The organism is Streptomyces sp. NPDC021020 (assembly GCF_044333285.1).
Classification (GTDB): Bacteria; Actinomycetota; Actinomycetes; order Streptomycetales; family Streptomycetaceae; genus Actinacidiphila.
The window spans coordinates 230,303-285,990 of the sequence record NZ_JBIRQQ010000002.1 but is presented as its reverse complement, the minus strand read 5'-3'; the positions used below and the strand labels follow the sequence as shown (position 1 = coordinate 285,990).

Annotated in this window: 54 protein-coding genes and 1 pseudogene (2 of these 55 running past the window's edge); 25 read left to right on the top strand and 30 right to left on the bottom strand. The window is 73.7% G+C overall.

Going from position 1 to position 55,688, the window contains the following annotated elements; genetic code table 11:
• From ACH4SL_RS05645 to ACH4SL_RS05620, 6 genes are all read left to right on the top strand, one after another.
• On the top strand, positions 1-944 hold the 3' portion of the coding sequence (locus ACH4SL_RS05645; RefSeq protein ID WP_398442130.1) for an extracellular solute-binding protein. The gene continues 310 nt to the left of window position 1, outside the view; the window shows 944 of its 1,254 coding nt (coding positions 311-1,254); the start codon falls outside the window, past its left edge; it ends in the stop codon at positions 942-944.
• An 86-nt stretch (positions 945-1,030) separates the two neighbouring features.
• The gene (locus ACH4SL_RS05640; protein ID WP_398442129.1) at positions 1,031-1,954 is read left to right on the top strand and encodes a carbohydrate ABC transporter permease; all 924 of its coding nucleotides are present in this window, start codon (positions 1,031-1,033) and stop codon (positions 1,952-1,954) included.
• Between the two features lie 2 nt (positions 1,955-1,956).
• The gene (locus ACH4SL_RS05635; protein WP_398442128.1) at positions 1,957-2,814 is read left to right on the top strand and encodes a carbohydrate ABC transporter permease; all 858 of its coding nucleotides are present in this window, start codon (positions 1,957-1,959) and stop codon (positions 2,812-2,814) included.
• A gap of 8 nt (positions 2,815-2,822) precedes the next feature.
• On the top strand, positions 2,823-3,899 hold the full coding sequence (locus ACH4SL_RS05630) for an NAD-dependent epimerase/dehydratase family protein (RefSeq protein WP_398442127.1): 1,077 nt from the start codon (positions 2,823-2,825) through the stop codon (positions 3,897-3,899).
• Between the two features lie 6 nt (positions 3,900-3,905).
• On the top strand, positions 3,906-4,982 hold the full coding sequence (locus tag ACH4SL_RS05625) for a dihydrodipicolinate synthase family protein (RefSeq protein WP_398442125.1): 1,077 nt from the start codon (positions 3,906-3,908) through the stop codon (positions 4,980-4,982).
• Entirely contained in the window at positions 4,966-5,979 is a 1,014-nt protein-coding gene (locus ACH4SL_RS05620) for a hydroxyacid dehydrogenase (RefSeq protein WP_398442124.1), read from the top strand. Before ACH4SL_RS05625 ends, ACH4SL_RS05620 begins: the two co-directional genes overlap by 17 nt.
• Before the next feature lie 52 nt (positions 5,980-6,031).
• Here the strand turns inward: ACH4SL_RS05620 and ACH4SL_RS05615 are convergent, their stop codons facing one another.
• Positions 6,032-6,829 (bottom strand): winged helix-turn-helix transcriptional regulator, encoded by a 798-nt coding sequence (locus tag ACH4SL_RS05615; RefSeq protein ID WP_398442123.1) that lies wholly within the window; start codon positions 6,827-6,829, stop codon positions 6,032-6,034.
• A gap of 282 nt (positions 6,830-7,111) precedes the next feature.
• Between ACH4SL_RS05615 and ACH4SL_RS05610 the strand changes: the two genes are divergently transcribed.
• Positions 7,112-8,155 (top strand): TrmB family transcriptional regulator, encoded by a 1,044-nt coding sequence (locus ACH4SL_RS05610; RefSeq protein ID WP_398442122.1) that lies wholly within the window; start codon positions 7,112-7,114, stop codon positions 8,153-8,155.
• Between the two features lie 66 nt (positions 8,156-8,221).
• On the opposite strand, the gene ACH4SL_RS05605 is transcribed toward ACH4SL_RS05610, so the two are convergent.
• From ACH4SL_RS05605 to ACH4SL_RS05590, 4 genes are all read right to left on the bottom strand, one after another.
• Positions 8,222-12,394, bottom strand: a complete 4,173-nt coding sequence (locus tag ACH4SL_RS05605) for a carboxypeptidase regulatory-like domain-containing protein (RefSeq protein WP_398442121.1) — start codon at positions 12,392-12,394, stop codon at positions 8,222-8,224.
• Positions 12,395-12,728: 334 nt separating this feature from the next.
• A complete protein-coding gene (locus ACH4SL_RS05600; RefSeq protein WP_398442120.1) occupies positions 12,729-14,885 on the bottom strand; it encodes a tetratricopeptide repeat protein in 2,157 nt (718 codons plus the stop codon).
• Positions 14,886-15,068: 183 nt separating this feature from the next.
• Positions 15,069-16,157 carry a methyltransferase domain-containing protein gene (locus tag ACH4SL_RS05595; protein ID WP_398442119.1) on the bottom strand — a complete coding sequence of 363 codons (1,089 nt, stop codon included), beginning with the start codon at positions 16,155-16,157 and terminating at the stop codon, positions 15,069-15,071.
• A 110-nt stretch (positions 16,158-16,267) separates the two neighbouring features.
• Positions 16,268-16,798, bottom strand: coding sequence for a PadR family transcriptional regulator (locus tag ACH4SL_RS05590; protein WP_398442118.1), 531 nt, complete (start codon positions 16,796-16,798; stop codon positions 16,268-16,270).
• Positions 16,799-16,868: 70 nt separating this feature from the next.
• Here ACH4SL_RS05590 and ACH4SL_RS05585 point away from each other — a divergent pair, with 70 nt between their 5' ends.
• Positions 16,869-17,528, top strand: a complete 660-nt coding sequence (locus ACH4SL_RS05585) for a cysteine hydrolase family protein (RefSeq protein WP_398442117.1) — start codon at positions 16,869-16,871, stop codon at positions 17,526-17,528.
• A 45-nt stretch (positions 17,529-17,573) separates the two neighbouring features.
• Here the strand turns inward: ACH4SL_RS05585 and eno are convergent, their stop codons facing one another.
• Positions 17,574-18,851 carry a phosphopyruvate hydratase gene (gene eno, locus ACH4SL_RS05580; protein ID WP_398442116.1) on the bottom strand — a complete coding sequence of 426 codons (1,278 nt, stop codon included), beginning with the start codon at positions 18,849-18,851 and terminating at the stop codon, positions 17,574-17,576.
• 168 nt (positions 18,852-19,019) lie between these two features.
• Here eno and ACH4SL_RS05575 point away from each other — a divergent pair, with 168 nt between their 5' ends.
• From ACH4SL_RS05575 to ACH4SL_RS05560, 4 genes are all read left to right on the top strand, one after another.
• Positions 19,020-19,463 carry a MarR family winged helix-turn-helix transcriptional regulator gene (locus ACH4SL_RS05575; protein WP_398442115.1) on the top strand — a complete coding sequence of 148 codons (444 nt, stop codon included), beginning with the start codon at positions 19,020-19,022 and terminating at the stop codon, positions 19,461-19,463.
• A 43-nt stretch (positions 19,464-19,506) separates the two neighbouring features.
• Entirely contained in the window at positions 19,507-20,379 is an 873-nt protein-coding gene (locus tag ACH4SL_RS05570; RefSeq protein ID WP_398442114.1) for an MBL fold metallo-hydrolase, read from the top strand.
• 285 nt (positions 20,380-20,664) lie between these two features.
• Complete coding sequence (locus ACH4SL_RS05565; protein ID WP_398442113.1) at positions 20,665-21,279, top strand: class I SAM-dependent methyltransferase; 615 nt, start codon at positions 20,665-20,667, stop codon at positions 21,277-21,279.
• 98 nt (positions 21,280-21,377) lie between these two features.
• Positions 21,378-21,863 carry a hypothetical protein gene (locus ACH4SL_RS05560; RefSeq protein WP_398442112.1) on the top strand — a complete coding sequence of 162 codons (486 nt, stop codon included), beginning with the start codon at positions 21,378-21,380 and terminating at the stop codon, positions 21,861-21,863.
• Here ACH4SL_RS05560 and ACH4SL_RS05555 read toward each other — a convergent pair.
• From ACH4SL_RS05555 to ACH4SL_RS05545, 3 genes are read right to left on the bottom strand one after another with little or no spacing between them, the layout of a single operon-like run.
• Positions 21,855-22,019: a transposase family protein gene (locus ACH4SL_RS05555; protein WP_398442111.1), complete on the bottom strand. Its 165-nt coding sequence runs from the start codon at positions 22,017-22,019 to the stop codon at positions 21,855-21,857. The two genes, ACH4SL_RS05560 and ACH4SL_RS05555, sit on opposite strands and share 9 nt — an antisense overlap.
• A 46-nt stretch (positions 22,020-22,065) precedes the next feature.
• Entirely contained in the window at positions 22,066-22,521 is a 456-nt protein-coding gene (locus ACH4SL_RS05550) for a VOC family protein (RefSeq protein ID WP_398442110.1), read from the bottom strand.
• A gap of 47 nt (positions 22,522-22,568) precedes the next feature.
• Complete coding sequence (locus ACH4SL_RS05545) at positions 22,569-22,961, bottom strand: hypothetical protein (protein WP_398442109.1); 393 nt, start codon at positions 22,959-22,961, stop codon at positions 22,569-22,571.
• A gap of 206 nt (positions 22,962-23,167) precedes the next feature.
• Here ACH4SL_RS05545 and ACH4SL_RS05540 point away from each other — a divergent pair, with 206 nt between their 5' ends.
• Positions 23,168-23,572 carry an NUDIX domain-containing protein gene (locus tag ACH4SL_RS05540; RefSeq protein WP_398442108.1) on the top strand — a complete coding sequence of 135 codons (405 nt, stop codon included), beginning with the start codon at positions 23,168-23,170 and terminating at the stop codon, positions 23,570-23,572.
• Between the two features lie 3 nt (positions 23,573-23,575).
• On the top strand, positions 23,576-24,724 hold the full coding sequence (locus tag ACH4SL_RS05535; RefSeq protein ID WP_398442107.1) for a helix-turn-helix domain-containing protein: 1,149 nt from the start codon (positions 23,576-23,578) through the stop codon (positions 24,722-24,724).
• 45 nt (positions 24,725-24,769) lie between these two features.
• Here the strand turns inward: ACH4SL_RS05535 and ACH4SL_RS05530 are convergent, their stop codons facing one another.
• The 3 genes from ACH4SL_RS05530 to ACH4SL_RS05520 are packed head-to-tail and all read right to left on the bottom strand — an operon-like array spanning position 24,770 to position 26,069.
• Positions 24,770-24,991 carry a DUF397 domain-containing protein gene (locus ACH4SL_RS05530; RefSeq protein ID WP_398442106.1) on the bottom strand — a complete coding sequence of 74 codons (222 nt, stop codon included), beginning with the start codon at positions 24,989-24,991 and terminating at the stop codon, positions 24,770-24,772.
• 33 nt (positions 24,992-25,024) lie between these two features.
• A complete protein-coding gene (locus tag ACH4SL_RS05525; protein WP_398442105.1) occupies positions 25,025-25,240 on the bottom strand; it encodes a DUF397 domain-containing protein in 216 nt (71 codons plus the stop codon).
• On the bottom strand, positions 25,197-26,069 hold the full coding sequence (locus tag ACH4SL_RS05520) for a helix-turn-helix domain-containing protein (RefSeq protein WP_398442104.1): 873 nt from the start codon (positions 26,067-26,069) through the stop codon (positions 25,197-25,199). The genes ACH4SL_RS05525 and ACH4SL_RS05520 overlap by 44 nt, the downstream gene beginning before the upstream one ends.
• A gap of 127 nt (positions 26,070-26,196) precedes the next feature.
• Between ACH4SL_RS05520 and ACH4SL_RS05515 the strand changes: the two genes are divergently transcribed.
• The gene (locus ACH4SL_RS05515) at positions 26,197-26,628 is read left to right on the top strand and encodes an ATP-binding protein (protein WP_398442103.1); all 432 of its coding nucleotides are present in this window, start codon (positions 26,197-26,199) and stop codon (positions 26,626-26,628) included.
• 2 nt (positions 26,629-26,630) lie between these two features.
• Here ACH4SL_RS05515 and ACH4SL_RS05510 read toward each other — a convergent pair whose 3' ends face one another.
• The 5 genes from ACH4SL_RS05510 to def form a co-directional block, all read right to left on the bottom strand.
• A complete protein-coding gene (locus tag ACH4SL_RS05510; RefSeq protein ID WP_398442102.1) occupies positions 26,631-27,350 on the bottom strand; it encodes an anti-sigma factor domain-containing protein in 720 nt (239 codons plus the stop codon).
• Complete coding sequence (gene sigK / locus ACH4SL_RS05505) at positions 27,347-27,943, bottom strand: ECF RNA polymerase sigma factor SigK (protein WP_398442101.1); 597 nt, start codon at positions 27,941-27,943, stop codon at positions 27,347-27,349. The genes ACH4SL_RS05510 and sigK overlap by 4 nt, the downstream gene beginning before the upstream one ends.
• Before the next feature lie 73 nt (positions 27,944-28,016).
• Positions 28,017-28,664, bottom strand: coding sequence for a fasciclin domain-containing protein (locus ACH4SL_RS05500; protein ID WP_398442100.1), 648 nt, complete (start codon positions 28,662-28,664; stop codon positions 28,017-28,019).
• Between the two features lie 143 nt (positions 28,665-28,807).
• The gene (locus ACH4SL_RS05495) at positions 28,808-30,535 is read right to left on the bottom strand and encodes a molybdopterin-dependent oxidoreductase (RefSeq protein WP_398442099.1); all 1,728 of its coding nucleotides are present in this window, start codon (positions 30,533-30,535) and stop codon (positions 28,808-28,810) included.
• Positions 30,536-30,607: 72 nt separating this feature from the next.
• Positions 30,608-31,264, bottom strand: a complete 657-nt coding sequence (gene def, locus ACH4SL_RS05490; RefSeq protein ID WP_398442098.1) for a peptide deformylase — start codon at positions 31,262-31,264, stop codon at positions 30,608-30,610.
• Between the two features lie 69 nt (positions 31,265-31,333).
• On the opposite strand from def, the pseudogene ACH4SL_RS05485 reads away from it, so the two are divergent.
• A pseudogene (locus ACH4SL_RS05485) lies at positions 31,334-31,528 on the top strand (helix-turn-helix domain-containing protein); the annotation flags it as partial.
• Positions 31,529-31,666: 138 nt separating this feature from the next.
• Complete coding sequence (locus ACH4SL_RS05480; protein WP_398442685.1) at positions 31,667-32,461, top strand: arylamine N-acetyltransferase; 795 nt, start codon at positions 31,667-31,669, stop codon at positions 32,459-32,461.
• Here the strand turns inward: ACH4SL_RS05480 and ACH4SL_RS05475 are convergent.
• On the bottom strand, positions 32,452-33,789 hold the full coding sequence (locus ACH4SL_RS05475) for a PLP-dependent aminotransferase family protein (protein WP_398442097.1): 1,338 nt from the start codon (positions 33,787-33,789) through the stop codon (positions 32,452-32,454). The genes ACH4SL_RS05480 and ACH4SL_RS05475 overlap by 10 nt on opposite strands.
• A gap of 89 nt (positions 33,790-33,878) precedes the next feature.
• On the opposite strand from ACH4SL_RS05475, the gene ACH4SL_RS05470 reads away from it, so the two are divergent.
• A complete protein-coding gene (locus ACH4SL_RS05470) occupies positions 33,879-34,490 on the top strand; it encodes a DJ-1/PfpI family protein (RefSeq protein WP_398442096.1) in 612 nt (203 codons plus the stop codon).
• Between the two features lie 49 nt (positions 34,491-34,539).
• Here the strand turns inward: ACH4SL_RS05470 and ACH4SL_RS05465 are convergent, their stop codons facing one another.
• The 9 genes from ACH4SL_RS05465 to ACH4SL_RS05425 form a co-directional block, all read right to left on the bottom strand.
• Positions 34,540-34,869: a hypothetical protein gene (locus tag ACH4SL_RS05465; protein WP_398442094.1), complete on the bottom strand. Its 330-nt coding sequence runs from the start codon at positions 34,867-34,869 to the stop codon at positions 34,540-34,542.
• 124 nt (positions 34,870-34,993) lie between these two features.
• Positions 34,994-35,440, bottom strand: coding sequence for a hypothetical protein (locus ACH4SL_RS05460; RefSeq protein ID WP_398442093.1), 447 nt, complete (start codon positions 35,438-35,440; stop codon positions 34,994-34,996).
• Between the two features lie 131 nt (positions 35,441-35,571).
• Complete coding sequence (gene aroA / locus ACH4SL_RS05455; protein ID WP_398442092.1) at positions 35,572-36,807, bottom strand: 3-phosphoshikimate 1-carboxyvinyltransferase; 1,236 nt, start codon at positions 36,805-36,807, stop codon at positions 35,572-35,574.
• 79 nt (positions 36,808-36,886) lie between these two features.
• A complete protein-coding gene (locus ACH4SL_RS05450) occupies positions 36,887-37,957 on the bottom strand; it encodes a hypothetical protein (RefSeq protein ID WP_398442091.1) in 1,071 nt (356 codons plus the stop codon).
• Positions 37,954-38,817, bottom strand: a complete 864-nt coding sequence (locus ACH4SL_RS05445; protein ID WP_398442090.1) for an ABC transporter ATP-binding protein — start codon at positions 38,815-38,817, stop codon at positions 37,954-37,956. Before ACH4SL_RS05445 ends, ACH4SL_RS05450 begins: the two co-directional genes overlap by 4 nt.
• Entirely contained in the window at positions 38,814-39,221 is a 408-nt protein-coding gene (locus ACH4SL_RS05440; protein ID WP_398442089.1) for a GntR family transcriptional regulator, read from the bottom strand. Before ACH4SL_RS05440 ends, ACH4SL_RS05445 begins: the two co-directional genes overlap by 4 nt.
• Before the next feature lie 486 nt (positions 39,222-39,707).
• Positions 39,708-40,325, bottom strand: a complete 618-nt coding sequence (locus ACH4SL_RS05435) for a bifunctional 4-hydroxy-2-oxoglutarate aldolase/2-dehydro-3-deoxy-phosphogluconate aldolase (RefSeq protein ID WP_398442088.1) — start codon at positions 40,323-40,325, stop codon at positions 39,708-39,710.
• 215 nt (positions 40,326-40,540) lie between these two features.
• Complete coding sequence (locus tag ACH4SL_RS05430; protein ID WP_398442087.1) at positions 40,541-41,368, bottom strand: AIM24 family protein; 828 nt, start codon at positions 41,366-41,368, stop codon at positions 40,541-40,543.
• A 64-nt stretch (positions 41,369-41,432) separates the two neighbouring features.
• Positions 41,433-42,737, bottom strand: a complete 1,305-nt coding sequence (locus ACH4SL_RS05425; protein ID WP_398442086.1) for an ROK family transcriptional regulator — start codon at positions 42,735-42,737, stop codon at positions 41,433-41,435.
• A 148-nt stretch (positions 42,738-42,885) separates the two neighbouring features.
• Between ACH4SL_RS05425 and ACH4SL_RS05420 the strand changes: the two genes are divergently transcribed.
• Genes ACH4SL_RS05420 through ACH4SL_RS05405 form a run of 4 tightly spaced genes read left to right on the top strand, consistent with a single transcriptional unit; the run spans position 42,886 to position 47,506 of the window.
• Complete coding sequence (locus ACH4SL_RS05420) at positions 42,886-44,241, top strand: ABC transporter substrate-binding protein (RefSeq protein WP_398442085.1); 1,356 nt, start codon at positions 42,886-42,888, stop codon at positions 44,239-44,241.
• A 16-nt stretch (positions 44,242-44,257) separates the two neighbouring features.
• On the top strand, positions 44,258-45,262 hold the full coding sequence (locus ACH4SL_RS05415; protein ID WP_398442084.1) for a carbohydrate ABC transporter permease: 1,005 nt from the start codon (positions 44,258-44,260) through the stop codon (positions 45,260-45,262).
• On the top strand, positions 45,255-46,130 hold the full coding sequence (locus ACH4SL_RS05410) for a carbohydrate ABC transporter permease (RefSeq protein ID WP_398442083.1): 876 nt from the start codon (positions 45,255-45,257) through the stop codon (positions 46,128-46,130). The genes ACH4SL_RS05415 and ACH4SL_RS05410 overlap by 8 nt, the downstream gene beginning before the upstream one ends.
• Positions 46,131-46,150: 20 nt before the next feature.
• Positions 46,151-47,506, top strand: coding sequence for a GH1 family beta-glucosidase (locus ACH4SL_RS05405; protein WP_398442082.1), 1,356 nt, complete (start codon positions 46,151-46,153; stop codon positions 47,504-47,506).
• A 46-nt stretch (positions 47,507-47,552) separates the two neighbouring features.
• On the opposite strand, the gene allB is transcribed toward ACH4SL_RS05405, so the two are convergent.
• Positions 47,553-48,950 (bottom strand): allantoinase AllB, encoded by a 1,398-nt coding sequence (allB, locus tag ACH4SL_RS05400; protein ID WP_398442081.1) that lies wholly within the window; start codon positions 48,948-48,950, stop codon positions 47,553-47,555.
• Positions 48,951-49,133: 183 nt separating this feature from the next.
• Between allB and ACH4SL_RS05395 the strand changes: the two genes are divergently transcribed.
• Entirely contained in the window at positions 49,134-49,901 is a 768-nt protein-coding gene (locus ACH4SL_RS05395; RefSeq protein WP_398442080.1) for an IclR family transcriptional regulator, read from the top strand.
• Here ACH4SL_RS05395 and ACH4SL_RS05390 read toward each other — a convergent pair.
• Positions 49,898-50,263 carry a DUF5955 family protein gene (locus ACH4SL_RS05390; protein ID WP_398442079.1) on the bottom strand — a complete coding sequence of 122 codons (366 nt, stop codon included), beginning with the start codon at positions 50,261-50,263 and terminating at the stop codon, positions 49,898-49,900. The two genes, ACH4SL_RS05395 and ACH4SL_RS05390, sit on opposite strands and share 4 nt — an antisense overlap.
• Before the next feature lie 113 nt (positions 50,264-50,376).
• Entirely contained in the window at positions 50,377-52,662 is a 2,286-nt protein-coding gene (locus ACH4SL_RS05385; protein WP_398442078.1) for a protein kinase, read from the bottom strand.
• A gap of 259 nt (positions 52,663-52,921) precedes the next feature.
• On the opposite strand from ACH4SL_RS05385, the gene ACH4SL_RS05380 reads away from it, so the two are divergent.
• Both ACH4SL_RS05380 and aceB read left to right on the top strand, forming a co-directional pair.
• Positions 52,922-53,563, top strand: coding sequence for an NTP transferase domain-containing protein (locus ACH4SL_RS05380; protein ID WP_398442077.1), 642 nt, complete (start codon positions 52,922-52,924; stop codon positions 53,561-53,563).
• Positions 53,564-54,473: 910 nt separating this feature from the next.
• Positions 54,474-55,688: the 5' portion of a malate synthase A gene (gene aceB / locus ACH4SL_RS05375; RefSeq protein ID WP_398442076.1), read on the top strand. 417 nt of this gene lie beyond the right edge of the window; 1,215 of the gene's 1,632 nt are visible here — the first part of the coding sequence; the start codon lies at positions 54,474-54,476; the stop codon falls past the right edge of the window.

The following is a 55,688-nucleotide window of genomic DNA, read 5'->3' as shown; positions in this document are numbered from 1 at the left end:
ACCAGCTCCCCGCCTACCAGCGCAACCTGATACCCGCCGACGAGTGGATGACGGCGCAGGACAAGTCGGCGCTGCGCCCCTCCGCGCTCAAGGCCGTGACCGTGGACGGCAAGCCGTACGCGGCGCCCGTACTGATGTCGACCTACCCGATGCTGTGCGACAAGAAGGTCTTCGACGCGATCGGCGAGACCTCCTACCCCACCACCTGGGACCAGCTGGCCGCGCTCGCCCCCAAGCTCAAGGCCAAGGGCTTCTACGCCACCAGCTACAGCGGCGACACCACCGCGACGCTCAACATGACCTTCTACCCGCTGCTGTGGCAGGCCGGCGGTGACGTCTTCTCCCCCGACGGCACCAAGGCCGCCTTCAACAGCGACGCCGGCGTCAAGGCGCTGACCTGGCTCAAGACCTTCGTCGACAACGGCTGGACGCCCAAGGACCTGATCACCACCACCCCGCAGATCGAGCAGACGGACCTGGCGAAGAACAAGGTCGCCTGCACCTGGCAGAACACCGCCGCCGAGGTCGAGCCGTTCTGGGGCAAGGACAACATCGTGGTCGGCCCGGCGCTGACCGGTCAGAGCGCGGCCGCGTACGGCACCGTCGGCACGCTGGCGATGTTCAAGAGCGCCAACAAGGACGCGGCCGGCAAGTGGATCTCGTACGTCACCCAGCCGGCGAACGACGCGGGGCTGCAGAAGCCCGGCGGCTACTTCCCGCCGCGCACCGACGCGACCCCGCTCTACCCCGGTGACCAGCACCAGGAGGCCACCGAGAAGGTGCTGGAGAGCACCGACGTCGGCCCGCTCAACAAGGCCTCGCGCGACGTGATGGGCGTGCTCGCCCCGCAGCTCCAGGCCGCGCTGCTCGGCAAGAGCGACCCGAAGAAGGCGCTCGACGACGCGGCGCAGGCCGCCGACCAGATCATCGCCCGCAAGCGCTGAGCCCCGGCGCACGCTGGCATCCCCGCACTCCCGACTCCCCAGCCCCGACGTCCCAGTCCCGACACCCGACTCCCGAAGGAGGTCCCGTGGCCGCAGTCGCGGAATCCCGTTCCCGCCCCCGCAGCACGCCGGAGCCCGTCCGGCGCGGGCCGCACGCCCGCCGGGAGGCCCGTGTCGGGCTGCTGTTCGTGCTGCCCTGCTTCCTGCTCTTCCTGGCCTTCCGGTTCGGGCCGGGAGTGGCCGGGCTCGTACTCGGCTTCACCGACTACACGATCGGCGACAGCACCCACTTCACCGGCCTGGACAACTTCCAGCGGATGATGCACGACCCGCTGTTCTGGTCGTCGATGAAGGTGACGGTCGTCTACAGCGTGATCGCCGTGCCGTTCACGATCGCGGCGTCGCTGGGCCTCGCGCTGCTCACCCGGCGCGCGTTCCGCGGCTCCAAGCTCTTCCGGTCCATCTTCTTCCTGCCGGTGGTCACCAGCCTGATCCTGGCGTCCACCGTCTTCATCTGGATCTTCTCCACCAAGGGCCCCTGGTCGGGCCTGATGGGACTGCTCGGGCTCCCCGAGCAGTCCTGGCTCACCGACTCCGCGCTCGTCCTGCCGGCCCTGGCCCTGGTCGGCATCTGGTCGCGCTGCGGCTACGGCATGCTCATCCTGCTCGCGCGGCTCCAGGACGTGCCGCGCGAGCTGGAGGAGGCCGCGCTCATGGACGGCGCCGGGCCCTTCCAGCGCTTCCGCTACATCGTGGCCCCGCAGCTGAAGCCGGCGTTCTTCTTCCTCGCGGTGATCGAGACGACCAACAGCTTCCAGATCTTCGACGCCGTCTACGTGATGACCGGCGGCGGCCCGGCCAACGCCAGCTACAGCCTCGTCTACCAGCTCTACGACGCGGGCTTCAAATACTCCGACCTCGGCTACGCGAGCGCGCTCGGCTGCGTGCTGTTCGTCATGACCGTCGTCGTGGCACTCGTGCAGCGCATGGTGCTCGGAAAGGAGAAGTGACCATGGCCCGGGAGAAGATCCAGGACATCGTGCCCCGGGCGCTGCGGCCCGGCAGGACGGGGCTCGCGGTGCGGGCGGTGCTGCTCACCGTGGCCTCGCTCGCGACGGTCTTCCCGTTCTACGCGATGATCGTGCTGTCGCTGAAGCCCGGCGCCGCCGTGGAGCTGCCCGGCAGCCTGCTGCCGTGGAATCTGAGCGGCTCCTCCTACAGCGCCGTGCTCGACGCCCAGGACGTGCCGCGCTGGCTGCTCAACACGCTGGTCTACTCGGTGGTGTCGGTGGTCGGCGTGCTGGCCCTGGCGTCGCTGGCCGGGTACGCCTTCGCCAAGAAGCGCTTCCGCGGGCGGGAGACGATGTTCTGGTCGTTCCTGTCGATGGTGATGGTGCCCTACCACGTCACGATGATCCCGACGTTCATCATGATGGCGAAGCTCGGCGGCGTGGACACCTACTGGGGCCTGATCATCCCCACCCTCGCCAACGCCCAGGCGGTCTTCCTCATGCGGCAGTTCATCCGCGACCTGCCCGACGAGATGTTCGAGGCGGCCCGGCTGGACGGCTGCGGCGAGCTGCGGATCTTCGTCAGCCTGGTGCTGCCGCTGCTCAAGCCGATCCTCGCCACGCTCGGCACGTTCGTCTTCCTGTGGCACTGGAACGACTTCCTGTGGCCGCTGATCATGGGCCAGAGCAGCGACATGCGCACCCTCACCGTCGGTATCGCCTCGCTCCAGCAGCAGCAGGTGCCGCTCAGCCAGGTGCTCGCCGGATCGGTGATCGCCTTCGTCCCCATCTTCGCCGCCTACCTCGCGGGCCAGCGCTACTTCACCGAGGGCGTCACCGGCTCGGCCGTCAAAGGATGACCCCGCACATGACCCGTACGACCACCCCGCTGCCCTTTCCCGACCCCGCGCTCGACTTCCCTTCCAGCGAGCGGCAGTTGGAGGACCTGCTCGCGACGCCCTCGCCCGCGCTGGTCGCCGACGCCGCCCGGCTGGACGGCGACCTGGTGATCCTCGGCGCCGGCGGCAAGATGGGCCCGAGCCTGGCCCGGCTCGCCCGCCGCGCGCTGGACGCCGCGGGCCGCACCGACCTCGCCGTGCACGCGGTGTCCCGCTGGTCGGACCGCGCGGCCGCCGAGGCGCTCGCCGCCGACGGGGTCCGCCCGGTCACCGCCGACCTGCTCGACGGCGACCCGGCGGCGCTGCCCGAGGCCGGCAACGTCGTCTTCATGGTCGGCGCCAAGTTCGGCTCCGCGGGCAACCCGGCGCACGCCTGGGCCGTCAACGCCGCGCTGCCCGACCGGATCGCCCGCCGCTACCGGGACGCGCGGATCGCCGCCTTCTCCACCGGCAACGTCTACCCGCTGGTCGACACCGCCTCGGCCGGCTCCGCCGAGACCGACCCGGTGGGCCCGGTCGGCGAGTACGCCATGTCGTGCCTGGGCCGCGAGCGCGTCTTCGGCTACCACGCCGCCGTCCACGACACCCGCGTCGCGCTGCTGCGCCTGAACTACGCCGTCGACCTGCGCTACGGCGTGCTCGCCGACATCGCCGCGACCGTGCAGGCGGGCGAGCCGGTCGACGTGACCACCGGCCACGTCAACGTCGTGTGGCAGGGCTACGCCAACGAGGTCGCGCTGCGCGCGCTGCTGCACGCCCACGAGGACGTCTTCACCGTCAACCTCACCGGGCCCGAGACGGCGTCGGTCCGGCGGCTGGCCGGGCTGTTCGCCGCGGAGTTCGGCGCCGAGCCGCAGGGCGGGGTGACGACCGGCACCGAGTCCGGCACCGCGCTGCTGTCCGACGCGAGCCACTGCCACGCCCTGTTCGGCTACCCGCCGGTGCCCTTGCGCACCCTCGTCGGCTGGCAGGCGGAGTGGCTGCGCCGCGGGCTGCCGCTGTCCGGCCGACCGACCAAATTCCAGACCCGCGACGGAAGGTTCTGACCCACCGTGTCCCTCCCCACACCCGCCGCCCCCACCGCCGCGGCAGCGGCCGCCGACCCGCTGGCCCTGCTCGCCGCCGGTACGGTCATCCCCGCCCACCCCCTCGCGCTGGACGCCGAGCGCCGCCTCGACGAGCGGCGGCAGCGCGCGCTGACCCGCTACTACCTCGCCTCCGGCGCCGGCGGCATCGCGGTCGGCGTGCACACCACGCAGTTCGCGATCCGGGACGCCGGGGTGGACCTGCTCCGCCCCGTCCTCGCGCTGGCCGCCGAGACCGCCGACAAGGAGGCCGGACGCCCGGTCGTGAAGGTCGCGGGCGCCTGCGGCTACACCGCGCAGGCCGTCGCCGAGGCCACCCTCGCCGCCGAACTCGGCTACGACGCCGTGCTGCTGAGCCCCGCCGTGCCCGGCGCCGACGAGGCCGGGCTGCTGGAGCGGGCCCGCGCGGTCGGCGAGGTACTGCCCGTCATCGGCTTCTACCTCCAGGACGCGGTGGGCGGCCGCTACCTCTCCCCCGCCTTCTGGCGCGCCTTCGCCGAACTGCCCTCGGTCGTGGCGATCAAGACCGCGCCCTTCGACCGCTACCGCACCGCCGAGGTCATCGCCGCGGTCGGCGCGAGCGACCGGGCCGCCGAGGTCGCCCTCTACACCGGCAACGACGACGCGATCCTCAGCGACCTGCTCACCCCCTACCGCACCCCCGGCGGGGACCTGAAGTGGTTCGCCGGCGGGCTGCTCGGCCAGTGGGCGGTGTGGACCCGCGGCGCGGTCGCGATGCTGGCGGAGGTGCGGGCCGCGCGGGCGGGCGACCACGCCCTCATGACCGACCTGCTGCGCCGCGCGCCCCAGCTCAGCCAGGCCAACGCCGCGGTCTTCGACGTCCGCAACGCCTTCCGCGGCTGCATCCCCGGCGTCCACGAGGTGCTGCGCCGCCAGGGCCTGCTGGAGGGCACCTGGTGCCTGGACCCGAACGAGCGGCTCTCCCCGCGGCAGGCCGAGGAGATCGCGTCGATCGCGGCCGCGTACCCGTGGCTCACCGACGACGCCTTCGTGGCGGAGCACCGCGATGACTGGCTCCGCTGAGGCCCCGCGCGCGGTCGTCGCGGTGCCCGCGCGGCTGCGCGAGCAGTTCTTCACGCCCGCCGCGTGGCGGCGGCTGGAGCTGCTCACCGACGCCGTCGTGGTCGAGCGGCACTCCGACCCCGGCGCGCTGGCCGCCGCGCTCGGCGACGCCGAGATCCTCGTCACCGCGTGGGGCACTGCCCGGCTGGACGCCGCGCTGCTCGAACGGGCGCCGCGGCTGCGGCTGGTGGCCCACACCGGAGGGGCCGTCAGCCCGTACGTGACCGGCGCCGTCCTCGACCGCGGGGTGCGCGTCACGCAGGCCGGGGCGGCGATGGCGCCCCCCGTCGCGGAGGTCGCGCTGGCCTTCACCCTGGCGCTGCTGCACCGCGTCCACCGCTTCGACCACGCCCTGCGCGCGGGCCTGCCCTGGGAGGAGGCCTCGGCCGCGCCCGAGCGCCACGGGATCGCCGGCTGCCCGGTCGGCGTCGTCGGCGCCTCCCGTACGGGCCGCGCGTACATCGCGCTGGCCCGCGCGCTGGGCGCCGAGGTGAGCGTGTACGACCCGTACCTTCCCCCGGACGAGGCCCGCGCCCTCGGGGTGCGCGCCACCGGCCTCGACAACCTGCTCGCCACCAGCCGCGTCGTCGCCGTCCACGCCCCGGCGCTGCCCGAGACCCACCACCTGCTGGCGGCCCGCGAGCTGGCCCTGATGCCGGACGGAGCGGGCCTGGTGAACACCGCCCGCTCCTGGCTGGTCGACGAGTCCGCCCTGCTCGCCGAGCTGCGCACCGGCCGTCTCGACGCGGCACTCGACGTCTTCGACGCCGAACCCCTCCCCCCGGACCACCCCTTCCGCACCCTCCCCAACACGCTGCTGACCCCGCACCAGGCGGCGGCCACGGTCGAGGGCCGCCAGGCCCTCGGCGACAGCACGGTGGCGGAGATCGCCCGCTACGTGAGCGGCGAGCCGCTGCTGCACGCGGTGGGGCGGGAGGCGCTGGAGCGGGTGGAGTAGGCGCGGGTGGAGTAGGGGCGGGCCGCCCGCCCCCCGGGCCCCGGGCACCGCCTCACACCCAGTTGTTGCGGATGGCGTACCAGCCGAGCTGGACGCGCGAGGTGACGGCCGCCGCGTCCATCAGGGCGCGGATGCGGCGCTGCACGGTGCGCGGGGAGGTGCCGAGCTGGTTGGCCATCGCCGAGTCGGTGAGCCCGGAGAGCATGAGCTGGAGGATCCGGAGGTCGTTCGGGTCCAGGTCGCCCGCTGCCCGCAGGTACGGGCGCGAGCGCAGCCAGTGCGCCTCGAACAGCTCGGTGACCAGGGCCACCAGCGGCGGCCTGAGCACCATGGACCGCTCGGGGCTGACCTGGACCACCGCCACTTTGCCGTCGACCACGGCGAGTTTGGTCAGCGCGTGGTCCACGACCCGCACATCGTGGCCTTCCGCGAGCCGGCCGTCCAGCGCCTGCACGGCCGCCGGTTCGACGAGGAAATCCCGGTCGACCAGGACGCGGTAGGCGACCCCGGCCAGGACGCTGCGCGGGTTCTCCTGCGCCAGGTATTCCGGCGGCGCGGGCGCCGCTGCGCCGATCGTCGTCGGGACGGGCGCGACCGTGTTGGCGCCCGACTGGCACAGCAGGATCGACGTCCGCGCCCCGTACTCCAGCTCCAGCAGCCGGCGCCCCTGCTCCTCCCGGCCGTCGATGTAGCTGACGAGCCCGGGGGCGGCCGTGCCCTGCTGCCGGTCGCGGGCGTCCAGCAGGTCCGACACCGTCGACTCCGCCCGGCGCAGGTCGTCCTGAAGCCGCGTGAGCAGGTCGGACAGCGAGGACGGGGCGGGCGTCGGCACCGGTGGGTCGGACGGCATGGCGCTCAGTCTCCTGCATGGCCCCGCGCCCCCGGCACAGACCCCTGCCCGCCGGAAGGCACCCCGGGTGGCGATTTGCCGTCACGGCGCGGTCTCGCCATCCGGAGGGATTCTCCGCGGGGTGCCGCCGCGGGCATTCTCGTCGGACGCCGACCGCCCCACCTGCGCACATGCGGCGGGGCGGACAGCGGCACCCCGCCCCGCCCAGGACTGGACGCACCTGATGCACCCTCACCTCCCGTGCCGCCCGCGGCTTCGGCACGGCCGCAAGGAGCACGACGGATGACCTCGTCGACCGGCCCCGACACCGGGCCGCCCTCCCCCGCGCCCGACTGGGACACCCTCGGCATTGCCCCGCTCACCCGCGAGGTGTACCTGGCGGCGCTGCGCGACCCGGACGCCGGGGCCACCGGCTGGGCGGCGGCGCTGGGTGTGTCGGCGGCCAGGGTGCGCAGGGCCGCCGAGCAGCTGCTGCGCCAGGGCCTGCTGCGGCGCGGCGCCGGGCGGCCCGGCAGGCTGGAGCCGGCCGACCCGCGGGAGGCGCTGCGCTCGCTGGTGCGGCACCGGCAGGAGGGCGCCGCGCTCTTCGCCGCCGCCGCGGAGGCGCTGGGCGGGCTGCTCGGTGCGGAGTACGAGCGCGGCCGGGTGCACCGCACGCCGCAGGGCATCCTGGAGGTGGTGGAGGGCGGCGAAGCTGTCACGCACCGCGTCGAGGAGCTGATCGGCACCGCGGACCGGGAGCTGTGCGGCATCGACGCGCCGCCGTACGTGGGCGAGCAGGCGCCGATGTCGGCGGCCGAGGCGCGGGCGCTGGCCCGCGGGGTCCGCTTCCGCTCGCTGTACGCGGTGGAGGTGCTCGACGACCCGGCCCGCGTCGCCCACCTCGCGTCGATGACCGCGGCGGGCGAGGAGGCGCGGGTGCTCTCCGACGCGCCGCTGAAACTGCTGCTGATCGACGGGCGGGCCGCACTGCTGCCGCTCACCGCGGGCGAGACCGCGCACGGCCACCGGGCCCTGGTGGTGCGCGGATCGGCGATGGTGGACGCCTTGCAGGCGCTCTTCGAGGCGCTGTGGAAGCAGGGCGCCCCGATCCGCGGCAGGGGCCGCTTCCCCGATCCGGCGCTGCTGGTGGACGGCGGGCTGGCCGCCGAGGAGCAGGAGCTGGTGGAGCTGCTGGGCGCGGGGATGACCGACGAGTCGATCGCCCGCCACTACGGGGTGAGCGTGCGCACCCTGCGGCGCCGGGTGCGGGTGCTCCAGGACCGGCTGGGCAGCACCGGGCGCTTCCAGGCGGGGGTGCGGGCGGCGCAGCGCGGCTGGCTGTAGCGCGACCGCCGGGCCCGCCGCCCCGGCCGGGAACGGCCGGGGCGGCGGGCAGCGGTCAGGTGGCGGTCAGGTGCAGGCGTGGTCGGGGCGCAGGGCGAAGTCCAGCGTGGTGACGGCTCCCTTCCTGACCTTGCTGCTCACCGGGTGCGGCGCCCAGCCGTCCTTGGCCGCGGTGACCATGAGCGGGTTGTTCCGGGCGTCCAGCCAGAGCGCGTAGTGGCCGTTGCCGTCGGTCTTGAGCGTGAAGCTCTCGGCCCAGCCGTCGATCTGCACGGTCGCGGCCGCGAGCGGTGCGGCGCCGGCGGTGCAGGCCGCGCCGGTGACCGTTCCGGTGATCTCGCCCCACGTCTTCGGCGGCTGGACGGTCATCGCCACGCCGACGGGCGCGACCGTGTAGGGGGTGTCGTTCCTGACCGCCAGCACGGCGGCGTACGTGCCGGGCTGGCTGATCGCGGCGCCCGAGGCGTCGACGGTCACCGCGACCTTGACGGACTTCCCCGGGGCGAGCGTGATCGAGGTCGGGTCGGCGGTCAGCCAGGACACGTTCCCGCTGGTGCCGCAGTCGCCGTAGCCGGGGAGCGTCTCGACGCCGCCGGACGCGCTGTAGCTGCCGGCCGAGCCGCCCACCTTGTAGAAGCCGCAGGCGCTGCCCGCGCGGTAGACGGTGGCGTTGGAGTTGGGCAGGGCCGTCCACGTACCGCTCAGAGGTTCAAAGGCGACGCCCTTGTTGGTGAGGGTGGTGGCGTGGTCGGTCACGCCGCCGGACAGCAGCAGCTCGCCGTTGGCGCCGGTCGCGCCCATGCCCCACAGGTCGTAGGGCATGTCGGGCAGCCGGGTCCACTTGCCGGTGGCCGGGTCGTAGGTGAAGGCGCGGGCGGAGGCGGTGGTGCCGTCGTAGCCGCCGCCGCAGTAGAGCGCGGTGCCGACGGCGCCGCAGCCCAGCCACGCGGTGGAGTTGGGGTAGGGGGCGGCGGTGCTCCATGTGTCGGCCACCGGGTCGTAGACCAGGACCGTGGTGTGCCCGCAGGCGTCGGCGCAGCCGCCGACGATGTACCACTTGCCGTCGACGACCGCGGAACCGGCGCCGGCGAACGCGGCGGGCGCGCTCGCGACGGCGGTCCAGGTGCCGGTCGCGGGGTCGTAGGCCTGGGTGGCGGTCACCGTGCCGCCGTCGTCGTTCCAGCCGCCGGTGACGTACAGCCTGCCGTGCAGGAAGGCCGCCTGCGGCGCCTCGCGGCGCACCCCGCTGTCGGGGAGCGCGGTCCACGTGGTGGCCTGCGGGTCGTAGACGTAGCCGCCGGACAGGATCGCCTGTGTGCTGCTGAGCCCGCCCACGGAGTAGACCCGGCCGTCGGGTCCGGTGGCGGCGGCGTTGTCCATCACCGCGGCCGGGAGGTCGGCGAGCGTCGTCCAGGGCGCGGCGGCGGGTGCCGCGGCGGCCGGGGACGCGGCGGCGGCGCGCGCCGGGGCGACGAAACCGGCCGGGTAGTGGCCCTTGACCTCCTGGAGGGCGGCGCCGGGGGCACGGGCCTGCAGCGTGAAGCCGTTGTCGTTCTCGTCGAGGCGGACGGTGGCGTCGGCGGTGCCGGTGTTCTTGACCGTGACGGTCGCCGAGGCGGTGCCCTGCCACTTCACGGTCTTGGCCACGGACGCCGGGCTGACGGTGAGCCGGCCGGCCTTGAGGGCGGTGTCGGCCTCGTTCGCCTTGTCCGCGGCGATCGCGGCGGAGGTGGTGGCCGTCGTGTAGTGGGCGGCGGTCACCGTCAGCGGGTGCGTGCCGGTGAGGGTGGAGAAGAAGGTGTAGAAACCGTCGCCGAGGGCGGGGTCGTCCGGGGTGGCCGCCGTGGTGGCGGACTCGGCCGGGCTGTCGGCCGACGTCACGGTGGCCCCGGCGACGCCGTCACCGGTGTTGGCGTCGGTGACCTGGCCGAGGACCAGGCCGCCGGGCACGACGTCGCAGTGCTGCCCGCCGACGAAGATGTCGTCGACCTCCCAGAACTGCGAGTTGGCGCCGGTGTAGCGGAAGCGGACGAGGACACCGGAGTGCCCGGCAGCCTGCGGCAGGTCGTAGCGCTGGGTGTGGCCGCGGTTGGCGGAGTTGGCCCAGTGCCCGGCGGTGGTCCAGGTGGCGCCGCCGTCGAGGCTCACGTCGACGTCGGCGGTGCTGGTCGGGGCGCCCTCGTACCAGGTGGCGAAGGTGACGTACGGGTTGGGCTGGCCGCTCAGGTCCAGCGGCGGGCTCACCAGCGAGGTGTCCTGCTTGCCGCCGCTCCCGTAGGCCTTGCTGTCGACCGTCGCCAGGAGGCCCTTGCCGCCGGTCGAGTTGCCGCGGGTGCTGTCGAAGCGCCAGGTCTGGCCGGTCCCCGCCGCGTCCTCGACCGTCCACCCGGCGGGCGGGACGGCCCCGGCGGCGGAGCTGAAGTCCTGGGCGTCGCCGGTGGTGTGGGAGGCGTAGCCGGGCGCCGCGCACACGTCGTCGACCTGCATGCCGACGTTCAGCTTCGTGGCGGCGTCGGCGACCGCGAGGGTGTCCTCGTGCGGCACGTATCCCGTCGCGGCGGCGCTGGTCTGCACGGTGTAGCTGCCGTCCACCGGCACGCTCAGGGTGTAGCGGCCCGTCGCCGGGTCGGTGTGCACGGCGCTGGTCGGCTCGCCCTCGACCTGCACGGTGGCGTACAGCGGCCAGCCGTGCCCGGCGGCGTCCTTGACGGTGCCGGTGACGTTCACCCGTGCCTTGGCGGCGAGTTCGGCGTCCTCGGTGAGCGTCTGGCCCCCGGAGAGGGTGACGCCCGCGAAGGTGCGGGAGGCGTAGCCGAACTTGGCGACGGTGACGTCGTACGTGCCCGGGTCGACGGTGAACGCGTACGTGCCGTCGTCCCGTGTGGTGGCGTGCGCGTCCCCGGCGGTGACCAGGGCGCCGGGCAGCGGCGAGCCGGTGGCGCCGTCGGTGACCGTGCCCTTGACGGTCGCGAAGGGGCCCGAGGCGAAGGCCGCGACGCCGTCGGGCGTGCCGAGGCCGGTCGGCCCGTCGTAGCCCTCGACGCCGGTGCAGAGGTAACTGCCGCCGCAGGTGCCGTTGGTGCCCGAGGTCACGTCGTTGAGGGCGCTCTGCCGCGCGTACGGGAAGGTCATCGGGTACGAGCCGCTCGGCGCGTCGCCGGCCAGCGCGTACACCGAGGCGATGACGGGCGAGGCGACGCTCGTGCCGCCGAAGACGTGCCAGGCGCCCGCGGAGTAGACCGCGACGCCGGTGTTCGGGTCGGCCACCGCGGAGACGTCCGCGACCGTGCGGCGTGCGCAGCCGGTGTCCGCCTGCTGCGACGGCTTGGGCTCGAACGCCGAGCAGCCGCTGCCCGCGCCGCTCCACGCCGACTCCGTCCAGCCGCGCGCCGAGCCGTCGCGTACCAGCGAGGTGCCGCCGACCGCCGTGACGTGCGGGGAGGCCGCCGGGTAGCTGACGCCGTAGCCGTCGTCGCCGGAGCTGGCGGTGATCACCACGCCGGGGTGGTCGTAGAACATCGTGTCGGCCTGCGGGTCGGACCCGTCCTCGGGGCCGCCGTAGCTGTTGGAGACGAATCCGGCCCCCAGGGCGACCGCCTGGTTGACGGCCGTCCCGAGGTCGTCGTTGCCGGCGCTGTCCGCCTCGACCAGCAGGATCTTGCAGTTGGGGCACACCGCGCCGACCATCTGGACGTCGAGCGCGATCTCACCGGCCCAACCGGAGTCGGCCTTGGGGTAGTCGGTGCCGCCGCGCTGGTCGGTCTTGCGGAAGCAGCCGTTGGCGGTCGTGCACGCGGGCAGCCCGTAGGTCTCCCGGTAGACGGCGAGTTCGGCTTCCGCCTGCGGGTCGTCGTAGGCGTCGACGATGGCGACGGTCCGGCCGGCGCCCTCCGTCGACGACGGCAGGTTGTAGGCCGCTTGCAGGTCGGCGGGCCCGAAGCCCGACGGGGTGGCGTCCGGCTCGGCGGCCAGTTGCGCCCTGGACTGCTCGACGTCGTCGCGCTCCACCGCGGAGCAGGCGGCCTGCCCCGGACGGGTGGAGCGGGAGCACACCCGGTGCGACGGGTGCGAGGCGGGCTTCTTCGCGCTCTTCGCCGCGGCGGCCTGCGCCTGCGCTTGGGGAGCGGCGGTGGCCGGCTGCGCCGGGAGCTGCACGCCCAGTACGGCCAGCGCGGCGACCGCGGCCCCCGCGAGCAGCGGTCTGAGCCGGGGCCGTGAACGGTGCACGGGTATCGCCAAGGTGTTCCCTCCGAGGGCAGGACCGGACAAATCACCCGTCAGCCGGGCGGTACGGCGAGCATTGCAGTCCGTCCGGCACTCCAGCGGATTCGCACGCGGCAGGCAGCGGACACCTGCCGGAAGAGGACACGCTGCCGCGGGGCCGCCACCGCGCACCGGAGGCGGCCGGCCCGCGGGGGGTCACGCCTGCGAGGCGGTGCGGGCCGCCGCGGGACGGCAGGAGCCGTGAGACCCCGGAGGCGCGCCAGGGTGGTGGGGGCGCGGCCCTCGGCGACATACTCACCGCTGTGGGCTGCAGCGCCGGGCAGCGGAGCCTCCGGGAGCCGTCACCCGGTTACTGCTGCGCGGCCGCCTCGCGGGCTTCCGCCAAGGCGTCGAAGGTCCGCTCCATTCGCTCCGCGTCGCGGGTCGCGCGGAAGTTCTCGGCGGCCTGCGCCTCAGCGACAAGGGCCTCGTCAAAACGCCCTATGGCGCATAGCACCATGCCCAGACCCAGCAGAGCGATACCTTCGCCGTGCCGGTCGCCTCTCTCGCGGTGGATCACAAGGCCCTCGCTATAGGCCTCGATCGCCTCGTGGGGGCGGTTCAGTTCCCGCAGGGCGGCGGCGATATTCGTCAGCGTCGTGCCCTCGCCGATCCGGTCGCCGATTTCCCGGAAGATCTTCACGGCCTCCTCGTAGGCGACCAGCGCCTCACCGAAACGCCCCAACCCTTGCAAGGCGTTGCCGCGGGCACCCAGGGCCGAGCCCTCGCCGTGCCGATCGCCAGTTTCCCGGAAGACCTCGACGGCCTCCTCGTAGGCGACCAGCGCCTCACCGAAACGCCCCACCCGTAGCAAAGGGTTGCCGCTGGCGCACAGCGCCCTGGCTTCCCCTCGCCGGTCGCCGATCTCCCGAAAGACCTCAGCTGTCTCCAGATGGGTGGCCAGCGCCTCGTCGAAACGCCCCAGCCCCTGCAAGGCGTTGCCGATGTCGTATTGCGCCGAGGCGTATCTGCGCTGGTCACCAATCTCCCGGAAGACCTCGACGGCCCTGGTGTGCAGTTCAAGGGCCTCGTCGTAGCGACGTCGTTCGCCGAGGTAGACGCTCAGGCTGGCGGAGACGACCGCAGCGGCGGGTGGGTAGCTGCGGACCAATGCCAGGAAGTTGTCCAGCTCCATGTCGAACCACGCGAGGGCCACACCACGGTCAGGGAAGCCGGTGAGGACCGGCTCGCCAAGCGCGGCGCGCGGGTGCTTGTCCGCTGCCCTGGCCTGCCCCATGTAATGGCTCAGCAGCCGGGTGAGCGCCACGTCGTCGGCCCCCTGCCCACCCGGTACGGCAGACGCGTTGTGGTCCCGCGTCAGGTCGTGCATCGACCAGCGGCTGCCCGCCTGGCCCGCGCGGTGGGTCAAGAGGTGGGCGCGGGTCAGTGCCCGCAGGACCGCGCGGACCTCGGGCTCCGGCTGCCCGGCCAGCGCCGTGGCCGCGGGCAGGCCGATGTCCGGGCCGGGGGCGATCGCCAGCAGGTGGAGCAACTGCCGGTGGCCCGGCGGGAGGTGCTGGTGGGAGAGGTCGAAGGTCGCGCGCAGGGCGCGCTGCGTGCCGGTCAGGTCGCTGTACGCGTCGACCGCGTCGATACGGGAGCGGTGGGCGCGCAGCTCGCCCAGCAGCTCGGGGACGCCCTGCTCCGGCTCCAGTACGAGGGCAGCCGCGTTGATCCGCAGCGCCAGCGGCAGCCCGCCGCACCAGGCGGCCAGCTCCAGGACGGCCGCGGGCGCGTCGTGGGTGCGGGTGTCACCGGGGCGGGCGGCCTCCAGGGTGGCCCGGATGAGGTCGGCGCCCGCCTCGGGACTGAGGATGTCCAGGTCGAGGAGGCGGGCGCCGAGGTCGGGGTGGGTGTGCCGGGAGGTCACCAGCAGCCGGTGCCGGTCCCCGGCCGGAAGCAGCGGGCGGATCTGTTCGGAAGAGGACGCGTTGTCGGCGACGATCAGCACCCGCCGCCCCTCCAGCGCGAGGGAGCTGAGGACGGAGCCGAGCCGCGCGGCGCGCTCGTCCGGCGCGGAGGGGATGTCGTCGGCGGGGACCCGCAGGGTGCGCAGCAGGACGTCGAGGGCCTGGTGGGCGGTGAGCGGGTCGGGGTCGTAGCCGCGCAGGTCGACGAAGACGGCGTCGGTGAACCACCCCCGTCCGACGGCGTGGTGCGCGGCGTGCAGGGCGAGGGCGGTCTTCCCGATGCCGCCGAGCCCGGCGACCGCGCCGACGACCACCGAAGCGGTCCCGCCCTCGTCCGGCCGCAGGACGTCGAGGATGTGGTCGCCCTCGGTCTCGCGGCCGACGAAGACGGGCGGGGCAGGGGGCAGGGCGACGACCGGGCCGGGCTTCTCCGCGGCCGGGGCCTGGTGGATGTGCACGTCGCCCTTGACGCTGCCCGCGGCCAGGCCGCTCGTGGCGCTCATCCGCGCGTCGCCGCCTACGGCCACGCCGCCGTCCCCCGCCCTCACCTCGTCCACCGCACCCCCTCCGGCGCCGCCGGTCCGGCACGGCGACACTAGCGCGGACGCCTTCCGTACCGGGGCCGGTTGCGGCTTTTGTGCAGGCGCCGGGTGCGGGCGCGGCGGGCTCGGCGGGTACGCGCGCGGCAGGGGGTCACCGCGGCCGGGCTCGACCGGGCCCGCGGCGGGGAGGGACCGGGCCTACGCCACGAGCAGCCGCAGTCCCAGCTCCGCCGCCTCCAGCGTGGCGAGGTCGCGGTTGCGCTCGGCCCAGCGGCCGGAGGTGAGGTCGGCGCGCAGGGCGTCGACCGCGCGGTGTTCGGCCTCGGGGCCGACCCGGGCCCAGACCGAGACGGCGCGGCGCACGTGCTCCTCCAGATAGGCCTCGGGGCGGCGCCAGTAGGCCTCGAAGAAGCCGTCCGCGCAGTCCCAGGGGATGAGGACGGGCTCGGCGTGGCCGTCGACCGCGGCGCTCAGCTCGGCGAAGGACGGCCAGGCGTCGAGGATGTCGGCGAATTCCGGCAGGTAGTCGCGGGAGAGCCAGAAGCGGTCGTGCCAGCCGGGGCTGCTCGCGTCGTACGTGAGCACCACCACCCGGCGGGCGACCCGCCGCATCTCGCGCAGCCCGGCGACGGCGTCCTGCCAGTGGTGGACGGTGCTCACCGCCATCGCCGCGTCGAAGGCCCCGTCCTCGAAGGGCAGGTTCTCGGCGGACGCGGCCACGCAGGGCGCCGCGCCCGCGGGCCGCTGCGCCCGCATGACGGCGGACGGCTCCACAGCCGTGACCTCGCGGTCGGCCGGCTCGTAGGAGCCCGTGCCCGCCCCGACGTTCAGCACCGTCTTTGCGTCCCCGAGCGCCGCCCAGATCTGCGCGGCGATACGCGGCTCGGTACGCCGCGTCGCCGGGTAGCCGGACCCGATCTCCTCGTACAACTGCACCCCGAAGGCCCTCAGTTGCTGCTCCGGTGTGGTCTTGATCCCCATGGCCCGTGCCTCCATTTCCCGGTCGATGGCCCTGACCGTGGCGGCGGCGCGGTCGCGCTGCTCCAGCAGCAGCCCGCGCAGCCGGTGCAGATGCGCGACGGCGTCGGTGCCCGGGTCGTCGACGAGGTCGGCGATCTCCCGCAGCCCGAAGCCGAGCCGCCGGTACCCCAGCACCTCGCGCAGCCGCTCCACGTCCGCCGCCGCGTAGGCCCGGTAGCCCGCGGCGGTCCGCGCGGACGGCCGCACGAGGCCGATCTCGTCGTAGTGGTGCAGCGTGCGCACGCTGACTCCGGTCAGCCCTGCCACGCGCCCCACGGTCAGGTGTTCTTCCACGCCCCCGACGATGCGGCATGACGCCGCGTGAGGGTCAAGTGCGGTGTCCGGCGGCGCGACGGGGTGGCCGCCGCGGGTGTCGGTCAGGCCAGCACCTCGCGGAGCCAGGTCCTTTCGGCGTGGCTGGTGGCGCGGGCGACGGTGAGCATGCCGCGCCGGTAGGGGTCCGCGGTGTCCTCGGCGCGCAGCGGGCGGTCGCCCTCGTGGAAGAAGCTCGCGGGCTGCTCCAGGAAGTCCAGCCGCCGGCGCAGAACCGCGTGCTGGTCGGCGGTGTCGGGCAGCTGGGAGAGGAAGGCCAGGACGGTGAAGAACCGGGTGCTGTCGCTGATGTCGAGGCCGTCGGCGTCGCGCAGCCTGCGCGTCAGCTCGCGGCGGCCGTCGCCGGTCAGGCTCAGGGTGTGCCGCTGGGCGGCCGAGGCGCCCGGTTCGGCCCGCCGGTCGAGCAGGCCCGCGGCGACCAGCCGGCTGATCGCCGGGTACAGGCTGCCGTCGCTGACCGGCCGCACGTGGCCCGCCAGACGCGCGATCCGGCGGCGCAGTTGGTAGCCGTGCAGGGGGCCTTCGGCCAGGAATCCGAGGATCGCGAGTTCGAGCATGCTGCTACTCTCGCACATCGAAACGAGGTACCTCGATCCGAGGCATGAAACGAACGACGGAGGGTGCGGAATGACGGAGGGAGCGGAAATGACGTACACCGAGGAATGGGTCACCGAGCGGGCGCGCGACGCCTACGAGCACGGCCGGGCGTCGTTCGACATCCGACCCGAGCGCACGGCGCTGCTGGTCGTCGACATGCAGGACGAGTTCGTCCGGCCCGGCTGGAGCCCCTACTGGGTGCCCGCCGCCACCCGGATGGCACCCCGGCTGGGCCGGCTCGTCGACGTCTGCCGCTCCGCGTCCGTCCCGGTGGTCTGGACCGTCTTCGACGACACCCATCTCGGCCTGGACCGCCCGCACTCCCTGCGGTTCCTCCCGCACGCCGACACCGACTGGCGCAGGCCGGGCCCGTCCGACGTGTGGGCCCCGCTGGGCCGCCGCCCCGACGAGGCCCTGATCCGCAAGCCCTCCTACGGCGCGTTCTGCGACACGCCGCTCGGCACCATGCTGCGCAACCTCGGCCGCGACACGGTGATCGTCACGGGCACGCTCACCAACTACTGCTGCGGCGCCACTGCCCGGCAGGCATACGAACGCGGCTACCAGGTCGTCTTCGGATCCGATGTCACGGCCACCGACGACGAGTCCCGGCAGGAGCCAGAACTCGCCGTCCTGCGCAAGGGCTTCGCCCTGGTGCTGACCGCGGAGGAGATCGCCGGGCGGCTGGCCGCGGCCGCCCCGGCGTGAAAGGGCGGCAGGCGGGCGGACGCGTCCGGGACATCACCGTCCGCGCTACGCCGCCGGGTGTCCGTACCGCGCGGACTCGCCCAGCTCCTCCTCGATCCGGATGAGCTGGTTGTACTTGGCCGTACGGTCGGAGCGGGACAGCGAGCCGGTCTTGATCTGGCCGCAGCCCGTGGCGACGGCGAGGTCCGCGATCGTCGTGTCCTCCGTCTCGCCGGAGCGGTGGGACATCACCACGTTCCATCCGGCGCGGCGGGCAGCCGCCACCGTGCCGAGTGCCTCGGTCAGGGTGCCGATCTGGTTGACCTTGACCAGGACGGCGTTGCCCACCCCGGTGCGGATGCCCTCGCGCACCAGCGCCTCGTCGGTGCAGAAGACGTCGTCACCGGTGAGCTGGCAGCGGGCGCCGACCCGGGCGGTCAGCTCGCGCCAGCCGTCGTGGTCGTCCTCGGCCATCGGGTCCTCGACGGAGACGACCGGGTAGGCGTCGATGAGCCCGGCGAGGTAGTCGACCTGCTCGGCGGTCGTCCGCCGCACGCCCTCGCCCGTGTACGCGTACACGCCGTCCCGGTAGAACTCCGACGACGCCGGGTCCATGACCAGGCCGATGTCCGTGCCCGGCCGGTATCCGGTCCGCTCGATCGCGGCCATGACGAAGTCGAGCGCCTCCTCGGCCGTGCGCAGCGCGGGCGCGAAGCCGCCCTCGTCGCCGACGCCGGTGGAGTGGCCCGCGGCCAGCAGGTCGCGGCGCAGGGTGTGGAAGACCTCGGAGCCCATCCGGACGGCCTCGGCGAAGGTGGGCGCGCCGAGCGGGTAGATCATGAACTCCTGGAAGTCGAGCGGATTGTCGGCGTGGGCGCCGCCGTTGACGATGTTCATCATCGGCACGGGCAGGACGCGGGCGTCGGCGCCGCCGATGTAGCGGTAGAGCGGCTGCCGGTGCGAGGCCGCGGCGGCCTTGGCCGCCGCGAGCGAGACGCCGAGCAGGGCGTTGGCGCCGAGCCGCGCCTTCGCGGGCGTGCCGTCGAGCGCGACGAGCGCGGCGTCCAGGCCCGCCTGGTCGCGGGCGTCGCGCCCGGTCACGGCGTCGGCGATCTCGCCCTTCACATGGGCCACGGCCCGGTCCACGCCCTTGCCGTGCCAGCGCTCCGGGTCGCCGTCGCGCAGTTCGACCGCCTCGCGGGCGCCGGTGGAGGCGCCGGAGGGGACGGCGGCGCGGCCGAGGGAGCCGTCGGCGAGGACGACGTCGACCTCGACGGTCGGGTTGCCGCGACTGTCGAGGACGGCGCGGGCGGTGAGGCTGCTGATGGTGGTCGATGCGGGCATGGGAGGTCCTTCCCTTCGTCGCCTGCCGGGCCCGGCTGCGACGGCGCTGGCGCGCGGCCCGACACGTCGAACTCTACAGCATTGCTGCGCAGTGTCGCTGTTCAGTTCTGCTGTACAGCATGGCTGCACAGAGCGGCTGTACAGTTGCGTTACGGGTTAAAGTGCCCTATGCCGACCCCGGATGCCGCCACCGTCGCGGCCGAACTGCGTACCGCGATGGGCAAGCTCACCCGGCGGGTGAAGGGCGAGGACGTCATCCCGCTCGGCCAGATCGCCGTGCTCGGCGCCCTCGACCGGGACGGCGCGATGACCACGAGCGACCTCGCGGCCGACCAGCGCGTGCGGCCCCAGTCGATGGCCCGCGCGGTGGGCCTCCTCCTCGACCAGGACCTCGTGACGCGCCGCGCCCACCCCACGGACGGCCGCAAGTCGCTCGTGGAGCTGTCTCCCGCGGGGCGCGCCGCGCTGGAGGCCGAGCGCGGCCGCCGGGCGGGGTGGCTGGCGCTCGCGATCGAGTCCGAGCTGACGGAGGAGGAACGGGCGCTGCTCGCGCGGAGCGCGGCGCTCATGGAGCGGTTGGCTGCGCGCCGGGGCGCGTCCGGGGGCTCCTGACGCGGGGGCCGCGCCCGTCAGGACGACATGCTCAGGAGGAACCATGGCCGCAAGCACGCATCCCGTCGACTTCGCCGACCCGACACCACGGGCGGGCGCGCTGGACGTCCGCTGGATCCACGGCTCACCGTCGGCCAAGCACAACACCGACCCGGACATCCAGGTCCACGAGTACGACGAGCACACGGTCGTCCTGCGGCAGAACAAGGCGGTCCACTACGAAGCGCCGTTCCTCTTCCTGCTGTTCGGCAACGCGCGGGCGGTCCTGATCGACACCGGGGCGACGGCGTCCGCCGAGTTCTTCCCGCTGCGCGAGGTGGTCGACCGGCTCGTCGACGGATGGCTCGCCCGGCATCCGCGCGACGGCTACGAGCTGCTGGTGCTGCACACCCACGCGCACGGCGACCATGTCGCGGGTGACGGCCAGTTCGCCGGGCGCCCCGGCACGCGGGTGGTCGGGGCCGACCTCCCCACGGCCTGGGGGTACTTCGGGTTCGACCAGGACCCGGCGGCCGTGGCGCGGGTCGATCTGGGCGGCCGCGTGCTGGAGTGCCTGGCCACGCCGGGGCACCACGAGGCGGCGGTCACGTACTACGACCCGTGGACCGGCTTCCTGCTCACCGGCGACACGGTGTATCCGGGGCGGCTGTACGTCCAGGACTGGCCCGCGTTCGTCCGGACGATCGACCGGCTGATCGAGTTCGCCGGACAGCGACCGGTCACGCATGTGCTGGGGTGCCACATCGAGATGACCCGCGAGCCGGGCGTGGACTACCCGATCCGTACGACGTACCAGCCGGAGGAGCCTCCGCTGGAGATGACGGTCGCTCACCTGCGGGAGATCCGGGCGGCGCTCGCGGAGGCGGGGGCGGAGCCCCGGCGGGTGGTTGGGGAGCGCTTCATCGTCTGGCCGTGACGCTCCGGGATGGCTTGTTGCGGTTCGTCGCGCGACCTTCTGCGAGTGGGTGGTTGCTCGCGCAGTTCCTCGCGCCCCCGGTGTCACCCGGCGGGGCATCGCGCGGCCCGTGCGGGGTGGGGTCGGGGGCCGCCACGGGGCACCTCCTCGGAATGCGCGTTCGACCTCATACGTAGGCGGTGAGGTACGGGGAAGCGCATTCCTGCGGGGGCACCCCGCACCGACCCCCTCCCAGGTGTCGTCGGCGGCTGTCCCGCCGGTGGGGGTGCTCTCTACGATGGTCCGATGCCCCGGCCCGACGCGGAACCGTACTGGAACACGAACGTCGCACGGCACGCGGGCATCCTCCGGGCTGTTCCGGAAGGGTGCGGCGATGCCCTGGACGTCGGATGCGGGGACGGGCTGCTGGCGCGGAAGCTCGCCGGGCGGGCGAGGCGGGTCACCGGGATCGACACGTCACGGGACATGATCGCCCGCGCCCGCGAGGCCGCTTCGGGCGACCCGCGGCTCACGTTCGTCGAGGCCGATTTCCTCACCGCCGAACTCCCCCACGAAGCGTACGACTTCGTCTGCTCGGTGACCGCGATCCATCACATGGACTTCGAGCCCGCGCTCGTCCGCATGCGTGAGGTGCTGCGCCCCGGCGGCACGCTGGTAGTGGTGGGCCTCGCACGCGAGGAGAGCGTGACGGAGTGGGCGGCGCTGATCGCAGCCGCCCCGATCGTGCGGATCACGAAGGTGCTGCGCCGCGCCGGCGGCCCGCAGGGTATGCCGGTCGCCGGCCCGCGGATGAGCTACGGAGAGGTGCGAGCCGCCGCCCGCCGACTGCTGCCCGGCCTGCGCTACCGCCACCACGTGCTCCGCCGGTATTCGCTGACCTGGCAGAAACCCGCCCCCTGAGGCGCCCCGCCGGTTCCCGCCTGGAATGCCCCACGCAGCCTGGGCCCCGACGCCGCTCGGACGGCGGGTCCAGATACCGCCGCGGCAGGGATACTGCTGTGGTGCTGTTGACGTGGATCGCTGAGGTGGCGGACGAGCCCCTGGTTCTGGAGCCGAGTGACCGGCGGGTGGAGTGTGAGACCAACACCTGGTCGCTGAGTTCGGAGGATGAAGACAGGCGGTCGTTGTCCGTCTCGGAAGTGGTGGCTGCCTTCGAGCGCACAGCTTCTGCTATCCGGGGACGTGTTCAGGCGCTCGGCTTTTCCGGGGTGGCGACGTTCTACGTGTGGCACGACATGCAGGCCGGTCTGCTTCGGTGCTCGACCGCCTCCGTGTCTCCGGATGCGTTGCCGTTCAGCGGTGCCTTTGTCCCATCCGCGGATCTCGGACCGATCGTTGAGGGGTTCCTGGCCGACAGCGAACCGGGTTTCGTCGCCTGGTCCGAGCTGGACGACGTGCGGAACGATTCCGAGCAGAGCGAGGCCGGGCCGGAATTCGTGCCCTTCAGCGTCTGGGTCAGCAGCGTCGGAGTCACCTCACGCTGAGTCGTTCTGGCCCTCGACACGGCCGAGCCGCCCGGACGACTTGATGCCCTGACGGATCTCACCGACCGCTGGGTGGGTGACGGTCGAGCGGTCCACCCCGAACCAGCGGGCTCGCGCGTCGTGGGTCACTCCGTGTCGTAGGCGGACCAGCGTCACCAGCCAATGTCCCCGCGCGGTCCCCCTCCCGCAGTCGCGACGGCCCTCAGACGACGTCGAATTCGTTGCCCTCAGGATCCTGCAGGGCGGTGGCGTAGAAGCCGGTGTCCGGTTCGTCCTTGATGCTGAGGACGGTGGCACCGGCGGCAACGAGCCGTTCCACCGTGGCCTTGACGCGCTGCGTGCGGACGTCGAGCGGGACGTCACGGCCGCCGCCGACCTTGAGGTCGAGGTGCCACCGGTTCTTGCCGGCCTTCTGCTCCGGGACGTGCTGGAACCACACCCTCGGGCCGTGTCCGGCGGGGTCGATGATCGACTCCGGCACGTCCCCGGCCCCGGGCGGCAGTTCCTCGGGGGGCACCCCCACCGATTCCCAGTAGGCACGCCACGTGGCGTGCCCGTCCGGCGGGGGCTCGGGCACATAGCCCAGGGCCTCCGCCCAGAAGGCCACCATCCGCTGCGGGTCGGAGCAGTCGATCGTCAGCTGCACTGTCATCTCCATGCCCGGAGCATCCCAGGCAGGTCTGACAGCCGGTCCCTGTCGGGCGTTCAGCGGCCGCCGGGCTCGGACAGGTACCCGGAGACGACCGCGACCCCGGCGCGCAACTGCTCGGCCTGGGCGGGCTGCCCCGCCCGGTCGTACGCCTCGGCCGCGGCCTCGCGCTCGGCCAGTTCCGCCCGGACGATCCGCTCGACGTCCGCGTCGGTCAGCTCCCGCCGCGCCACCTCGGCCGCTCCTGCGCCCACGGGCGTCTGCTCGATCGCCAGGCTGACGCCCGGCGCGTCGGGCAGCTCAACGGCCTCGGCGTTCTCGATCGCCGCGAGGGTGGAGCGAAGCAGAGCCAGCGTCGCCTTGTCCCGGGCCCGCATGGCGGCGGGCAGCGCCGCCCTGAGCCGCTGCTGAAGCGCCCCGGGGGCGGCGGGAAGGTTCTCGTTCGTCATGCCCGGTACGTTACGGGCCCTCCGGCCCGGATCCGGCCGGTGCTGTTCACATTCGGCGGTCGAGAGGATCGCCTCCGGGCGAGCTCGGGTCGAGCGGAGACGTTTCGAGTACCCGCCGGGCGGCGTCCAGGGCTACGTTCGACGGGCCCGTGCCCGCCCCGTGCACCGCGGAAGAAGAGATGACCGGACAGTCTGAACAGCCTTACGTGCCTGCGACCTTCCCGATCTCGATCAAGGGCGTTGTCCTCGACCCGCAGGGCCGGGTGCTTCTACTGAAGAACGAACGGGCGGAGTGGGAGCTGCCCGGCGGGAAGCTGGAGGGATCGGAGACCCCCGAGCAGCGGGTCGAGACCGAGATCCGCGAGGAGAGCGGCTGGACGGCAAGCGCGGGACAGCTGCTCGACGTGTGGCTGTACGAGCCGATCCCCGGCCGCCAGGTGTTCATCGTCACCTACGGCTGTACCGCAACGGATGCCCGGCGACCGCCGGTCGTCAGCCACGAGCACAGGGAAGCAGGGCTGTTCCACCGCCACGAAGTCCCCGGCCTGGTCATGCCGCAGGGCTACAAGGATTCCGTCGCCCGCTGGTACGAACTGCAGGACCGGGCCTGACCGGTGGGCCGACCGAACGCCCACGGCGGCATCCGCTGGCACTGGACGACCCCCCGGGCCCAGGACATCCTGCGCCGCCGCAGCCTGCCCGAGATCCTTGTCTTCCACCGGCAGCTGAACCAGCTGCCGCAGGAAGAACTCGGTGCCCTCCTGGGGTACTCCACCTCGTACATCTCCAGGGTGGAGACCGGGAGCCGAACCATCACCGACGTCGGAGCGCTGCGGCACATCGCCGAGCGCCTGGGCCTGCCACCCCACGTCTTCGGCATCACCGACGACGCCGACGGAGACCACCGCGCCATGATCCAGTTCGGAGAGAGCGTCCTGCGGCTGGCCGACATCGCCCGTCAGGCCGGTCACGCTGCCGCGGCCGTCGACGAACTCTGGCCCCTCGTCGCCCGCCTGGAAGCCAGGGCCACCGACGGCCGAACGGACGCCGACCTCCTGCGACTGCTCGCCCGCGCCCGTGTCGGCCTCGGCGTCGCCCTCGGCCATGTCCTGCCCGAAGAACACCTCGCCACCGCGGCCCGCTGGACGGGGAAGGGCGTGGCCATCGCCCGCCGCCTCGACGACCGCCCCCTGTACGCCCACGCCCTGCGCCACCACGGCAACGAACTGCGCAAGGCCGGTCTGCACCACGCCGCCCTCGATCGGCTCGGCCGCGCCCGCGGGCTCTCCCGCACCGAGGACGACCGCGCGGCGGCCGTCATCTTGCTGGCCCGGGCCGCAGGGACCGCCAGCGCCTCGAAGGCGTTCGACGACGCCATGGCGGAAAGCCGGAGCCTGCTCGATTCTGTCGGCGTCACCCCGCTGTTCTCCGAGTTCACCCTCCACGAGGTACACCTGCGTGGCCTGGCCACCACAGGTCGAACCCAGCAGGCCGTGGATCTGCTGGAACACTCCCCCGCACCGGGACTGCAGGCCAGCCCCCAGTGGCGCATCATCTCGGCGATCACCGCCGGCGAAGTCCTCCTGCGCCGCGGTGATCGTGACGCAGCAGGCGAGCAGATGCGTTCCGCTCTGCAGGGCGCCGAACTGCACCGCCTGCCCCACCAGGTCCAGCGAGTGATCCGCGCGAGCGGTTTCCTGCCGGACGTCCGCGAGCGGGCACAGAACACGCTGGCGCGCCTGCAGGCGGACATAGCGGCCTGAGCACGGGCGCCGGTTCGCACTTCGCGCGGCGCCACGGTGGATAGCTCAGGCCCCGAAGCGGCCCGCCTTCACGTCGGCGACGAAGCCCAACCAGGCCTCTGCCGGGAAGAGCAGCGCCGGACCCTGCGGGTCCTTGCTGTCCCGGACAGGGACGACGCCCGGGACGCCGTCCGCGACCTCGACGCAGTTGCCGCCTTCGGCGTCGCTGTAGGTGGACTTGCGCCAGCCCGGCAGGGTGGACGCGTCAACGAGGTGCGGTGTGGGCATCGCGGTCGCCCTCTCCTTCACGGGATGGATAGTTCAGGCCTCGAAGCGGCCGGCCTTCACCTCGGCGATGAACCCTGCCCACGCCTCCGCCAGGAAGGCCAGCGCCGGACCCTGCGGGTCCTTGCTGTCCCGGACGGGGACGATGCCGGACGCGCAGTCCGCGACCTCGATGCAGTCGCCGCCCTCGGCGCCGCTGTAGCTGGACTTACGCCATTGGACGCTCCGCACGTGCAGCTGCTTGTCGTTCATAGTCCTCGGCCACTTCCTCGAGCAGGGTCAGCGACTGCTCTGCTGACAACGCGTCTCCAAGGGCAAGGCTGAACGACTCCTGACACGCGTCAACCTTCGCTGGCTCGTCCAGAACATGCCCTACGTTCAGGCCCTCAACGTATGCCAGCGGTGGTGCGTCGGCAAAGCGCAAGATCAGCACCGAGCTCTCCATCAGGGCATGTGCACCCACCGAGAACGGGAGGATATGGAAGCGGATGCATCCTCGCCGTACCAGCGCTGCGATGTGGCGCAGTTGCGCTGCCATGGCGGCGGGGCCGCCCACCGGCCGTCGGATCGCGTGTTCGTCCACGAGGAACCACGCGACCGGACCGTCAGAGTCGTCGAGAATGCGAGCACGTTCCAGGCGTGCGGCGACAAGCGGCTCCACCTCGTTGTCCACCGGGTTCACCCGACCCGCGCGAATCACCGCCGTTGCGTACTTCCTCGTCTGGAGCAGCCCCGGGATCAACGACGCAGTGTAGGACTGGATGACCGTGGCGAACGGCTCCAGCTCGCGCACCGTCGCGAACTTCTCGGCAATCCCGGGGACGTCCATGTTCTTGCGCAGCCGGAAGAACCAGCCGTCAGTGCCCAGCACTTGGTCAAGGCGCTGCGCGTCCTCCAGGCGTGGCTTGCGGCGGCCCGCCTCGAAGTGGGCGATCATCTGCGGCGACATCACGATCATCTCGCCCAGCTCGGCCTGCGTCAGGCCCTTCGCTTCTCTGCGGCGGCGGATCTCCCGGCCCAGGAACTCCGCCGGGGTGAGCGGCCTGTCGCTGGCGTTGTCGCGGTCCGTTTCCTGGCTCATGCGGAACTCCCGTCCCTCCATTGCCCAATGGAGAGGGCAACCCTCTGTCAAGACTATCCCCGGCCACGTCACGCTGTAAGCGGAACAGCACAGAACGTGCCTGCAATCTTCGCAGAGGACTACGCATATGGAACCGTCGTACGAAGACGACAACCACAGCCCCGACGAGCCCGAGCGGCAGCTCGTCGTCATCCGGTGGCCGATGAGCGCGCGGGCGGTCGGGCGGGCTCGGCGGGAGTTGCGGGACGCGCTGTGCGCGTGGGAGTTGCAGGAGCTGACGGACACCGCGGAGCTCGTGCTCAGTGAGCTGATGACGAATGCGGTGCGGCATGCGCGGACGCCGCGGGGGCGGCTGGTCGAGACGCGGTACGAGCGGACGGAGAAGGGCGTGCGGATCGAGGTGCACGACGCCAGTTGCCGGATTCCGCTGACGCAGCGGGCCGCGGAGGAGGACGAGGCGGGGCGCGGGCTCGCGCTCGTGAGTGTGCTCACCGACCAGCGGTGGGGGGTGAGTTCGCGCCACGGGGTCGGCAAGCTCGTGTGGGCGCAGGTGGGGTGACGTCAGAGGGGGAGGACCACCAGGGGCGGGCCGGTGGGGGTGGAGGAGCCCCCGGGGGGCTCCGCGGTGACGCCCACGGCGTCCGCGCCCGTGGGGGTGCCGTCGAGCAGGGCGGCGCCCGCCGGGCGGCCGGGAGGCAGCAGGCCCGCGGGGACCATCGCGCCGTCGCGGCGGTACCAGAGTTCGTACACGTGGGAGTCGGGGAGGGCCGGGAGGCCGTGGAAGAGGACGGCGGAGCGGGCCAGGCGGGGCGACGAGACGACCGTGGCCGTACCGCCGCCGGTGAGCGCGCCGGTGTGGAAGGTCGCGTCCGGCGCCGCGGTCACGGCGCTCAGTTCGGCGGCGCGCTGCTCGGCCCGTACGGCGACGTCGGCACGGTGGCGGGCGTCGATCGCGACGCCGGTCGCCACCGCGGCGACGGCCACGCACGCGGCCAGCGCCAGGTGGGAGATCCGCCAGCGGCGCCGGACGGCCCGGGGGGCCGGGGCGTGCGGGGGGAGCTGGCGGACCTCGGGGAGCGCGGCCATGACGCGCTCCCGCATCCCGGGGGGCGGGACTTCGGCGACGGCCATCGCCAACCGGGCCGCGGTCTCGGTGAGTTCGCGGACCTCCTCGCGGCAGGCGTCGCACACCGCGAGGTGGCGGCGGAAGGCGCGCTCCTCGGGGCCGGAGACGGCGCCGAGCGCGTACGCCCCGGTCAGGGTGTGCAGTTCGGCCGTCACGCGCCCACCCCCAGGCAGTCGCGGAGGCGGATGAGGCCGTCCCGCAGCCGGGTCTTGACCGTGCCGAGTGCCACGCCGAGGACTTCCGCGGTCTGCTGGTAGGTGTAGCCGCGGTAGTAGGCGAGCGTCACCGACTCCTGCTGGAGTGCGGTGAGTTGCCGCAGGCAGCGGCGCACCTGCTCGCGTTCCAGGCGGCGTTCGACGTGTTCGCTGACCTCGTCGAAGGCGGGCGTGTAGTCCCGTACGCCCGCCCTTGCCTCGCGGTCGGCGCCGTCGCGGGCCGAGCGCACCCGGTCGACGGCGCGGCGGTGGGCGAGCGTCATGATCCACGCCATGGCGCTGCCCTTGCGCGCGTCGAACCGCGCCGCGCACCGCCACACCTCGATGAGGGCCTCCTGCGCGACCTCCTCGGACTGCGCCGGGTCCCTGACCACCCGCCGCACCAGGCCCAGGACGGATCCGGCGACGGCCTGGTAGAGGCGCTCGAACGCCTCGCCGTCACCGCGCGCGACACGGTCGAGCAGCGACTCCAGCCTGCCCGGTGGGGACGGCTCGGGGGCCGGTTCGCTCTCGCTGCGCGTCATGGCACGCATGGACACCTCCTGGGATGGCACGGGCTTCAGCGGTCCTCGAGTGCCGGGCGGCACGCGGTTCGGTCCCCGCCGGTCACTGCGGCGGCATCAGCACCGTGTCGATGATCTGCACGGTCGCGTTCGCGGTCTCGACATTGCCGCACACCACGTTGGCCGTGTTGTTCACCTTGTACGACTCGCCCGAGCCGGAGGTCGTCAGCGTGCCCTTCTCCAGGGTGGTGTACGTGCCGTGGGCGAGCCCGTCCGGCGCCTTCACCGTCTGCCCGACCACGTGGTAGGTGAGGATCTTGGTGAGCATCGCCTTGTCGGCGAGCACCTTGTCGAGGGTCGCCTTCGGGAGCTTGGCGAAGGCGTCGTTCGTCGGCGCGAAGACGGTGATGCCCTGCGCGTTGTTCAGGGTGTCGACGAGCCCGGCCTTCTTCACCGCGGTCACGAGTGTGGACAGCGCCGGGTTGTTCGACGCGGCGGTGGCCACCGGGTCCTTGGACATGCCGTCGAAGCTGCCCGCGCCGTTCTTCGGCACGGCCGTGCAGCCGGGCCCGAACGGCTGGTCCATGGTCGCCTCCGAGGTGGCGGCGCTGGTCACGGGCGCGGCGGGCGCGGCGGACGACGAGGAGTCGTCGGCGGCCTTCTTGTCGCTGTCGGAGCACGCGGTCAGCGCGAGGGGCAGGACGGCCGCGGCCGCGAGGGCGACGGTGATGCGGCGGGCGAGGTGGGTCATGGTCGTCTCTCCTGAGGGTGCCGCACGGGATGCCGTGCGGGGGTGCCGTACGCGGATGGCGTACGGGTGTCGGTCGGTGCGCGGCCGGGGCGTTCGTCCGCGGACCGCGGTTGTCGCAAGGGGGCGGGCTGCTGCCGCCGGGGTCAGGTCACGGTGACCACCACCGAATGCCAGCCGGTCGCGCCATTGGGGACGGTCCCGGTACGCCGGGAGGTCTGCGTCGCCCCCGTGCGGTCCGTGGCGCGGACCTCCAGGGTGTGGCCGCCGGGGGGCGCGTCCCACTCCCAGCGCCACTGGCGCCAGGTGTCGACGGTGTCCTCGGCGGCGAGCGTGGCGGTGTGCCAGGCGCCGCCGTCCACGCGCACCTCGACGCGGTCGACGCCGCGGTGCTGCGCCCAGGCCACGCCCGCCACCGGCACCGGCCCGGCGGCGGGGGTGGCGAACGGCTTGGGGGTGTCGATGCGCGACTGGGTCTTGATCGGCGCCCGCCGGGACCAGCCGCGCCGCACCCAGTAAGCGTCGTACGCGTCGAAGGTGGTCAGCTCCAGCTCGTGCAGCCACTTGCACGCGGACGCGTAGCCGTACAGGCCGGGGATCACGACCCGTACCGGGAAGCCGTGGGCGAAGGGCAGCGGGCTGCCGTTCATGCCGAGGGCGAGCATCGCGTCACGGCCGTCGAGCACGGTCTCCACCGGCGAGCCGATGGTCATGCCCTCCACGGAGCGCGCCACGAGCTGGTCGGCGGGGCCGCCCCGGGAGGGGGCCCGTACGCCCGCCTCGCGCAGCAGGTCGGCCAGCCGCACGCCGATCCACCGGGCGTTCCCCGCGTACGGGCCGCCGACCTGGTTGGAGACGCAGGTCAGCGTGATGTCCCGTTCGATCAGCTCGCGGCGCAGCAGGTCGGCGTAGGTGTACTCGACCTCGCGCCGTACGCCCAGGCCGTGCAGGCGCAGCCGCCAGGTGGTGGCGTCGATCCTGGGCACGACGAGGGCGGTGTCGACGCGGTAGAAGCGGTCGGCGGGTGTCAGGAACGGGCTGATGCCGTCGACGGGCAGTGCGGCGCCGCGCGGCACGGCCGCCGCCGGGGACGCGGGACGGGGCAGCACGACGGCCGCACGTGACCGCGCGGCCGCCGCTCCCCGGCGGTCGTTCAGCGCCCGCCCGAGCACCCCGGCACCGGCGGAGGCGGCCGCCGTGGCCGCCGCGGCGACGACGAACCCGCGCCGGTCGAAGGCGGGCGGGGAGGAAGCGGGCGGCTCGGGCGCGGGGCCCTGGGGCTCCCCGTCCTCCCCGCCGGGGGCGGGCTCTCCGGACCGGGCCGCCGACTCCGCCCCCGACTCCGCTTCCGCCACCGGGGCCGACTCCTCCGCATCCACCGCGCGGGAGGCGGCGGGCGCGAGCCGCGCGGACAGCAGCATCAGGACGGCCGCCGCCACGAACGCGGCCGCCAGCGACGGCAGTACGTCCGCGGCCCGGTGGTCCGGGCGGCTCAGGGCGGCGAGGACGCCGACGAGGCCGAAAACCGCCGCCCCCGCCGCCGCGGTCCGGCGCAGGCGCAGGGCGGCCAGGCCGAGGGCCACCGCGAAGAGGGCCAGCAGGGCGACGATGCCGAGCTGGAGCACGAGCTTGTCGTTCGTCCCGAAGTGCCGTACCGCGTAGTCCTTCAGGGACGCCGGGGTGCGGTCGACGACCGCGCCGCCGACCGCGACGACCGGGCTCGACTGCGGCCGCACCGCCGCCGACACCAGCTCGGCCGAGCCCAGCGCGGCCGCTCCCGCCAGCAGCCCGCTCAGACCGCCCAGCACCACGCGCAGCACCCGCTGCCCGCGCCGGGGGGCCTGCCGGCCTCCGCTGTCCGTCCGTTCGCTCACACCTGGTATTCGGAGCCGCGGCGGGCGCGGATTGGTCCATCACCCGGACGAGTGACGGATCCGCGGACCGGGTCAGGGCAGGGGCAGCGGTTTGCCCAGGTCAGCGGCCCGCGCGGCCCTGCGCGCCTGGACCTCGTCCTGCGTCCTGCTCATCTCCCGCAGCACGGACCGGCGTTCGCGGGCCGAGAGGCGGTCGACGTAGAGGCTGCCGGAGAGGTGGTCGGTCTCGTGCTGGAGGCAGCGGGCGAAGTAGCCGCGGCCTTCGATGACGAGGGGGTTGCCGTGCATGTCCTGGCCCCGGACGACGGCGACGTCCGGGCGCGCGAGGGGGCGGTAGGGGCCGGGCACGGACAGGCAGCCCTCGGATTCCTCGACCAACTTGCGCTGCTCGGCGGGGAGTTCGTCGAGAACGGGGTTGGCGATGTGGCCGACGTGGCGCACTCCCCACTCGTCGGCCATGTCCCACACGAACAGCCGCAGGGGCACGCCGACCTGATTCGCGGCGATGGCCGCGCCCTCGGCCACCGCGTTGGTCGCGAACATGTCGTCGACGAGGCGGGCGAGTTCGGCCGAGCCGAAGTCCGTGACGTCGGCGCACGGGCGGTGCAGTACGTCCTCGCCGACGAGGGTGATCCGGCGTACGGCGCCGCGCGCCACCTCGGGCGGCAGGTCGGGGTAGGACGCCACCCGCTCCCCCTGCACCCGCACCTCGCGTACGTCCTCGCTCATCCACGGCCGCCTCTCCGCCGGGCAACTCCCGGGCTTGCCAAGTCATTTGCAAAGTAGCACTCTTTGCAAATGACCGAGGACGAACTCCGGAGGACCGCCCTGCCGAGCCGGGCCCGGCGGGAGTTGCCGGACCACCCGATACGGCTCGCGCTCCTCGACCTGCTCGCCGAGGAGGGCACGGTCACCGCGACGGAGGCGGCCGGGCGGCTGGGCCACAGCTCCGGGCTGTGCTCCTTCCACCTGCGGCAACTGGCCCGGCACGGCCTCGTCGAGGAGGCGCCGCACTCCGGCGGCGGCCGGGGCGGGCCGCGCCCCTGGCGGCTGCGCTGGGAGGATCCGCGCGTCGCCGACGCCGGGGCGGCGGAGCGGGTGCCCGGCGGCCCGGCGCCGTACGGTACGGGCATGGACCCCGAACGTACGGACGCCTACCTCCGCCGGATCGGCGCCGCGCGGCCCGCCGCCGCCGACGCGGCCGCGCTGCGCGAGCTGCACCGCAGGCACCTGGTGAGCGTGCCGTTCGAGAACCTGTCGATCCATCGGGGTGAGGACATCGTCCTGACCGAGGACGCGCTCACCGACAAGATCGTCACCGGCCGCCGGGGCGGCTTCTGCTACGAGCTCAACGGCGCCTTCGCCGCGCTGCTGCGGTCGCTCGGCTTCGGCGTGGAGCTGCTGGCGGCACGCGGCTTCGGGGACGGCGGGCGGCTCGGTCCGCCGTACGACCACATGGCGCTGCGGGTCACGGGCGCGGACGGCGGCGGGCCGTGGCTCGCGGACGTCGGCTTCGGGCGGCACAGCACCTTCCCGCTCGACTACGCGAGCCGCGCGGAGCAGCAGGACCCCGGCGGGCGCTTCCGCATCGCCGACGCCCCGGACGGCGACCTGGACGTCCTGCACGACGGCACCGCCGCCTACCGGCTGGAGCAGCGGCCGCGTGAGCTGGGCGACTTCGAGGCGACGTGCTGGTACCAGCGCACCTGGCCCGACTCGTACTTCCGGCGCTCGCTCGTCTGCTCGCGGCTCACGGAGGACGGCGGCCGGACGACGCTCAGCGGGCGGACGCTCGTCCGGACGGACGGCGAAGGCCGCCGCGAGGAGCGGGAGTTGGGAGGGGACGAGGTGCTGGCCGCCTACCGCGAGCACTTCGGCATCGCCCTCGACCGCGAGCCGGTCGCCGTCACCGAACCTCAGGCGTAGGCGTCCTCGGTGACGACCTGCCGCACCGTCCGCAGCGTCGTCCTGAGGCGTTCAGGGTCCGTCGAACCCAGCGCGAGGCGGAGCGCCTGCGGCGGGTGCGGCGAGGTGGCGAAGGGCTCGGCGGTGCTGACGGAGATGTTCCGGCGCGCGAGGGTGGCGGTCAGCCGGTCGGCGCGGGCGTCGTCGGGCAGCGGCAGCCAGGTGAAGTAGGACGCGGGGTGGCCGACGATCGGCAGGCCGGCCAACTCCTGGGCGGCGATCGCCTGGCGGGCCCTGGCGTCGTCCCTCTTGCGCGCCTCCAGGCGGTCCACGGTCCCGTCGTCGAGCCAGCGGCAGGCGAGCGCGGTGCCGAGCGCCGGGGTGTTCCAGACGGTCGCCCGGATCGCGCGTTCCAGCGGCGCCACCAGATGCGGCGGTGCGACGACGAAGCCGACCCGCAGTCCGGTGGCGACGCTCTTGGACAGCCCCGAGACATGGACGGTGACGTCGGGCGCGGTCGCGGCCAGCGGCGGTGGCGCGTCCTCGGCGAGATACGCGTACGAGGCGTCCTCGACGACGAGCGCGCCGTGCCGCCGGGCGATCGCGGCCAGGCGGGTGCGGTCGGCCGCGGGCACGACCCAGCCGAGCGGGTTGTGCAAGGTGGGCATGGTGTAGACCGCGCGCACGGGGCGGGTCGCGCACAGCCGCTCCAGGGCGTCGAGGTCCGGCCCGGCGGCGGTCACGGGGACGGGCTCCAGGTCCAGGTGGAAGGCGTGCGCGAGCACCTTGAAGCCCGGGTAGGTGAGGGCGTCCACGGCGACGACGTCACCGGCGGTGAGCGCGGCCATGACGGTGACGGCCAGGCCGTGCTGGGCGCCGCTGACGACGAGGATCCGGTCGGGGTCGGCGGGGATCCCCCGGCGCCGCAGGTGGCGCGCGATCGAGGCGCGGTCCTGGGGGCGCCCCCGGTGCGGCTGGTAGCGCAGCAGGGAGTCCAGCTCACCCGCGGTGGCGACCTCCCGCAGCGCCCGGCGCAGGAGGTCGGACTGCTCGGGCAGCACCGGGTAGTTGAAGTTGAGGTCGACGGCGTCACCCGCGACGGCCTGCTGGTCGATGCCGTGTCCCGCGGGCACCGCGAGGTCGCGGACGAAGGTGCCGCGGCCCTGCTCCCGGCTCACCAGGCCCATCGCCTCCAGTTCGGCGTAGACGCGGGTCGCGGTCACCACGGCGATGCCCTCGCGGGCGGCGAGCGCGCGGTGCGTCGGCAGCCGCCCGCCCGGGGGCAACCGGCCCGCGCGGATGTCGGACGCGAAGGCGTCGACCAGGGTCTTGTACCGCGAGGCCGCCATGGAGCGGATTGTATCCATGACAATTCTTTGACTGTCCCGTCCGCGGGTCCTTACCGTCGGGGCCCACTCCTGGCGGAAGGACAGCAGCCGTGCACATCGCCATCCTCACCTTCGAGGGCTACAACGAACTCGACTCCCTGATCGCGCTCGGGGTGCTCAACCGCGTCCGGGCGGACGGCTGGCGGGTCACCCTCGCCTGCCCCACTCCCACCGTGACGTCGATGAACGGCGTGACCGTCGCGCGGATGTCCACCCTCGAAGAGGCCTGCGAGGCCGACGCCGTGGTCGTCGGCAGCGGTGTCGCCACCCGGGAGGTCGTCGAGGACCCCGCGGTCATGGGCGTGCTGCGCGGTCTTGACCCGGCACGCCAGCTCATCGCCGCGCAGTGCTCGGGCGCGCTGGTACTGGCCCGGCTCGGCCTGCTCGACGGCGTTCCCGCCTGCACCGACCTGACCACCCGGCCCTGGGTCGCGGCCGCCGGGATCGAGGTCCTCGACCAGCCGTTCTTCGCGAAGGACAGCGTCGCCACCGCGGGCGGCTGCCTCGCCTCGCACTACCTCGCAGCCTGGCTGATCGCCCGCCTCGCGGACCCCGGGGCCGCCACCGAGGCGCTGCACTACGTCGCACCGGTCGGCGAGAAGGAGGAGTACGTGGCGCGCGCCTGGCGCAACATCACGCCCTACCTGCCCGCGTACGTCTGAGGCACCGCCGCGGGGTGCCGGAGCCGCGGGGCCCGGCACCCGCGGGGCGTCAGAAGGAGAAGACGACCGACCGGAAACCCTGCGGCAGGGCGGCGCCCGCGTACGGCGGCAGCGAGTAGTGCGGGCCGTCGCAGTCCGGCCCGACGAAGACGGTGGCCGACGCGTCGGTGTCGTTGACGGCGTGGGTGGCGGGCGGCAGGTCCCAGTCCGCGACCTCGGGCAGCGTGACGCACTCGCGGCCGGGCGGGTTCACCAGCGCCTTCTGGCCCTGGTAGGTCCGGTAGGCGAACGCGCCGTCGGCGGCGTGCGCCGACACCGGGAAGGACAGGGCGACGCCGACCGCGCAGGTCACGGCGGCGAGAGTCGTACGGATACGCACGAAGGGTCCCTTTCGTGGGGGTGGGCGAACAGCGGCCACCCTAGATCGGGACATCCGCGGCGAAACGGTTCTTCCGTACGGGACACCCCCGCGCCCCACCCGCCCGGCCCACGGCCGCGCGCCGTCAGGCCTTGCGCTTGTCGAACTCCGCCGCGACCGCGTGGATCGGGCCGCGGCCCTCCAGGGTCACGCTCTTGCCGTCCGCCATGGTGATCGTGACGGGCTGCCAGTTCTTGCCGCTCTCGACCGTGACGGACGCGATGCGCTCCAGCGCGATCTCGCCGAGGTGGTCGCCGACCCGGTTCAGCATCGGGTCGGCCGTCCACACGTGCAGGGCGCTGTCGCTGACGCCGAAGACGACCGCGGCGTCCAGCGGTATGGCGGTCTCCGCGGTCATCTTCTTCGCTGCCGCGCGCGCCGCGGGCCTGGCGATCAGGTAGTTGCCGAGCGGCGAGAGCATCCGCGCCGGGCCGAGCGCGGTGTCGACCCGGGCGTAGGCGGCCGCCACGATCTTCTGGTCGCCGAGCGACTCGGTCAGGACATCGGCCAGTTCGCCGTCTTTCGCGTGCATCAAACGCTCCCGTTCGGTCAGGGGGGTGCGGAAACCAGCCACCCCGCTCGTCCGGACCATGATGGCCGGGCCCGCGGGCCCGTGCAGCCGATCACCTGGATTCCCGGACGCCACACGGAAGTTGTAGCCCCTCAGACGTCCCAGCGGGCCCGCAGGTCCGCGAAGAACTCGTGGAAGTCCGGGAAGGTCTTCTTCACGCACGACGGGTCGTCGAAGGTCGTGCCCGGATTGCGCAGGCCCGCGACCGCGAAGCTCATCGCCATCCGGTGGTCGCCGTGGCAGGCGATCTCCACCGGGCGCGGGGTGCCCGGCTGGATCTCGATCCACTCCCGGCCGGTCTCGACCTGGATGCCCTGCGCCCGCAGGTTCTCCGCGCACGCGTCCAGCCGGTCGCACTCCTTGACGCGCGTGTTGTAGACGTCCTCGATGCGCACCGGACCGTCCGCGTAGGGGGCGATCGCGGCGAGCGTCGGCATGGTGTCGGAGATGTCGCGCATGTTGACCGTCACGCCGGACAGCCGCCCGGTGCCGGTGACCGTCGTCGCGTCCGGGCCGATCTCGACGTCGGCGCCCATCTGCCGCAGCACCTCCACGAATTGCAGGTCGCCCTGCAGCGCGCCCTGCCCGAGACCCGGTACGGTCGCGGTCCGCCCGGCGAGCGCGGCCGCGGCGAAGACGTAGCTGGCGGCGGACGCGTCGGGCTCCACGGCGTAGTCCGCGGGGCGGTAGCCGCCGGGCGGGACCACGAAGGTGTCGCCCTCGCGCGCCACGTCCACGCCGAAGCTGCGCATCATCGCCAGCGTGATCTCGACGTAGGGCACCGACACGATGCCGGTCACCCGGATCCGCAGGCCGTCGGCGGTGAGCGGGCCGGTCATCAGCAGCGCGGTCAGGAACTGCGACGACAGGCTCGCGTCCAGCTCCACCTCGCCGCCCTTGATGCCCGCGGCCCGCACGGTCAGCGGCAGGTGGCCCTCGGCCGCGTCGTGCGTCAGGTCCACGCCGAGCGCGCGCAGCGCCCCGGTGAGCGGTGCGACGGGGCGGCGGCGCATCTGCGCGGAGGCGTCGAAGCGGTAGGTGCCGCGGTGGCCGGCGGCGGCGAGCGCGGGCAGGAAGCGGGCGGCGGTGCCCGCGTCGCGGCAGTCGACGTCCGCGGCGGCCGCGGGGGGCCCGTCCGGGCTGCCGGTGACACGCCACGCGCCGTCCGTGCGCGCCACCCCGTACCCCAGCGCCGCCAGGCCCTGCGCGAAGCCGTCGGTGTCGTCCGAGAGCAGCGGCCTGCGCAGCACGCTCTCCCCGCCCGCCGCGGCCGCCAGGAACAACGCCCGAGCCGTCACGGACTTCGACCCCGGTACGTCGACGTTCACCACTGCCTCCCGCCTCGCCGCGGGACACTCCCCCGGCGGCCCGATCCTACGGGCCCCGGCCCGCCCCGCCCGCGCCGTCTCAGCCCGCGGTCAGGCTGGTACGCCGGACGCTCAGCCACACCGCCGCGAGCGCGAGCACGCCGAGCCCCGCGTAGCCGGAGGCCAGGATCGCGTGGAAGCTGCCGATGCGGTCGGCGGGCTGGTAGACGAGGCGGGTCATCAGGTGGTGGCGGGTCATGCACGGCAGCAGCCGGTCGGGGGCGAAGTCGTCCGGGACGGTGAAGGGGCACATCCGGCGCAGCCCGGCGGCGTCCAGGGGCCGCCCGGCCGCGTCGTAGAGGTTGCCGACACGGTCCGGCGAGAGCGTGATGCCACCGCTGACCTTCAGCGCGTTCGGGCCGCCGACCGGCCCCGGGTCGCTCGTGCCGTCCCCGATCGCCCGGAAGCGGGAGACGGGCGTCATCAGGTACGGGTAGCGGTAGCCGACCAGCACGAACAGCCCCACGAACCCGGCCACCGCGGCCATCGCCGCGGGCAGCACCCGGCGGATCACGGCGCCGAGCGCGACCCCCACCGCGAACATCGCCACGCCCAGCGCGAGCGGCAGCATGCCGGAGTCCAGGAACGTGTCGCCGTCGAAGAGACCGCCGCCGCTCACGTCGCTCATCACCCGCGCGACCCGGTCGGCGGCCAGCGATATCGCCGCCGTGCACAGCGCCGTGCAGCCGCCCAGCAGGGCGGTCTTCGTCCACAGCCAGCGCTGCGGCGAGACGTCCTGGCTCCAGGCCAGCAGCAGCGTGCGCTGCTCGTGCTCGCGCGCCAGCAGCGGCACGCCGAGGAAGACGGCGATCAGCAGCGGCTCGTACTCCACGAACTGCAGGAGGTGGTCCGCGACGCGGAAGGGCCCGGTCTCCGACGACAGCGCCGCGTCCTGCGGGGTGCCCGGCAGGCACGGGCGGTCGTGGCACTGGTGGAGGTACACCGTCATCTCGTGCCCGAGCCAGGCCAGCCAGCCGGTCAGCACGACGGTGAGGCCCACCGCGCACAGCAGCGCCCAGCGGTGCTGGCGCCAGGTCAGCCACAGCAGACCGGAGAATTCCCCCCGGCGGGAGGTCTCCACCGCCACCACGGGATGTGCTGCCACGCTCATGCCACGGCCTCCGGCGCCTTGAGATACGTCAGGACGAGCTCCTCCAGCGACAGCGGCCGCGAGGTCCAGCCGGGAGCGACCACCGCGGGCCGTAACCCCACCTCCTCGCGGACGGTGAAGACCGACTGCCGCTCCGTGTGCCGCGCGGCCACCACCTGCCCGGGCCCCGGCGGCCGCTCCGCGCGCGGCCCGCTCAGCCGGACGTGCCCGGCCAGCAGGTCCCCGATGTCGCCGGTCAGCACGGGGCGGCCCGCCGCGAGCAGCAGCAGATGGTCGCCGACGCCCGCGAGTTCGGCCACGATGTGGGTCGACAGCATCACCGTCATACCGGTGTCCGCCACCTCCCCCATCAGCTCGCCGGTCACCTCGGTACGGGCCACCGGGTCCAGGCTCGACAGCGGCTCGTCCAGCAGCAGCAGCGCGGGCCGCGACCCCAGCGCCACCGCCAGCGCGACCTGGGCGCGCTGCCCGCCCGAGAGCTTCCCGCACGGGCGGTCCAGCGGCACCGCGAAGCGCTCCAGCCAGGCCATGGCCCGCCCCTGGTCCCACACGCGGTTGGCGGCCCGCCCGAAACGCAGCATGTCCGCGGGGCTGAAATCCCGGTAGAGCGGCTTGTCCTGGGCCAGGATCGCCACCCGCGCGGCGCCCTCCCCCACGGGCCGCCCGTGCACCCGTACGTCCCCGGCCGTCGCCGGAAGCAGCCCGCTCACAACGCTCATGAGGGTGGACTTCCCGGCGCCGTTCGCCCCCACCAGGGCGATCACACCCCCGGCGGGGAGCCGGAAGGAGCAGTCACGCAGGGCCTCGACCCTGCGGTAGCGCTTGCTCAGGCCCTCGGCCTCCACGGCGTAGGCGGTCATGCGACGCCGCCCTCCTTCCCCGCCGTACGCGCCTCCTCGGCCAGCACCGAGGCGATCAGGGCCCGCACGTCCTCCGCTTCCAGCCCGGCCTCGCGGGCCTGCCCCGCCCACCGCGCGAAACTCGCCCGCAGCCGCGCCATCACATGCGGGTCGGCTGCGCCGAGCTCCCCGCTCACGAACGTCCCCGCCCCCTGCCGGGCCTCCACCAGGCCCGAGAGCTCCAGCTCCCGGTACGCCTTCAGGACGGTGCTCGGGTTCACCGTGCACGCGGTGACCACACTCCGGACGGTGGGCAACTGGTCGCCCGGTCTCAGCACGCCCATCCGCAGTGCCTCGCGGACCTGCGTCACGAGCTGGGCGTACGCGGGCACGGTGCTCGTCCTGTCGACATGGAGGTCGATCACTTTTCTCCTCGCGGAGGGCCGGGGAATTGTTCTGGTCAAGTAGAACACTAGCTCACCGACACGGCAAGAGCCCGGCTCTCCGCCGTGGGGGGTACCCGCGCCTGACGGCGCGGGGTGTTTCCCACCTCCAGCCACCCGTGCACGAGGTAGCAAAAGTTGCGGTCTCCCTGTGGGGGTGACTCGCCATCGGGGGCGAACCCGCCGTGCCCGGACATCACCCCCACCGGCAGGCAGCCGCCACTCCGGCCGGGAGGGGGACGATCCGGGGGTGCCCCCGCAGGAATGCGCACGCAGGCCCCGTCACGCTCGGGAAGAGGCCAGACGCGCATTCCGAGGAGGTGCCCCCGGAGTGGCCCCCGACCCACCGCCGGGCCGCCGCGAAGGGGCGCGAGGCTGCATCTCATATGCGGCTGGCGCCGCGCGGGCGCGAGCAACCACCCACCGGGAGAAGGTCCCGAAACGACCAGAACCAGCCCCCCGGAGGGGCTACGCCGCCAAGCGATCCAAAAGCTCGGACAGCCGCTTGCTCACCGTCAAGCGGTCGCCAGACGTAAGCGCCGAACCGAGACCCACCGCCACCGCGCCCGCCGCGATCCACTCGGGCGCCGCCGCGAGCGTGATCCCGCCGATCGGGATGAGCGGCGCCTGCGGGAGCACCGCGCGGACCTCGGCCACCCACGCGGGGGTGAGGGAGACCGCGGGGTAGACGGTCAGCGCGTCCGCGCCGAGTTCGAGGGCGCGCACCGCCTCGCCCGGGGTGGCGACCCCGGGAAAGACGGGCACCCCGTAGCGGTGCCCGGCGCGCAGCACGCCCTCGTCCAGGTTCGGCGCGAGCAGAAACCGCGCTCCCGCCTCGATCGCGAGCCGCGCGGACACCTCGTCCAGAACCGTCCCCGCCCCGACGATCGCGTCGTCGCCGACCTCCCGCACGAGCGTGGTGACCGCTTCGAGCGCGAAGGGCGTGGTGAGGGAGATCTCCAGGGTCGTGAGCCCGGCGGACAGCAGGGTGTCGGCGGTGGCGGCGGCCTGGTCGTACGTCTCGGTGCGGATGGTGGCGAAAACCCGTTGTGCGAGCGCGGCCCGGGTGGTCTCCCAGCGGTACACGGAGGATCTCGGTCCTTCCCTAGCGGTGCTGCACGGCGGTGCGGGTGCGCGGGATACGGAGAGCGCGATCAGAACGCTACCCGCACGGCGGGGCGCGTCCGCCGGACGTTCCGGCAGCTGTCACCGCACCGTGACACGACCGGGGCAAGCCTCCGCCTGCGGGGGCGTACGGGCCCCCGCGCACACCGGCTCGGAACCCGCCGCCCTCGCGGGATTCAGCCCGCGTGCGTGGAGAACAGCCCTCCCGTGGGCCCCTGCTTGTCGCCGCCCTGGGCCTTCTTGAGCGCGTTGGCGAGGCCCTCGATGGTCATGGACTGGAGGATGACCTGGCCGTCGCCCTCCAGCGTGGCCAGCGACAGGCCCTCGCCGCCGAAGACGGCGTTCATGATGCCCTGGCGGTTGAGGCCGCCGATCCGCTGGATGCCGTACCGGATGCCTTCCTCGAAGGCGACGATGCAGCCGGTGTCGACCTCGATGCGGCCGCCGAAGTCCGCCGGGTTGAGGTCGATGAAGTTGCCCGCGCCCGCGATGACGACGGTGCCGTGGCCGGTGAACTTCTCCAGGACGAAGCCCTCGCCGCCGCTCATGCCCTGCCGCCCGCCGACGAAGGCGATGCCGAACTGGACGGTCTCCTCGGCGGCCACGAAGGCGTCCTTCTCGGCGAACCAGGCGCGCGAACCGGACAGCTCCAGGGCGCGCATCTCGCCGGGCAGCACCCCCGCGAAGCCGACCGTGCCCTCGCCGCCGGAAGCGGTGAAGTACTGGAAGGCGAGCGACTCGCCGGCCAGCGCGCGCTGGCCGACCTGCATCGCGGTGCCCATGGCCTGCCGCAGCAGCCCGCCCATGCCCCCGGCGCCCCCGCCACTGCCCGCACCACCGGCCCCCGCGCCGCCGCGGGGCTGGCCGCCGAGCCGCGTCTCCATGGAGACGTTGGCGGTCTTGAAGAGGAATTTCCCGGCCTCGCAGTAGACCGTCTGCCCGGGGCTGAGGGTGCAGACGGCCATCTGCATGGCGTTGCCGACGATCTGCTGCTGGAGCGTCACCGCGGGCCTCCTTGAAACGAACGATGCCGAAAGGGGCGAAACCGGTACGGTTCGCGCCCTCCCGTCAACGTACCGCCCGGGCGACCCGGTTCCGCGCCGGAAGGGCCGCGTCGCCGGCCCGATCGGCGTCGCCCTGGACCGGCAGCCGCACCGTACGCTCCCCGCCGGTGTCCAGGAAGCGGGCGAGCGGCAGGGTCGCGGCGCCGACGGTGACGGCGTCGGTGCCGAGCCGGCCCAGCTCGATGGAGGTCTGGGCGCAGGGGTGGTGCAGCGCGTACGCGGCGGCGACGTCCCGGACGGTGGGCAGGATGCGCGGGCCGAGCATGAGCCCGGCCCAGCCGCCGAGCACGATGCGGTGCGGGTTGAAGAGGTTGATCAGGTCGGCGATGCCCGCGCCCAGGTACTCGGCGGCCTCGGCGAGCAGCGCGTCGGCCTCCGGGTCGGTGTCGGCGGCGGCGAGCAGCGCGGCGAGCGCGGTCTCCTCGCTGACGTCCTGCGGTGCCGCGGGCCATCGTCCGAGCAGCGCCTCGGCGCCGACGTAGGCCTCCAGGCAGCCGCGCGAGCCGCAGCGGCAGGTGCGCCCGCCGACCCGCAGGGTGGTGTGGCCCCACTCCCCCGCGCTGCTGCTGGCACCGTGGTAGGGCTTTCCCTCGGTGACGACGCAGGCGCCGACGCCGGAGCCGATGAGGGCGATCACGACGTTGCCCGACCCGCGTCCGGCGCCGAACCACATCTCCGCCTGGCCGAGGGTCTTGGCGCCGTTGTCGATGAAGAGCGGCAGCGTGGTGCCCGCCCGCAGCAGCCGGCCGAGCGGGACGGCGTCCCAGCCGATGGTCTGGCTGTGCACGACGATCCCCGACCCGTCGCCGGGGAGGGCGTCGGGAAGGGCGTTGTGGGCGACGATGCCGGGTACGCCGATGCCGACGCCGAGCACCTCGCTGTCGTCGATCCCGGCCTCCCGGACGACCCCGGCGATGCCCCGGAGGGCGAGGCTCACGACGTGGTCGACGTCGTGCCCGCTGTCGGACAGCGGCAGGTCGGCGGCGGCCCGTTCGGTCAGCGCGAGGTCGAAGAGCTCGACCCGGACCCGGGTCTCGCCGACGTCCACGCCGACGACGTAGCCGTAGCCCGGGGCGACCTGGAGCAGCATCCGGGGGCGGCCGCCGTCGGACTCGACGGCCCCGGCCTCCTCGACCATGCCGTCGGCGATCAACTCTCCAACGACGTTGCTGATCGACCCGGCGCTGAGCCCGGTGTCCCGGCCCAGCTCCTGGCGGCTCAGGGGACCTTCGAAATACAAATGACGCAGAAGCGATGCACGGTTGCCGCGCCGCAGGTCACGCACGGTGCGCTTGCCTCGCTCAGCCATCGAGTCTCCCTCCCGGGGGGTCCGGCGTGAATCTATCGCTGCACAGGGTCTTGACGCCACCTTTTCTCACAAGTTAAATCACGGCCTGAAATAAGGCACAGGCGCTGTTCACTTCCTGAAGCGATCCCACCCCTGAGAGGGAACCGTTATGCGCACCAGCACCTCCAGCAGACTCGTCGCGGCCACCGCCCTCGTGGCCGCGCTGGGTCTCACGCTCGCCGCCTGTGGTGGCGGCGACGACGACAGCAGCAGCGGCAGCAGCGGCGGCAGCAAGTCCTCGGGCGACAGCCTGAAGGGCCAGACGATCACGTACTGGGCCAGCAACCAGGGCACCAGCATCGACGCCGACAAGAAGACCCTGGCCACCGAGACGGCCAAGTTCACCCAGCAGACCGGCATCAAGGTCAACGTCGAGGTCATCGGCTGGGCGGACCTGCTCAACCGGATCCTGGCGGCGGCCACCTCCGGCCAGGGCCCGGACGTGCTCAACATCGGCAACACCTGGTCGGCCTCCCTCCAGGCCACCGGCGCCCTCATGCCGTGGGACGACGCCGCCTTCCAGACCATCGGCGGCAAGGACCGCTTCTCGCCCGCGGCCATCGCCTCGGCGGGTGCGGAGGGCAAGGACCCGGCCGCCGTGCCGATCTACTCGATGGCGTACGGTCTGTACTACAACAAGAAGCTGTTCGCCGACGCCGGCATCGCGAACCCGCCGACCACGTGGGACGAGCTGGTCAGCGACGCGACCAAGCTCACCAAGGACGGCAAGTACGGCCTGGCGGTCGAGGGCGCGAACGGCGCCGAGAACATCCACCACATCTTCGTGCTCGCCAAGCAGCGCGGCGCGAGCTGGTTCGACGACAAGGGCAACCCGACCTTCACGGGCCCGCAGCAGGTCGCCGCGGTCAAGCAGTACATCGACTTCATCGCGGCCAACAAGGTTGCGGCGAAGGGCGACGCCGAGTACGACCAGAACCAGACGATCACCGACTTCGCGACCGGCAAGGCCGCGATGATGATGTGGCAGACGGCCGCCGCGAGCATCGCCTCGCACGGCATGAAGCCCGACGAGTACGGCGTGGTGCCGGTCCCGACGCAGACCGCGGGCGCCACCGGTGACGCGGGCGTGACGTCGATGGTGGCCGGTATCAACATCGCCATCTTCAACGACACCAAGCACAAGGAGGCCTCGGAGGCCTTCGTGAAGTTCATGACCAGCACCGACGAGCAGAAGGTGCTCAACAGCAAGTACCAGTCGATCCCGCCGGTCATCGAGGCGCAGAGCGACCCGGCCTTCCAGACCCCGGACCTGAAGGTCCTGGGCCAGGTGCTGCAGAAGTCGGCCGCCCCGCTGCCGCAGGTCGCCAACGAAAGCCAGTTCGAGAACCTCGTCGGCCCCGCCGTCAAGGGCCTGTTCGCCGACGCCGCCGCCGGCAAGCCGGTCACGGACGACTCCGTCAAGGCTGCGCTGCAGCACGCGCAGCAGCAGATGCCGACGTCGTAAGGACCGGCCCTCCTCCATGACTGCCACCGCCCCCCCGAGGCGCGTGCCCGAAGCCGGCCCCGACAGCGGGAAATCCGCTGCCGGCGGCCGGCTGCGGCCGCGTGTCATCGAACGCATCCGCCGCGGCGGACTCCCGTACCTGATCCTTCTCCCCGCCGTCCTGGTCGAGTTGCTGATCCACATCGTGCCGATGGTCTTCGGCATCATGATCAGCTTCAAGAACCTCACCCTGTTCTACATCCACCACTGGAACAAGGCGCCCTGGGACGGCTTCGACAACTACAAGGCCGCCGTCAAGATCCACCAGCCGATCGGCCAGGAGCTGCTGCACTCGTTCTGGGTGACGCTCTCCTACACACTGCTGTCGGTCGCGCTGTCCTGGCTGCTCGGCGTCACCGCCGCGATCCTGCTCCAGGACAAGTTCCGCGGCCGCGGCCTGATCCGCACGGTCTTCCTGGTGCCGTACGCGCTCCCGGCGTACGCGGCGCTGATCACCTGGACCTTCATGTTCCAGCACGACACCGGTCTGGTGAACCACGTCCTGCACGACCAGCTGCACGTCACCTCCAGCAAGTCCTTCTGGCTGCTGGGCGACAACGCCTTCTGGTCGATGGTGATCGTATCGGTGTGGAAGTCCTGGCCGTTCGCCTTCCTGGCGCTGATGGCCGGTCTGCAGAACGTCCCGCGCGAGCTGTACGAGGCCGCCTCCATGGACGGCGCCGGGGTCTGGCAGCAGATCCGCAAGATCACCATGCCGGCCCTGCGGCCGGTCAACCAGGTGATCGTGCTGGTGCTGTTCCTGTGGACGTTCAACGACTTCAACACGCCGTTCGTGATGTTCGGCCAGAACCCGCCGCACCAGGCGGACCTGATCTCCATCCACATCTACCAGTCGTCGTTCATCAACTGGAACTTCGGTTCGGGCTCGGCCATGTCGGTGCTCCTGCTGCTCTTCCTGCTCGTGGTGACCGCGATCTACCTGCTGGTCACGTCCAGGGGAAGGAGCGAGAGCGATGTCTAAGTCCCGGTTCTCCGAGCAGCCGTCCCCGATGGCGCAGCCGAAGTCCTTCCTGTGGACCCGGCGTGTCGTGCTGACGCTCCTGCTGGCCTTCGTGCTCATCCCCGTGTACGTGATGGTCAGCTCGTCCCTGAAGAACCTCCAGGACGTGCAGGGCTCCTTCAAGTGGATACCCCACAGCCTGACGATCAAGCCGTACGTGGACATCTGGAAGACCATCCCGCTCGCGCACTACTTCGTGAACTCGCTGATCGTGTGTGTGAGCGCGACCGTCTTCTCGGTGCTGCTGGCGATCTTCGCGGCGTACGCGGTGAGCCGCTACCGCTTCGCGGGCCGCAAGGTCTTCACGGTGTCCGTGCTGGCCACCCAGATGTTCCCGGGCATCCTCTTCCTGCTGCCGCTGTACCTGATCTTCGTCAACATCGGCAACACGACGGGGATCACGCTCAACGGCAGCCGGCTCGGGCTCATCATCACCTACCTCACCTTCTCGCTGCCCTTCTCCATCTGGATGCTGGCCGGCTACTTCGACTCGATCCCGCGCGACCTCGACGAGGCCGCGAAGGTCGACGGCTGCGGCCCGATCCGTGCGCTGTTCCAGGTCGTCGTGCCGGCCGCCGTGCCGGGCATCGTCGCCGTGAGCGTGTACGCGTTCATGACGGCCTGGGGTGAGGTGCTCTTCGCGTCGGTCATGACCAACCAGTCCACCCGGACACTGGCGGTCGGCCTGCGCGAGTACGCCACCCAGAACGACGTGTACTGGAACCAGGTCATGGCCGCCTCCATCGTGGTGAGCGTGCCGGTGGTCGCCGGATTCCTGCTCCTCCAGCGTTACTTGGTCGCCGGGCTCACCGCCGGCGCGGTCAAGTGACCCCTCCCGAAAGGCAGCTTGTGAACGACCTGAGCGCTCTTCCCGCCGATTTCGTCTGGGGCGCGGCCACCGCCGCCTACCAGATCGAAGGCGCCGCGGACGAGGACGGCCGGGCCCCGTCCATCTGGGACACCTTCTCCCACACCCCCGGCAAGGTCGACGGCGGCGACACCGGCGACGTCGCCTGCGACCACTACCACCGCACGGCCGAGGACATCGGTCTCATGAAGACCCTCGGCCTGGACGCCTACCGCTTCTCCGTCGCCTGGCCCCGCGTCATCCCGCAGGGCTCCGGCGAGGTCAACGCGGCCGGTCTCGCCTTCTACGACAAGCTGGTCGACGACCTGCTGGAAGCGGGCATCACCCCCAACGCCACCCTCTACCACTGGGACCTCCCGCAGGCCCAGCAGGACCGGGGCGGCTGGCCCGAGCGTGACACGGCGGAACGTTTCGGCGACTACGCGGCCGTGGTCGCGCAGGCACTGGGCGACCGCGTCAAGAACTGGGCGACGCTCAACGAGCCGCTGTGCTCGGCCTGGATCGGCCACCTGGAGGGCAACATGGCCCCCGGGTGGACGGACCTGACCGCGGCGGTCCGCGCGTCGTACCACCTGCACGTCGGGCACGGCCTGGCCGTGCAGGCGCTGCGGGCGGCGCACTCCGACGTCCAGGTCGGCATCGTCAACAACCTCAGCCCGTGCGAGCCGGCCACCGACCGGGAGGCGGACGTCGCGGCGGCTCGCCGGGCCGACGGCCACACCAACCGCTGGTGGCTCGACCCGATCCACGGCCGCGGCTACCCGCAGGACATGGTCGAGCACTACGGGGTCGAACTGCCCGTCAAGGACGGCGACCTGGAGTCCATCGCGGCGCCGCTGGACTGGCTGGGCCTGAACTACTACTTCCGCAACGTCATCGCCGACGACCCGACCGGCCCCGCACCGCACGCCAAGTCGGTGTACCTGCCGGGCGTGCGCCGCACCGCGATGGACTGGGAGGTCAACGCGGACGGCCTGGAGCAGCTGCTGGTCCGGCTGCACGAGGAGTACGGCGCGCGGAAGATCTTCGTCACCGAGAACGGCTCCGCCTACCGCGACACGGTCGGCGCCGACGGCCAGGTCGACGACCCGGAGCGCACGCAGTACCTGGAGGAGCACCTCGCCGCCTGCGCCCGCGCGGTCCGCCGCGGGGTGCCGCTGGCCGGCTACTACGCCTGGTCGCTGCTGGACAACTTCGAGTGGGCGTACGGCTACGACAAGCGCTTCGGCCTCGTCCACGTCGACTACACCACCCAGAAGCGCACCATCAAGGGCAGCGGCCGACGGTACGCCGAGATCATCGCGGCGCACCACCGCAAGGCGCGCCGCGCCGCCTGACCCCGCTGTACCCGCGAGGGGTGACGTCACCGGTCCCGCCGGTGCGTCACCCCTTTCCGGGTTCCCGGGCCAGCAGCCGGCCGGCCGGGGCGCCCACCGGGGAGCCGCCGGACGCGACCCGGCGGCCGCGCAGCCAGGTCTCGCGCACCACGCCGTGCAGGGTGCGGCCGGCGTAGGCGGTGACGGGGTTGCGGTGGTGCAGCCGGACGGGGTCGACGGTGAAGACGGCGTCCGGGTCGAGCACCGCGAAGTCGGCGTCCCGGCCGGGCGCGACGGCGCCCTTGGCGGCGAGCCCGGCGAGCGCCGCGGGCCCGGCCGCCATCCAGCGGGCGACGTCACCGAGGGTGTGGCCGCGGCGGCGCGCCTCGGTCCACACCGCGGACAGGCCCAGTTGGAGCGAGGAGATGCCGCCCCAGGCCTCGGCGAAGTCACCGGTGTCGCGGCGCTTGAGGGCGAGCGTGCAGGGCGAGTGGTCGGAGACGACGCTGCCGATCGTGCCGTCGGCGAGCGCGGCCCACAGCGCGTCCCGGTTGGCGGCCTCCCTGATCGGCGGGCAGCACTTGAACTCCGTTGCGCCGTCCGGGACTTCCTCGGCCGTCAGGGTCAGGAAGTGCGGGCAGGTCTCGGCGCTCACCGGCACACCCGCGCCGCGCGCCGCGGCGATCAGCGGCAGCGCGGAGGCCGACGACAGGTGCAGGACGTGCACACGGGCGCCGAGCCGCGCGGCCAGCTCCACCAGGCCCTCGACCGCGCGCTCCTCGGCGGCGGGCGGCCGGGAGGCGAGGAAGTCGGCGTAGCGCGGGCCCGGTTGCTGCGGCGCGCCGCCGATCACCGCGGGGTCCTCGGCGTGCACGATCAGCAGCCCGCCGAAGCCGGCGATCTCGGCGAGCGCGGCGGACAGCTCCGCCGGGGACAGCGGCGGGAATTCGTCCACGCCCGACGGGAGCAGGAAGCACTTGAAGCCGAAGACGCCCGCGTCGTGCAGCGGCCGCAGGTCGGCGGTGTTGCCGGGGACCGCGCCGCCCCAGAAGCCGACGTCGGCGTGCAACCGGCCGCGTGCGGCGGCGCGTTTGACCTCCAAGTGGGCGGCCGTCGTGGTGGGCGGCAGGCTGTTGAGCGGCATGTCGACGAGCGTCGTGACACCGCCCGCGACGGCGGCGGCGGTGGCCGTCGCGAAGCCCTCCCACTCGCTGCGGCCGGGGTCGTTGATGTGCACATGGGTGTCGACCAGGCCCGGGAGCAGCACGTCCGTCCCGAGGTCGTGGACGGTTACGCCGGGCGGCAGGGGCGCGTCGTGCGCGAGCACCGCGGTGATCACCCCGCCGCGTACGGCCACGGTCGCCGGGCGCTCACCCTCGGGGGTGACGACGCGGGTGGAGCGCAGCACCAGATCGGGGGCTGCGGGCTCGGTACGTGCGGCGGGCTCGGCGTGTTCGGCGTCCAACGGGCAGCCTCCGGGGGCGAGTTGCGGCGGGGCGGGGACACGTCGCCAACGACCCTGTCGACGCTGCTGACCGACATGGTGGAGAGCCCTCGGCCCGGCCGTCAAGGGCGGTAGGATTCCGCACAGCGAAAAACGCCTTCCACGACCGGCCGCACCGCCGGTGTCGACCAGAGGGGACCGCACGTGCCTGCGGAGCGCACCGGGAGCGTCCAGTCCCTCGAACGGGCCTTCGGGCTGCTGGAGCGGCTGGCCGACGCGGGCGGCGAACTCGGTCTGAGCGAGCTGTCCGCCGCGAGCGGGCTGCCGCTGCCCACCATCCACCGGCTGATGCGCACCCTGCTCGCCGGGGGTTACGTCCGCCGGCAGCCCAACCGCCGCTACGCGCTCGGCCCGCGGCTCATCCGGCTCGGCGAGACGTCCGCGCGGCTGCTCGGCACCTGGGCCCGGCCGTACCTGGCCGAGCTGGTCGAGGCGACCGGCGAGACCGCCAACATGGCGCTGCTGGACGGCGACGAGGTCGTCTACGTCGCGCAGGTGCCCTCCCGGCACTCGATGCGGATGTTCACCGAGGTCGGGCGGCGGGTGCTGCCGCACTCCACGGGTGTCGGCAAGGCGCTGCTCGCCGGGCTGCCCGCCGCGGAGGTCCGCGCGCTGCTGGCGCGTACCGGTATGCCCGCCGCGACCGACGCCACCATCACCGAGCCCGAGGCCTTCCTCGCCGAGCTGGAGCGCGTCCGGGCCGCCGGCTACGCCGTCGACGACGGCGAGCAGGAGACCGGGGTGCGGTGCCTGGCGGTGAGCGTGCCGGGATCCCCGGCGTCCGCCGCGATCTCCGTCTCGGGCCCGGCGGCCCGTGTCACCGACGCGGCGACGGAGAAGATCGTGCCCGTCCTGCACGCCGCGGCGCGCGGGCTCGGGGCGGCGCTCAGCGGCGCGGGAGGCGCGACCTAGCGCGGGAGGCGCGGCCTGGCCGGGACGGGCTGCGCCAGCTGCCGGTTCAGCTCCTGCTCCACCGCCTCGCGCAGCGCCGCCACCGGGGCGGCGAGCGCGCTCACCGAGCCGAGGGCCGCCGCGATCAGCAGCAGAGACTGGCGCAATTGCTCGGGCGCCGGGGTGCCGCCGCCGGCCTGCCGGTCCAGCTCGGCCAGCTCCTCCTCCGCGACCGCCCGGTCGGGTAAGAAACGGCGGTATTCGGCGACTTCCCGCTCAAGGCGGGTCACCGCGGTACGTAACGACACGTCACCGCCGACCGCCGGCCGTACGGGACCTTCGCTGCGGTCTCCTTTGACCACACGCGTCTCCCCCACAAACATTCGCCCCTGCCTCGCGCGTACCTCTTGCCCCACCGATTCCGCCTCTCGGGTACCGGGGTCGATCAGTAAACGCCCTGTACCGCAATTGCGCCACACGGTCGGCGAAAGATGCGTCAAAGTCGCTGCGCGGGCCACACCGACAGGTCGAAGGTCGCGTACCCGTCCGGGCCGGTGGCCGGGGACAGGCTCCTGACCGTCACCAGGGCGACGGTGCCGTCCGTGCCGACCACGCACAGCCGCGACTCCTGGACGAGCCCGGTCCGCGGGAGCACCTGGACCGCCCCGCCGCGCGGTGTGACGCTGCACTGCTCGCGCGTGCCGGGATCCTGCGGGGAGAGCAGCACGAGGGAGCTCCGGGAGGGCGCGGCGACCAGGGCGTCGCCGGTGCCGTCGTAGCCGAACGTGCCGCTGTCCGCGCCCTCCTGGAGGCGCAGAGGGTCGGCGGTGAGGTCCAGCCCCTGGCCCGCGTGCAGCGTGACCGCGAGGTAGTCCCGCTGCGCGTCGCCGCCCGGCGCGGGCGCGTCGCCGGTCGGGCTCGGGCTGGGGCTCGGGCTCGCCGCCCCGCCGCCGGGCGCGGGCGAGGTGGCGGTGGAGTGCGGCACGGCGGAGGCGGACGAGTGGTCCGCGGACCCGTCGCCGTCGAGGCGGCCGGCCACGATGAAGCCGCCGGCGACCGCGGCCGCGAGCGCGACCCACACCGCGGGCCCGCCCCCGCGCCGCTTGTGCCCCGCGGACGGCGGCACGAACACCGGCACGCCGTGCGCGGGTGTCGCGCCCGGCGGTACGGGCGGCTGCGGCGGCACGGTGACGCCGGCGGCGGGGGTCGCACCCGGCGGTACGGGTGGCTGCGGCGGCACGGTGACGCCGGCGGCGGGCGTGGGTACGGGCGGTTGCGGCGGCGCCGCGAAGCCCGCGGCGGGCGCGGACGGCTGCGGCGGCATGGCAACGCCGCCGGCGGGGGTCGCACCCGGCGCGACCGGCGGCGCGGGCGGCACCGGCGCACCACCGACGGGCGTCACGCCCGGCAGCACGGTCAACTGCGGCGGTACGGCGACGCTCCCGGCGGGCGCGGGCGGTTGCGGCGGTACCGCGACACCACCGGCGGGCGTCGCACCCGGTGCGACCGGCGGCACCGGCGCGCCCCCCGCGGGAGCCGTGCCCGGCGGTACGGCCGACTGCGGCGGTACGGCGACGCCACCAGCTGTGTTCGGCGCAGCCGCATCCGGCGGTACGGCCACCCCGCCCGCGGGCGTCGCACCCGGCGGAAGCGGCACGACCGGCGGACCTGGCGGTACGGCCGACTGCGGCGGCACGGGCACACCCCCGGCGGGCGCGGCCGGCTGCGGCGGTACGGCGACGCCACCGGCAGGCGTCGCCCCCGCCGGTACGGCCACCCCGCCTGCAGGCGTCGCACCCGGCGGAAGCGGCACGGCAACGCCCCCGGCAGGCGTCGCACCCGGCGGCACGGCAGCGCCTCCAGCGGGCGTCGCCCCCTGCGCAACCCCCGCCTCCGCGGAGGGGGCCGGGGGGACGGGGGCGCCCCCCGTGGCCGGGTTCGGCGGCGTCGGCCAGGTGCCCGGCGGTGGGAGAGGCGGGAGGGGCGGGGGGAGGGTCAGGAGGGTCTGGAGGGGGACGGGGAGCCAGGGGTCGGGACGGCGGCCGTGCCCCGCCTGCGCGCACATCGCGACGACCTGCGAGGGCGAGGGCCGCAGCGCCGGGTCCTTGATGAGGCAGCGGGTCACGATCTCCCGCAGCTCGCCGGGGAGTTCGTTGAGATCGGGCTCCTCGGTGAGCTTGCGGCCGGTGTCCGGGTCGAAGGGCGCGGTCCCGATCGCGGCGTACGCGGCGAGCTGGCCGAGCGCGAAGACGTCGGTCGCGGGCACGGGCGCCTTGTCCGCGGCCTGCTCCGGCGAGGAGAAGGCGGGGATGCCGGGCGCGTCGGCGGCGGCGCGCGTCACGCCGTAACCGGTGACGCGCGGCCCGTCCGCGGCGAGCAGCACCGTGCCGGGGCCCAGCCCGGCGTGCACGACGCCCGCGTGGTGGACCGCGCGCAGCGCCTCCGCGACCCCGGCGACCAGCCGCAGCACCGTCGGCACGGGCAGCGGCCGCCCGGTGTCGCTGACGGCGGCGTGCAGCGACAGCGCGGGAACGTACCCGGCGGCGAGCCAGTAGCGCGCGCCGTCGTGCCCGCTGCCGAGCACCGGCACCGTGTAGGCGCCGCTCACCCGGCGTACGGCCTGGACGTCGTGCTCGAAGGCGGCGGCGAAACCGGCGCGGGCGGCGAGTTCGGGCCGGACCGCGGTGAGGGCGACGGGGTGGCCCGCGGGCGCGTACGCGAGGTAGACCGGGCCGAGCGAGCCGACGCCGAGCCGGGCGGCGACGCGGTGCCCGCCGATCACGGCCGGATCGTCCGGCGTGAGCGGCTGATACAGCGGCCCCGGGTGGCCGGGGTACCCGGGGGCGGCGTGACCCCCGGTGTGCTGAGCGCCCATCAGTCCCCGTTCCTCGGGCCTACGCGGACAAGCCCGCCGGCGCGGGCGCCGGCCGGGCCGTGCGACGCTGGTGCCGCCCCTCCCGGCCCGTGGCCAGACGATACCGGAAGCAGCGGGGGCGGCCGGAACCCGTTCGGACGCACGCCGGGCGCGGTATGCAGGAGTCATGGACTCTCACGGCGAGGTGGCCGGCCTGCTGCTCGCGGCCGGCGGCGGGCGGCGGCTCGGCGGCCGCCCGAAGGCGCTGCTGGCCCACCGCGGGCGGCCGCTGGTCGAGCACGCGGCCGAGGCGCTGCGGGCGGGTGGCTGCGGGCCGGTGCACGTGGTGCTGGGCGCGGGCGCGGAGCGGGTACGGGCCGAGGCGCGGCTCCCGGGCTGCGTGGCGGTGGACAACCCGCACTGGGCGGACGGCATGAGCACATCGCTGCGCGCGGGCCTGGCCTCGCTCGCGGCGGCCCGGCCGCGGCCCGCCGCGGTCGTCGTCGCGCTGGTCGACCAGCCGGGCGTGGGCGCGGCGGCGGTGGCGCGCGTGGTGGCGGCCGCCCGCGCGGGCGAGGACCTGCTCTCGGCGCTGGTGTCGGCGGTGTACGGGGAGCGGCGCGGCCACCCGGTGCTGATCGGCGCGGCCCGCTGGTCCGGGGTCGCGGCGAGCGCGACGGGCGACAGCGGCGCGCGGGCGTACCTGCGCGAGCACGCCGAGCAGACGCTGCTGGTCGACTGCGCGGCCGTCGCGGACCCCGCGGACATCGACACCCCCGCCGACCTCCACCTCCTGGCCCCGCCCGGGCCCCGCACGGAACAACGTTGAGTCTCCCCCCGGACGGCACCAGGCGCACCGGACCGCCAGGCCCCGGCCCGGACGGCACCGGGCCCCGCCCCGGCAGCCGGCCCCGCCGAGCGGCGCCGCACCCCTGCCGGACGGTAGCCGCCCCCGCGGGCGAAGCGGCCGAGCCCCGCGGGACCGCATCACGCCCCGGACGTGCCCAAGACCCCCGTCCGCTGGACGCGAGCCCCTGCCGCACGCCGCCAGGCCCCACCCGGGCTGCGTCGGGCACCGCCACGTCCCGCCCCGGGCGGGCGCGGCCCCCCGGCGGGCCCCACCCCGAACCACGCCACATCCCACCCCCGGCGGCACCGGACCTCCTGCGGCGCAGGCCCCGACCGGGCCCAACCCCACCCCCGCGGCGCAGGCGCCCACCGGGCCCACCCCAGACCGCGCCCCTCCCGCCCCGGCGGCGCCGGGCCTCCCGCGGCACAGGCCCTACCGCGCCCCCCGCGGCGCCGGGCCTCGCCGGGGCGCACTCCCCCCCGCGGCGCGGGGCCCCACCGGGCCCTACCCCAGCACCACGGCGCCGCCCCCTCCAGGCCCCGCCCCGGGGCCACGCCACATCCCGCCCCCGGCGGCACCGGGCCACCCGTGACGCAGGCCCCACCGGCCGTACCCACCCCCGTGGCCCTGACCCCCGCCAAGCCGTACCCCCGCCGCGGGCGGCGCGGCCCCCACCGGCCGTACCCCACCCCCGGGCGGCGCGGCCCCCGCCAGGCCGTACCCCCGCCGCGGCGGGGCACGCGTGGCTCCAGCCCCCGCCGGGATGGCATTGAGCTTCCGCAGTGCGAAAACTATGCTTCGCCATGCAGAAGATCCACCCGACACCGGTCTCCCCGGCGCAAGCCAACCGCCGTGCGGCCACCGGCCCAGTCCAGGAGGAACCGACCGCATGTCCGCACCGACACCGCCGTCCGCAGCCGCCGTCGTCACCGGGACCGGCGGGCACGCCGTGCCGCGTCAGGAGGAGGTGCTGACGCCCGCGGCGCTGGAGTTCCTCGCCGGGCTGCACCGCCGCTTCGCCCCGCGGCGCGCCGAGCTGCTCGCGCTGCGCGCCGCCCGGCGCGCGGAGATCGCCCGCACCGCGACGCTCGACTTCCTGCCGGAGACCGCGCACGTCCGCGAGGACGACAGCTGGCGGGTGGCGCCCGCGCCGCCCGCGCTGGAGGACCGCCGGGTCGAGATCACCGGGCCCACCGACCGCAGGATGACGGTCAACGCGCTCAACTCCGGCGCCCGCATCTGGCTCGCCGACTTCGAGGACGCCTCCGCCCCCACCTGGACCAACGTCGTCGGCGGCCAGCTCAACCTGACCGACGCCTACGCGCGGCGCATCGACTTCACCACCCCCGAGGGGAAGTCCTACGCGCTGCGCCCGGCCGAGGAGCTGGCCACCGTGGTGGTGCGGCCGCGCGGCTGGCATCTGGACGAGCGGCATCTGACCGTGGACGGCGAGCCGGTGCCGGGCGCGCTCGTCGACTTCGGGCTGTACTTCTTCCACAACGCGCAGCGGCTCCTCGACCTCGGCAAGGGCCCGTACTTCTACCTGCCCAAGACCGAGTCGCACCTCGAAGCCCGGCTGTGGAACGACGTGTTCACCTACGCGCAGGACGCGCTCGGCATCCCGTACGGCACGGTCCGCGCGACCGTCCTGATCGAGACGATCACCGCGGCGTACGAGATGGAGGAGATCCTCTACGAGCTGCGCGACCACGCCTCCGGGCTCAACGCGGGCCGCTGGGACTACCTCTTCTCGATCGTGAAGAACTTCCGCGACGGCGGCGAGCGCTTCGTGCTGCCCGACCGCGCCGCGGTCACCATGACCGCGCCCTTCATGCGCGCCTACACCGAACTGCTGGTGCACACCTGCCACAAGCGCGGCGCGCACGCGATCGGCGGCATGGCGGCGTTCATCCCCTCGCGGCGCGACCCGGAGGTCAACGCGACGGCGTTCGAGAAGGTCCGGGCGGACAAGGACCGGGAGGCCGCCGACGGCTTCGACGGCTCCTGGGTCGCCCACCCCGACCTCGTGCCGATCGCCCGCGCGTCCTTCGACGCCGTGCTCGGCGACCGCCCGCACCAGAAGGACCGGCTGCGCGAGGACGTG

Bases quoted from the DNA above. Each gene is read 5' to 3' on its own strand.
- ACH4SL_RS05575 (WP_398442115.1), top strand. From the start codon at position 19,020: ATGCCGACCCCGGATGCCGCCACCGTCGCGGCCGAACTGCGTACCGCG.
- ACH4SL_RS05410 (WP_398442083.1), top strand. From the start codon at position 45,255: ATGTCTAAGTCCCGGTTCTCCGAGCAGCCGTCCCCGATGGCGCAGCCG.
- ACH4SL_RS05445 (WP_398442090.1), bottom strand. From the start codon at position 38,817: ATGACCGCCTACGCCGTGGAGGCCGAGGGCCTGAGCAAGCGCTACCGC.
- ACH4SL_RS05570 (WP_398442114.1), top strand. From the start codon at position 19,507: ATGGCCGCAAGCACGCATCCCGTCGACTTCGCCGACCCGACACCACGG.
- ACH4SL_RS05530 (WP_398442106.1), bottom strand. From the start codon at position 24,991: ATGCCCACACCGCACCTCGTTGACGCGTCCACCCTGCCGGGCTGGCGC.
- ACH4SL_RS05565 (WP_398442113.1), top strand. From the start codon at position 20,665: ATGCCCCGGCCCGACGCGGAACCGTACTGGAACACGAACGTCGCACGG.
- ACH4SL_RS05525 (WP_398442105.1), bottom strand. From the start codon at position 25,240: ATGAACGACAAGCAGCTGCACGTGCGGAGCGTCCAATGGCGTAAGTCC.
- ACH4SL_RS05590 (WP_398442118.1), bottom strand. From the start codon at position 16,798: ATGTGCGAGAGTAGCAGCATGCTCGAACTCGCGATCCTCGGATTCCTG.
- ACH4SL_RS05480 (WP_398442685.1), top strand. From the start codon at position 31,667: ATGGACCCCGAACGTACGGACGCCTACCTCCGCCGGATCGGCGCCGCG.
- ACH4SL_RS05390 (WP_398442079.1), bottom strand. From the start codon at position 50,263: ATGTTTGTGGGGGAGACGCGTGTGGTCAAAGGAGACCGCAGCGAAGGT.
- def (WP_398442098.1), bottom strand. From the start codon at position 31,264: ATGAGCGAGGACGTACGCGAGGTGCGGGTGCAGGGGGAGCGGGTGGCG.
- ACH4SL_RS05615 (WP_398442123.1), bottom strand. From the start codon at position 6,829: ATGCCGTCCGACCCACCGGTGCCGACGCCCGCCCCGTCCTCGCTGTCC.
- ACH4SL_RS05620 (WP_398442124.1), top strand. From the start codon at position 4,966: ATGACTGGCTCCGCTGAGGCCCCGCGCGCGGTCGTCGCGGTGCCCGCG.
- ACH4SL_RS05450 (WP_398442091.1), bottom strand. From the start codon at position 37,957: ATGAGCGTGGCAGCACATCCCGTGGTGGCGGTGGAGACCTCCCGCCGG.
- ACH4SL_RS05515 (WP_398442103.1), top strand. From the start codon at position 26,197: ATGGAACCGTCGTACGAAGACGACAACCACAGCCCCGACGAGCCCGAG.
- ACH4SL_RS05520 (WP_398442104.1), bottom strand. From the start codon at position 26,069: ATGAGCCAGGAAACGGACCGCGACAACGCCAGCGACAGGCCGCTCACC.
- ACH4SL_RS05545 (WP_398442109.1), bottom strand. From the start codon at position 22,961: ATGACGAACGAGAACCTTCCCGCCGCCCCCGGGGCGCTTCAGCAGCGG.
- ACH4SL_RS05500 (WP_398442100.1), bottom strand. From the start codon at position 28,664: ATGACCCACCTCGCCCGCCGCATCACCGTCGCCCTCGCGGCCGCGGCC.
- ACH4SL_RS05425 (WP_398442086.1), bottom strand. From the start codon at position 42,737: ATGGCTGAGCGAGGCAAGCGCACCGTGCGTGACCTGCGGCGCGGCAAC.
- ACH4SL_RS05460 (WP_398442093.1), bottom strand. From the start codon at position 35,440: ATGCACGCGAAAGACGGCGAACTGGCCGATGTCCTGACCGAGTCGCTC.
- ACH4SL_RS05630 (WP_398442127.1), top strand. From the start codon at position 2,823: ATGACCCGTACGACCACCCCGCTGCCCTTTCCCGACCCCGCGCTCGAC.
- ACH4SL_RS05475 (WP_398442097.1), bottom strand. From the start codon at position 33,789: ATGGCGGCCTCGCGGTACAAGACCCTGGTCGACGCCTTCGCGTCCGAC.
- ACH4SL_RS05610 (WP_398442122.1), top strand. From the start codon at position 7,112: ATGACCTCGTCGACCGGCCCCGACACCGGGCCGCCCTCCCCCGCGCCC.
- ACH4SL_RS05635 (WP_398442128.1), top strand. From the start codon at position 1,957: ATGGCCCGGGAGAAGATCCAGGACATCGTGCCCCGGGCGCTGCGGCCC.
- ACH4SL_RS05420 (WP_398442085.1), top strand. From the start codon at position 42,886: ATGCGCACCAGCACCTCCAGCAGACTCGTCGCGGCCACCGCCCTCGTG.
- ACH4SL_RS05415 (WP_398442084.1), top strand. From the start codon at position 44,258: ATGACTGCCACCGCCCCCCCGAGGCGCGTGCCCGAAGCCGGCCCCGAC.
- sigK (WP_398442101.1), bottom strand. From the start codon at position 27,943: ATGCGTGCCATGACGCGCAGCGAGAGCGAACCGGCCCCCGAGCCGTCC.
- ACH4SL_RS05550 (WP_398442110.1), bottom strand. From the start codon at position 22,521: ATGGAGATGACAGTGCAGCTGACGATCGACTGCTCCGACCCGCAGCGG.
- ACH4SL_RS05380 (WP_398442077.1), top strand. From the start codon at position 52,922: ATGGACTCTCACGGCGAGGTGGCCGGCCTGCTGCTCGCGGCCGGCGGC.
- eno (WP_398442116.1), bottom strand. From the start codon at position 18,851: ATGCCCGCATCGACCACCATCAGCAGCCTCACCGCCCGCGCCGTCCTC.
- ACH4SL_RS05585 (WP_398442117.1), top strand. From the start codon at position 16,869: ATGACGTACACCGAGGAATGGGTCACCGAGCGGGCGCGCGACGCCTAC.